Source organism: Candidatus Hydrogenedentota bacterium (assembly GCA_013359265.1).
In the GTDB taxonomy this organism is placed as follows: domain Bacteria; phylum Hydrogenedentota; class Hydrogenedentia; order Hydrogenedentales; family SLHB01; genus JABWCD01.
The window spans coordinates 1-52,284 of the sequence record JABWCD010000034.1; the positions used below are offsets into that span (position 1 = coordinate 1).

The window sequence follows — 52,284 nt, forward strand, 5'->3', positions numbered from 1 at the left end:
CGCACGGGTTACCGTCAGTACTTCGTCGACGAGTCCGGCGTCATCCGCTTCACCGCGGACGGCAGCGCCGTCTCCGTCGCGAGCGCCCCGCTCAACTAAGCAGCCAATTTGCGCGGATGGTCCGCGCATGAACATCGGTCCCCGGTGGGCGCCACGGCCCACCGGGGGCTCTGTTATTTTCCTACTTCATAGTGCCGGCTTGTTGCACTGATAGCCCACGTTTCTCACCGCCCCACGACGTGGCAGTGCAAGTATAGTCCTTCGGTGCGGTGAGAAATGCTCACGAGTTAGCCCTTGAGCGCATGGCGCGAGGATTTTTCACGCGAACAGCCCGTATAGACCGGAGCCTACAGAACTTCGTATGGCGCAACGAGTAATACACGTTTTTGCCGTTCGCGTGAAAATCCTGGATAGACGACACGGACAGCGTGGACAGCGAACGCAAGTAGGTGCAGAGCGCGCGCTGGCGAAAGCGGGACTACGCGAACAGGTCGAGGGGTTTCTGGGGTTGGGGTTTGTCGTAGGGGATTTGCGCGTCGCCAATGCGAATATCGAGTCGATTTGTGGGCGGCTGCTCGGCCTGGCCGGTGCGGAACCTGGCTTGGCCCGCGGCATCGTTCACGCCGGAAATAAAGCTGCGCGCCGCGTTCACCGCGGTTTCCTGGGATGCACGGATGTCGAGTCTCTTCGGCGGTTCGGCGTCGCGTTCCGCGAGACGCTTTGCATCTTCTTCGACACGTTTGCGAACCCGGGCCTCGCTTTCTTCCAGGGTGGGGATCAGTTCTCCAGCCTGCCGCACATTGCGTTTGATGGTATTCGCCGCAAGGTTCGGAATCTTTACGGAATCGTTTCCGAACCCGACCTTTACGGGCTCCTTGCGGTCACGCGTAAACGGCGCATCCCCATCCGGCTCGGGAGATTGGAAGCCAAGACGAGGCTCGCGCGCACGGCTACTCGCCGCGGTCCGTGAATACGACGTGACCGCAGTCGATGCGTAGGTTGTGACGCCAATTTCCATCGCGCGACTCTCGTTTGCGCTTTTCGCGATTATATTGAATTCAGTCCATAATATTTTCTCACGGCGCGTCTGATTTGTCAATGACGAATTGGCATTTCGGGTTGTAACTCGCTTGAAATAAATGATATCGGAGCAATGGTACTATTGGGAGCAATGCCAACCAACAAGGAGTATTGCAGCCCCGTATACTCCGTAAATCTCGATGAGGATTGTGCTTGCGTGGATGGCCAACTTCCCGGTAAGGTTTGGCCGGGGAGTCGATATGCCAACCCAACACGACGTCGACCGTCTGATTGCGCTTGCCGGCTGTATCCCCCCTTTCTCGCTTTCTGTTGCGTGCATTGATCCGGGAGCCGCAGCTATCGAGCGCCTCGTGCGTGCACGCGGCGCCTCGTTTACCTCTTTAGCCCACCGTGTTGCACTCTCCCCAGGAACACTCCACGACTGCCTCCTGTTGGGCATCGGCGCTGAAGCCATTTTGCGAAACGAGGGGGAATTGAATGACATCCTCGCACATTTAGCGAGCAACGGCTTTGTGATTGCTCAACTTCCGGCCGCGTACGCCGACGGGTTGTCAACCGATTTAGAACAGACGCTCGAACAACATCGGTTCGTTCTCCTCCGAGTAATGCCTTTGGACGAGGCGTGGTCGGCCTTCTGTTTCTCGCGCGACACCTACGATCCGATTGCGCAGGCGAAACACCTCGCGGCAGTGGGTATGCCGGGCCGGGCCGCGACGGTACTCGATTGGCTCGAGACCTACGCGCCGCTTGCACCGAAGCAACGGGCAACGATTGCTCTGGAAAAGCTGCGGTACTACCGGCAGGCGGCCGAGCAGGCAGACGGCGCGCCGCGCCACGAATTGCTCTTCCACGCGCAAAAGGAATTCCATATCGCCGTACACGAGTGGCCTCGCAACGCCACGGCCTATCTCGAACAGGCGGCATTGTGGCGGCTCTTCGGAAACGACGGCTACGCCGCGCGCCTGTTGCGCTCGCTCCACCACGTGACCGGGGACGCCGCGGCGTACGATGCGCTCGCGCAGTGTAATCCGGCAACAACGACGCAGCCGCCGGTCGAGACGTCGCCGGTGTGGACGGGAACGAAACGCGCGCCCCGCGTGCTGGTGCTGACACACGATTTCAGCGACTACGGCATGGACACGCTGTACGACGGCCTCTGCCAGGTGTTGGGCGCGGAGAATGTCGTCGAGTATCCGTGGAAACCGACGCTGCACGGTCAGAATAAAGAAGCGGCGGTCAGCTATCCGTGCTGGTTCGAGTATCCGGGAAAGCCGCGATCGGCGGACGAGATCGTAGGCGAATTGCGCGCCGGCCGGTTTGACCTGATTGTCTTCGCCGATTTCGTCCAGATGAACAAACAGGACGACGTGTTGCGCATGCTCGATGCCGCGCCGGATGTGCCCGTAGCCGTGTACGACCCGTGGGACGACGGGAGCGCGACGCAGGATGTGGCGAAGACCTATCTCGGCGGCCGCGCGATTGCGGCGTATTTTAAGAGGGAGATGCTGGCATGCCTGGACTACGGTCCAAACGCATTTCCCCTGCCCTTCGGATATCCGGACCGGCACGTGCCGAAAACGGTTAACGGGAATCGGGCAACGGACCTCTTCTGGGCGGGCAAACGGTTGTTTGGGACGCGTTCGCTCTACCTCGACCATCTGCACGGCGTCCTCGGGAGATCGTTGGACCAAAAACTTTCGCAGGAAGAATACCGGCGCGCCATTGCCGGCGCCCGCATCGGATTGTCCTTCTTCGGCTTCGGCTTTGACACCGTCCGCTACTGGGAACTCGCCGCCCACGGCTGCATGATACTCGCCGAACGTCCGCTGATACGCATACCGTTCAATTTCGTCGAGGGCGAATCGGCGGTCTTCTTCGATGACCTGCCCGAGTTGGAAGAGAAGTTGGCGTACTACCTCGCGCACGAGGACGAAGCAGACCGAATCGGAAAGGCTGGCCGTGAACATTTCCTGAACCATCATACGACGTCGGCGCGGGCGCGGCAGTTTTTGGGAACGATCGAGAATTTGCTGCTCGACTTGCCACACTGAGACGGGGCTTAAGAACGCGGTTGCCTAACTGCACATTATGTGGTACATTAGCACCATAAAAGGTACGTAATGTCTGGCAACCCTCAGCAGCCCAAAGTCCCGCTGATTAACGCCGTCCCTCTCGTTACCAAATTTTTCCCTCTCGTTACCAAATTTCCTCCATTTGGTAACGCCGTCTCGAAAAGCTCTGCTTTGATCGTCCCTCTCACGTCGGGTAGGCATCAATCCCCGCTTACGGAATCAGAACAATGAGCAAGAAACACATGGGATCGAGCATTGATGACTTCCTCAAGGATGAGGGCATCTTTGAAGAAGCCCAGGCGCAGGCGATTAAGGAAGTCGTCGCATGGCAACTTGCCGAGGCCATGAAGAAAAAGAATATTTCCAAGAACAAGATGGCCGCGCTGCTCAAGACGAGCCGCACCCAAGTTGATAGGCTGCTTGACCCCAAAAACGATATCACCCTCTCAAGCCTACAACGCGCCGCGGCAATGGTCGGCCGCCGCGTCTCGATCGAACTGGTTTAGGCCAGAGGAGTAGTGAAGAGCGTGCTTTATGCCACACACCAACTATATTCAGACTTTCCAAATAACAGATGACTGTCCCCAGTTACCGCCCCAGTTACCGCCAGTTACCGCCCCAGTTACCGCCCAGTTACCCGCTTTTTAAGTAGGGACATCCCTGTTATCTGTCCTGCGGCAGCCGCTGGTGTATGCTTATGTAATGCCACGTATCGCACGATTCGTCATCCCCGGGTGCGCGCAGCACATCACCCCCGGCGACCAAGAGAGGCACAGCGCGGAATGACCGAAAAGAATAAGCAGTTGCCCCTAACGGAGTCGAAAGGCCTATTCGGCGAAATCATCGGAGACACAGCCGAATGAGCGGCCACACAATAGAAGGCCGCCCGCTGAAATTGGCCCAGTACCTCAGGGAGTTTGTGGGTCTAAGGACGACAACGGTTCGCGACGTGCAACAATATGAGTCGGTCCTATGGTTCAGTGAAATGCCACACGATAGAGACTGCCGGAGCGGTGTATGGGAGGACGGTCGAGATTCCAGCGACCCGTGGCTTGAAGTAAAAAAGCAGAGCTTCGAGAAGACGCCGGTACCTCCTGAGCACTTACTGGCGTGGCTTGATCAAGCGGAACTACGCACGGCGACTGTTGCGCCGCCGACACTTCGAGCTAGTGCCCTTCTCGTCGACGAAAATGCTGAACACGGCGATGGCGAGCCAGCACCGCTCACTGTTCATAATCTTGAAGATCACCCGGAGGTTGTGGAGGCATACGAACGGTATCGTCCCAAGTGGGAGGCATGGTCCGAGCAGCAACGCCGTCGAGAGAGTATTCAGCGAGTCTACGCCGAGTTGTTTCGTCTTCATACCCAGCTTCGGAAACAAAGCGAGATCGTCGAAGTAGTACTTGGACTTGGACTGTTGAATTGGCGCGTAAAACTCAAGGCGTCGGAGATAAGTGTTCGACGTCATGTGGTTGTTGCAAACGTCGAAATTGAATTTGAACCGGCAGAGGGAGTAATTCGCTTATTACCGCCAGGTGATGGAGCCAAATTGCGAATCGAGGACGATATGTTGGAGGCAGAGCTTCGTCCCGAGCGCTCGCACTACGATGTCGTACTCACACAACTTGAGGAAATCGGCGACGACATTTGGGACCGATCACGGATTGATACAGCCCTCCGAGTGTGGTCTGGCGCCCTTAGTGCAGACTCCCAGTATTTCGCAGACACAAAAGAGCACGCCAGCACCGGCAATAGTCCGTGTATGACCTTTGCTCCGGCGCTCATTCTGCGTAAGCGAACTCAGTCAGGAATGGTCAAAGTTTACGATGCGCTTATCAGTCAATTGACAGACGACTCGCTAGAGATTCCCAAGGCTTGGCTTAGTCTAACGGACGATATCCCTGACGAATCGGACTCAAAGGCTTCGGCCCAACCAGATTCCGGAGGCGGACTACAATCGCCTCACGTCGTCTATTTTCCGTTGGCCGCAAACAGAGAACAACGACGCATTGTCGAAGCGATTGACCGTCGCCGCGGTGTGCTTGTTCAGGGGCCGCCGGGCACCGGTAAAAGCCATACCATTGCAAATCTTATTAGTCACCTGCTTGCGACCGGAAAGCGAGTACTAGTAACCGCTGAGACCGGTCGTGCTCTCGGCGTTTTGAAGGGCATGCTCCCTCCAGAAATCCAGTCGCTTTGCGTCAGCCTTCTCGGACAGGGCGGGGACTCCTTTGCAGAGCTAAATCTGGCAATCCAGGGGATCACCACTCGCCAAGCGTCATACAACCCATCGGAGTACAAAGATAAAATCGCGGACATTGAAAGCGATTTGGATGAGGCCCGTCGTCGTCAAGCAAAGACGCTGGATGAAATACGAAGTCTCCGGGCGGACGAGACTGTAACGCATTCGGTCGCAGGCGGCGAATACCGCGGCAGCGCGTCCGCAATCGCGCATAGGGTAGCTTTAGAGTCAAGCGAACTTGGTTGGCTTCAACCTCCCGAGGATTCCGACGATGATCCACCGCTTTCAAGTGAATTGCTCAAGGCCTGGCTCCAGTTTCGTCGTCGATATTCGGACGAAGATGCGCGTGACGCCCAATTGACCATTCCGCAGACGAGCGAGCTCCCAGATCCGCAAGGTTTCGCACGCGCGGTAGCGGATGCGTGCGATGCTGCAGTGGCGTATGAACAAGGAGCTGTTTGTCGTTCGCATCCGGCTTATGGGCCAATTAGTGCCGTCTCCGAGTCCGGCCGCAAACAGCTGGAAGACGCGATTAGGATTCTTGAGAAACGGCGCGTGACTTTCGAACAAGATGAAGGGAACTGGGCTTCAAGCGCCTTGACCGATCTGCTTTCAGGCAGAAGGGCGAAGTGGACAACACTACTTCATCTTAGCCAAGAAAAACTGCCGACCGTTCAACTTTTGCTCGATAAAGTCGGAACAAGATTCGTCAAACTTTCCGATGGATTTGAACCTCGAAAGGTGCGAAGCGATGCAGGTGCTGCACTGGCTTACCTGCGTAGTGGAGGAGCGTGGAAACAACTGCTTGTTTTGACACCGGGGGAACTAAAGGGCCGACTCTATCTCAAAGACTCCGTATTGGTTGACGGTATTGGGGCAAGTGATGTCGAGAAATTGCAGACCGTCTGCGACCATCTTGATCTTGAATTCGCGTTGGAGGAGCTACTCGGTGCATGGGCGGAGGTCGAATCGTCTCCGCCGACGAGCATCCGCAAAGGATTGGTCGCAGCATTGAAAGAACGAGAAGACCGACTAGCTCAATGTTTCAAGTATGCGGATGAGTGCGGTCGTGTTTCACAGGCCATGCGCGGAGCAAACCCGCCGATTCCCATTCCAAATTGGCTTAACGGGCAGGCAAAAGAGTGGCTTGAGCTTATCAGTGCAACATCACTTGAGGTACGCCTTAAACATGCAAACGAAATTGCGAACTTCGCCGCGCAGTCCCTGATCGCCTATCGACACCTGCATAATGTCCACCCGGTGGTCAAAACTCTTGCCCAGGCCGTTGAAAAGAGAGATACGCACGCCTACAGCGAATCGTATGCGAACCTCCAGGCGCTGGAAACGACGCGCGCGGACTTACAGAAACGAAATGAAATAGAAAGCGATCTTAATCGCTTCGCACCGCGCCTTACGAAGACAGTTTCTGAGAGCGTTAGCGATTCCATTTGGGATGTCAGATTTGAGAAGTGGGAACAGGCATGGCGTTGGGCTCGCGCAAACGCTTGGCTTGAGCATCGGTCAAACTTCGAGTATCAGCGAAAGCTTTGGAAACGCTGCCACGAAATCGAGCGCGAAATAGGTCAACTTGTGGCGGAAATTGCGGCGTTGCGTGCCTGGATGCATTTCTTTGACCGGCTGACGCAACGCGAAGCTGCGGCCTTGCGTAGCTGGCGGGAAGCCGTTAAGGCAATGGGTAAGGGAACTGGAAAGTCCGCCCGCATGGCCCGGCTGCGGCGGGAAGCGCGGCAATACATGGACGCCTGTCGCGATGCCATTCCCGTATGGATTATGCCGCGCTATTTAGTGGCGGAAATGGTAAATCCAACGCCGGAGCGGTACGACGTTCTCATCGTAGATGAAGCAAGCCAACTTGGGATTGAAAGTCTGTTTCTGTTCTACCTGGCCAAGAAAATTGTTGTCGTTGGAGACGACCAGCAGATTAGTCCCTACGGCGTGGGTATTGCGGATGACGCAGTCGACGGCTTGCAAAGGCACTTTCTTGATGGCATGCCACACCGTCACGCACTTTCACCTCAGAGCAGTCTTTATGGCAACGCCAAGATTCGATTCAGCCACAATATCGTCTTGCGGGAGCACTTCAGGTGCATGCCAGAGATCATCCAATTCTCTAACGACCTCTGCTATGCCAGCAACGGTACGCCTCTTGACCCACTGCGAGCTTATCCCGCAAATCGTCTGCAGCCCTTGGTTTTGCGGCATGTGGCAGATGGGTACCGGGAAGGATCGACTCAGTACGCACAGAATCCGCCCGAAGCCGACGCGATTATTTCCCAAATCGTCGCATGTCTTGACGACCCACGATACGCTGGCCGGACAATGGGGGTAATAAGCTTACAGGGCGATGCCCAGGCCAGATTGATCGAACGCAAGATGCTGCAGATTCTGGATCCCGAAATAATTGAAGAACGACGTCTCATCTGTGGCGACGCCTATGCATTTCAGGGTGACGAGCGAGACGTAATTTTCCTTAGCATGGTCGCAGCCCCAGGAGATACGCGTATCGGCGCGCTTACGGACGATTCCGCGCGGCAACGCTTCAACGTCGCCGTCAGCCGAGCACGTGACCAATTGTGGCTGTTCCACACTGCGACGCTAGACGTGTTAAGCAATAGATGTATGCGATACCGCCTGCTTGGCTATATGGAGAATCCTTCGAGGGTCGTCCTTGGGGATGACGGTCAGAAGTTCGATTCCCAATTCGAGCGCGACGTTTTTGAGCATATTATCCATCAGGGATTTCACGTCCGAACGCAGGTAGGTGTCGGCGACACAACAAACCATCGTTATCGTATCGATCTTGTAGTGGAAGGAATGCAGGGGCGTCTAGCTGTCGAGTGTGATGGGGATCAATGGCATGGCTTAGAGCGCTACGAGCAGGATATGGCGCGGCAACGCGACCTAGAACGCGCAGGTTGGCACTTTGCGCGCATTCGCGGTGGGGATTTCTACCGCGACCAGGAACGCGCCATGAGCCAAGTCTGGACAGAATTGGATCGCTTGGGAATTAAGCCCGGGGGAATTGACGAAACCTTGGCGGCTCCGCCGCATCCTAAGAATACAGAAGAATTGGAAATTGAACTTTCCGATCCGGCCGACGTCGACGCAGACCAAGACATACCCGAACCCGACAACCTAGAGTCGACCCAACAGAGCGAAATCCCGGGCTTAAATGACGAGGTTTCTATGCAAGAGCAGCCCGAAAGGCAGCAAGCAGAAACCGAACCCATGCCACAAGCACCTGCTGGCGATGTCTCGGAAGACCAACCGTCACTGTTTTCGGCTCAGGCATGTGCGGCGGTGTGCCCTACAGACCAGGCACCATATGTGAATTTCAACGGGGAGGTTGGCCCTGACCCTCGGGATGCGTCGCCCGCGCGCGTGGCGGACGGGCTATGCCGGATCGTTAGCATTGAAGGTCCCATGCTTGCAAAACGCGCGTATGACATATACCTGCGCGGAACCGGCATCAAACGGATGGGAGGAGAGCTTAAGCGTACGATGAACCGGGCACTTCAGCTCGCTATTCGGAGTGGCAGAATTGTTAAGGAGGACGAATACGAGAAAGGTGGGCTCGTGTATTCAATTATTCGACCCGCAGGCACGCCACAGATTCGACTGCGGACGCGCGGCCCGAGAGACTTTGAGGAAATCCCCCCAAGCGAAGTGCAACTTGTCGCGCGCATGTTGGCCAAGAGTGAAGGCCTTGAGCCAAAGTCGGACGCCCATCTACGGGCCGTTTTGGATCACTTCGATCTGAAACGTCTTACGGTTCAAGTTGGAACCGCCCTGCTCGATATTCTCGGACGCCAGTACGCGTATGTAGATGACATTATTGGAGAAGAATTGGAATGACAGCAAGAAATTCATGATCGGCTCGCTCATTTTGTTCTCGTTCCGAAATTTCCATTTTGGAACGCACTCTTGAAAAGCTCCGCTTTGACGCTATACTCCACATTCCGTGGCGGCGGTCTCTGAGTTCGCAACACGGAAATCCCATGGGAAGGCGGTATGCAACTGAACGACATTGTAGAAAACGAATCGCTGCGGCGGGAAGCGTTTCCCGTGGCGGCGGAGCGGATATTCATGGCGCACGCGGGGGTGTGTCCGTTGCCGAAGGTGGCGGTGGACGCGATGAACGCGTTCTGCGCGCGCGGTTCATCGGGGCCGCAGGAGAATGCGTGGTCGAACGGGCAGGTGTTGCGGGCGCGGCAGGTGGCGGCGCGTCTCATCGGCGCGGACGCCGATGAGATTGCGCTGCTGGGGCCGACGGCGCTGGGGTTGAGTCTGGTTGCGAACGGGATGCCGTGGAAGCCGGGCGATGAAGTGGTCTTCTATCCCGATGATTATCCCTCGAACGTATATCCGTGGATGAGTCTGGCGGAGCGCGGCGTGAAGCCGGTTGCGTTGCGCGCGGAACGGCACGGCGTGATCACATGGGAAATTGTGGAGTCGGCGTTGACCCCGAAGACACGGCTGGTGAGTCTGGCGTCGTGCAATTTCTTGAGCGGGTATCGGATCGACGTGGACGAGATCGGACAGCGCCTGCACGAGCGCGGAATTCTGTTTTGCGTGGACGGGATTCAAACGCTGGGCGCATTTCCGATGTCGATGGAACACGTCGATTTCCTGAGCGCGGATTCGCACAAGTGGCTGCTCGGGCCGATGGCGGCCGGCATCGTCTATGTGAAACGCGAACATCAGGAGTTGTTGCGGCCGTCGCTGCTCGGCGCGTGGAACGTCGTGTCGCCTGGGTTCGTGGCACAGGACGCAATTCGATACGAGTCGAGCGCGCGGCGGTATGAGCCGGGCGCGCTGAACGTGCCAGGCATCATCGGTATGTTGGCGTCGATGGAGTTATTGTTGGATTGCGGAATCGATGCGGTTGGGAAGCGGCTGTTGGCGTTGCGGCGGGCATTGCTGGAGCGGCTGCGCGATTTGCGGTTTCGCGCGATATTGGACGGAATGGACAGTATGGACGGGATGGACAATTTGCGGGAGGGGCCGTCGGGGATTGTGACCGTGACGCATGACGATCGCGACATGAAAGCGCTGTTCAAGCACCTCGATGCGAACGGTGTTACGGCGTCGTTGCGACAGGACCGCGCGGGCACAACGTATATTCGTTTCTCGCCGCATTTCTACAATACGGTGGAGGAAGTGGATCGTGTGGCGGAATTGATCGCGGATGCGCGCGTATGAATTACATCCCCCGCCCTCCGGGCACCCCCTTCCAAGGGGGAACAGCGCACTTTCGTGCTCAAGCTCATGCCCGTGCTCGTCATTGTGATCGTCATCGTGATCGAAAACCGAGACGCGCGCTGCACGCTTCCGCACTTCGGGTGCGAATTACGCGGCGTAGTAGCGGTAGATGCCCTCCGCAACCATTGCTGGTTTTCGGCCGCCTTCCACTTCGATGGTCAATGTTACGTGGATTTGAATGCCGCCGGGGATGTCATCGACCGAGTTGAGCGCTACGCGAAGCCGAACGCGGCTGCCGATTGGGACCGGCGCGGGATAGCGCAGTTTACCGAGTCCGTAGTTGAGGCCGGCGGAGATTCCGGTAACGGTCCAGACCTGGTCGAGCAGATACGGCACGATGGCCAGCGTGTAATACCCGTGCGCGATGGGGCCGCCGAAGGGCGATTCCTTCTTCGCGCGCTCGACGTCGACGTGTATCCACTGGTGATCGTGGGTCGCGTCGGCAAACGCGTTGATCTCCGCCTGCGTGACCTCGTGCCACTCGGATACACCGACCTCCTGGCCGGCGAGACCCTTGATGTCATTGATGTGAATTTCTCTGGCGGGCATGCAGCGTCCTTATTTCTTGTCGGCGGCGACAAGGCCGTTGACGTAGTCGATGTATTGCTGTTTGGCGGCGTCTTGCGACGTGCCTTCGAGCGCCTTCCAGGCATCGAACTTTGCGCGCCCGACGAAATCGAGCATGCCCGGACGCGCGCCGGTGCAATCGCCCTTGGTGGCCTGCTTGTACATGCCATAGAGTTTCAGCATGGCTTCGTTGTCGGGCGGCGCCGAAAGGTTCGTAACGTCCTTTGCGGCTTGCTCGAACTTGGCTTGAAGATCGTCTGACATGGTCTCCCCCTTTCGTGTTCTGCTACCTGAATTCGTCCCAGTCGGGTTCGTTATCGAATATCCAGCGGTAGTAGTCCTTGTTTTGCAGTTTCGACGCGGCGGCTTCGTCAACGATCACGTGGCAGCTTGCGTGGAGCTGCAGCGCCGACGCGGAGATCATGCTGGTGACGGGACCTTCGACGGCCTTCGCAATCACGTCCGCCTTCTCATCGCCGGTGGCGAGGAGTATGCACTCCTTCGCTTCGAGGATGGTGCCGACTCCCATGGTGATGGCGCGGCGCGGCATATCGTTCGGGTCCTCAAACAGGGGCGAGTTCTGCGCCATGGTCGCCGGGGTCAGCGCTTTTGCGCGCGTCCGGGAGAACATCGCGGAGAGTGGTTCGTTGAACCCGATGTGTCCGGAGCGGCCGATGCCGAGAAGTTGCAGGCAGATGCCGCCGCAGTCGCGGATGGCGGATTCGTAGCGATGGCATTCGGCGTCGATGTCGGGCGCGTTGCCGCGTGGGAAGTGCGTGTTGCGCAGATCGATGTTGACGTGGCTGAAGAGCATCTCGCGCATGTAGCGGCGGTACGATTGCGGATGGTCCGGCGGGAGCCCGATGTATTCGTCGAGGTTGAAGGTCTCGACGAGGGAAAAATCGAGGCGTTCTTCCTTATGCTTGCGGACCAGGATGCCGTACACCGTCTCCATCGTGCGTCCGGTCGCGAGCCCGAGCACGAGTTTCGGTTTGCGTCGAATCGCGTTTGCGATGAACCGCGCCGTGAGTTCCGCGGCGTCCTCGTGCGTAGGACGGATGACGACTTCCATGTACCGTGGCTCTCCCCTCTTCCCTGCCGATATTGTAGACGATTGGTAAGGGTCGATGCATGAGGCGCGGATGGAATCGGATGGTTCGCGGCATTCGCCGGGCGGCGGAGTGCGGACGCGATACGTTGCCTGAAAACGCGGCGCGCGGGCCGCGCGAATGGCGCGGCCCACGCCCCACAATAGAGGTTGCGCTATTGCCCCGTTGCGCGACGGCGCGACATATGCACCGCGCCGTATGCCGTGAGCGCAACGGTGAGCAGGATGACGGCGAGCGCGCCGGCCGCGGGCACCGCGGGGAAGTCGAACGGATCGTTGGGATCGGTACCCGCCGAAATCTCAGTTCCGTCGTGTATGAAGTCGCCGTCGGTGTCGGGATCATTTGGATTGGTCCCGTGCACGTTAATTTCGTCGCTGTCGGAAAGTCCGTCGCCGTCCGAATCGGACGCGTTCGGGTTCGTGTTGTACGTATTCACTTCGGCGCTGTCGCTAAGGCCGTCGTTGTCGGAGTCCGTATCGTTCGGATCGGTGCCGTACAGATTCACTTCGTCGCCATCCGAGAGACCGTCGTTGTCCGAATCGGAATCGAGTGGATCGGTGCCGTACGTGAAAATTTCGGCGCCATCGGAAAGGCCGTCGCTGTCGCTGTCGGGATTGTTCGGGTCCGTGAAGTATCCGAAAACCTCCTGGCCATCGCTGACGCCGTCGTTGTCTGTGTCGGGATCGTTCGGGTCGGTACCGTACACAAACACTTCCAACCAATCGGAAAGGCCATCATTGTCGGTATCCGTATCGTTCGGATCGGTACCGTAGACGTTCACTTCGTCGCCGTCCGTAAGGCCATCGCCGTCCGAATCGGGATTGAGTGGATCGGTGCCGTGCGTGAGGACTTCGGGGCCGTCATTGAGGCCGTCACCGTCAGTGTCGGGATTGTTGGGGTTCGTGCCCGCGGTAGCTTCCTGCGAATCCGTGAGGCCGTCGCCGTCGGTATCCGGATCGGTGCCGACGATCTTGAAGATTTCGCCGCCGCCGTAATCGACGATGTAAAGTTCGCCATTGGCGTCCTCACCCAAGGACGCCACACTGCTGATCGTCCGCGGTCCGGGCGGATTCAGTTCACCACTGCGATCCATAAAGTTGCTGATCGTGGACCCGTTGTACTCCCACGACCAGATCGTGCCGAAGATGTAATCGGCGAAGAAGTACGTGCCTTGCAGGCCGGCGATCGCCGTGCCGCGATAGACGTAGCCCCCCGTGATGGACTGCGCTTCGGTGCGCGTGAAGTCGTCCACGGGCGGGGTGAATCCGGGGTTCGTGCCGCAGGTTCCGCTGCCGCCGAGACACGCGAAACCTTCGGCAGTGACCCAGCCGTAGTTCTCGCCGCCCGTACTCGATGCAGGCTGGAAGTTGATCTCTTCACGCGCGCCTTGTCCCACATCGCCAATCCACAGGTCTCCGGTTGTGCGGTCGAAGCTGCAGCGCCAGGGATTTCGCAGGCCGTACGCCCAGATTTCATCGAGACCGGCGACGCCCACAAATGGGTTGGACGCGGGAACGTACGGCGACGCGGCGTCGACATCAATCCGCAATATCTTGCCGAGCAGCGTGTTTATGTTCTGGCCATTTCCATCCGGATCGTTGGAGCTTCCGCCGTCGCCCACCGCGATATACAGATAGCCGTCGTTTGGACCAAATCCGATCCAACCGGCTTTGTGGTTGCTGCGCCCGGCCGGCTGCGGGACCGTCAGGAGCGTAACGGGCAGGTTGGTCGTATCGTTCGTCAGGGCAATATCGAGGTCCCCAGAGACCTCGCAGCGCGCAATCTTCGAGTCTAAGGTTCCTCCTTGCGCAATGTAATACACATAAAAATACGGCGTCGTCGGGTAGTTGGGATGAAATGCCAGGCCGAGCAACCCACGTTCGCCGTCGCTCTGCACGAGGCCGGAGATGTCCATGAAGGGCGTGCCCTGGACCGTCCCGTTCTTGATGAGCTTGATGACGCCGGCCTTTTCGACAACGAAGAGCCGTGTCGCATCGCCTGGAGCATGGGTGACAAAGAGCGGCGAGGAGAACCCATCCGCGACGAACTCGGAGGCGACGGGAACGGCCACGGCGGCGGGAACCGCCGCGAGGGCGATAAGGCACAACGCTGACGCACGCGGAATGAAATTCACCACAACACCCACCCCTTGTTACTTGCGAGGCCCGCACCCCGCACCCAAACAACCAGCAGCGGCACGGGCCAATCAGCGTACGTGCCAGCTAGGTTATACCATACGAATAGGGTAGAATGGCAAGGATTCCGCGGGATTGGATACCGTGTGAGGGAATTGTTAAGATATTGAGTTGATTGGGCTTGCATCTTGCGCAGTATACGCGGAATGCGCCCGTCATGAATTGCGAATACTGCTAAATACTGAGGTCTCTTCCTGTATGAATAAGAGTTTCCTGATCGATATGGATGGCGTGCTCGTGAGCGGGCGCACCATCATACCGGGCGCGGACGCATTCATCCGCCGACTGGTAGACGCTGGTGTGGGGTTTCTTGTGTTAACCAACAATCCGCTTTATACGCAACGAGACCTGGCGCACCGGCTTCAGGTGAGCGGTTTGGATATCCCGGCAGAGAATATTTTCACGTCGGCCATGGCCACGGCGAAGTTTCTGCGCTCGCAGAAGGAGCGGGGCACGGCGTTTGTGATTGGCGAGAGCGGGTTGACCGGGCCGATCCACGATATCGGCTGGGTGATTACCGACCACGATCCGGAGTACGTGGTGCTGGGCGAAACGCTGACCTATAACTTCGAGATGGTGACGAAGGCGATCCGGTTTGTGGCGGGTGGCGCGCACTTCATTGCGACGAACCCGGACCCGGCGGGACCGAGCGAGGCGGGCATTGTGCCCGCGTGCGGGGCGATGGCGTCGCTCATCGAAAGCGCGAGCGGCATGAAGCCGTTTTTCGTGGGCAAGCCGAACCCGCTGATGATGCGGACGGCGCTGAAGCATCTCGGCGTACACAGCGACGACGCGGTGATGGTGGGCGATCGGATGGACACCGATATCATTGCGGGCGTGCAGAGTGGATTGGAGACGATTCTTGTGTTGAGTGGGGTAACGTCGCGCGAAGCGATTCGACGGTATCCGTATCAGCCGACGCGCGTGGTCGGATCGGTGGCGGAGATTGTGGTGTAGATGCGCGTCCTTGTCAGACGTGCCGATCCGGTCGGACGAGTCTGACCACGACCTGCAGGGAGAGACTTCGTGAAAGCCGTGAAATGGTTTGCTCCGCGCGATATGCGCATGGTGGAAATCGAAAAGCCGACGCCGAAACCGCACGAGGCGTTGGTCCGCATCGAGTCGACCGGCGTATGCGGATCGGACATGCACTATTTCGCGGAGGGCCGGATTGGGAAGTCAGTGCTGACGTCGCCGATCATACTCGGGCACGAGTACGCGGGGATCGTCGAAGGGGTCGGTGACGAGGCGGATGCTTCGTTAATTGGCAAGCGCGTCGCGGTAGAGCCGGGCATCCCCTGCATGCGGTGCGAATTCTGTCTGAAGGGCCACTACAACGTGTGTCCGAAGCTGACGTTTCCGGGCGGGCCGGGGAACGACGGGGCGTTGTGCGAGTACATCTGCGTACACGCGGCGTTTTGTTTTCCCGTGCCGGAGACGATGCCGGCGATGGAGGCGGCGATGATCGAGCCGCTGGCCGTTGCGCTGCATGCGATCGATTTGGCCCACCTCAAGCCGGGAGAGACCGTCGCGATTCTGGGACTTGGTCCGATTGGCCTCTTGACTGCCCAAGCGGCTCGCTTGGCCGGCGCGGGGAAAATCTACGGTTGCGATCTTCACGACTATCGCGTCGACGCGTCACGAAAGTATGGCGTTGATGTTGCGTTCAACGCGGCCAATGAAGATACGAATGGCGCAATCCTGCGCGAAACGGGCGGGCGCGGCGTTGATGTGGCGGTCGATTGCGCACGATCGTCGGAGACGCCGGGTATCGCGTGCCGAATCGCGCGGCCCGCCGGACGGTGCGTGCTGGTCGGCATTTCGGGAGAAGAAACCGGCGTCTTTCCGGTGGACGTGTCGCGGCGGAAGGAATTGACCGTCACGTGGTGCCGGCGATTCCTGTTCAATTTTCCGACGGCGATTGATCTCGTGGCGAGCGGGCGCGTGGACGTGAAGTCGATCATCACGCACTCGTATCCGTTGGAGCGATCGTTGGAGGCGTTCCATCTGGTGGAGCAGGCGGCGGACGGTGTGTTGAAGGCATCGATCGATCAGTAGGGTGGGAAGCAAAGCTTCTCAAGGTGTTGGGGGAATAATGAAGAAGATACTGAAGTGGGCGGCGGGGGTGCTGCTAGCGCTGGTCGTATTGTTTGTGACGTTCGTGGGGCCTTGGCCGACATATGGATCGAGCGACGTGACGCAGGAGCCATATTTCGAGGAGGTCGTGGCAAAGATTGACGCGAACGTCGCGGAATCGACGATTGCCGCGGAGGTGGGCCCGCTGCGCGCGGGGTGGGCCAAGGAAATCATCACGCCGCCGGTCGGCACCCCGTTGTCGGGATTTGGCGATCGCGAAGGCAAACCGTCCACGGGCGTTCACGACGACGTGTACGTGCGCGCGCTGGCGTTGGGCGAAGACAACGACACGGTCGTTATCGTTGGCTCGGACATGTTGATCGTGCCGAACAACATCGCGGACATCGCTCGCGCGGACGTCGCGGCTGAAACGCCGCTGACGCCGAACGACATTCTGTTCAACGCCTCGCATACGCATTGCGGGCCGGGCGCGTGGGCGCCGGGGTTCGCCGGCACTGCATTTTCGGGTGCGTACGACGAAAAGGTAATGACCGACATCGCCCACGCATTCGGCCGCGCGATCGTGGCTGCGTACAAAGCGATGGAGCCGGCGGAGATCGCGCACGGAACGCTCGATGTGCCGGAGTTCATCCGCAATCGCGTACGCGACGCGGGCACGGACAATCAGTTGAAGTACTTGATTGCGAAACGGAGCGACGGGGACATGTGCTATCTTGCGTCGTACTCCGCGCATCCGACAGTGTTGGGCGGCGGCACAATGCAATTCTCAGCGGACTACCCGGGCTTCTTGTACCGCTATATTGAATCGCAGACAAAGCAATTCTCGATGTATCTCGGCGGCGCCGTGGGCAGCATGGGGCCGCGATCGGGCGGCAGCGGCGACGGGTTCGCGAAGGCGCAACACATGGGCGAATCACTGGCGCAAAAAATTCTCGTGGACGCGGAGAAAGCCGAGTTCGTCAATCGCGCGGAGATCGCATCGGTGGGATTTCCATTCGAGACGCCGTCGCTCCAAATGTGCCCGACGGGACGGAGTTGGCGGTTGTCGCCATTCCTGATTCCGATGCTCGGCATCGATAATATCGCGTGGGTGCAGGGCGTGCGCGTGGGCGATATGTTCTTCTACGGCACGCCGTGCGACATGAGCGGCGAGATCGCCGTGGACATGAAGCAATGGGCCAAGGGCAAGGGAGTTGATTTGTGGGTGCTGAGCTTCTGCGGGGATTACATCGGGTATGTGTCGCCGCAGAAGTATTACTGGACGGCCGATCCGAAGGGCGACGAACAGTACGAAATGTACATGATGTCTTGGTTTGGTCCGAACCAGGAACCCTTCTTCACCGAAACGATGGAAACAATGGTGGAGAGAATGTACGAGGCGCTGTGAGATGAGGAATGAGTGCTATCGCGGCATCAAGGCTGAGTGCTCCGCGTTTTCATGCGTTAACCGCCCTTCGCCGCGGACTACTCCGCGGTGCTTCCGGTGCGATACCCCGCAAGATCGAGCGTGACGTACTTGTAACCCGCCGCGGTCACATCGCGCACGACGGCCTGACGCGTTGCTTCATCCACCAGCTTTGGAATGTCAATCGGATCAATCTCGATGCGGCAGGTGTCGCCGTGATGGCGCGCGCGGTACTGTTTGAAGCCGAGGCGCTTTAGGGCCTCTTCCGCGCGCTCGACCTTTGCGAGGTCCTCGACGGTGACGCGCGTACCAACCGGAAAGCGCGAAGACAGGCAAGCGAACGACGGCTTGTCGTGGGTCGGCAAGCCACGCTGTTCGCTGAGGGCGCGGATTTCGGACTTCGTCAATCCCACTTCCACGAGGGGCGACACCACGCGGAACTCTTTGGCGGCTTTTGCGCCAAGGCGCGTCGTATCGGCAAGATCGTCGACAATCTCGCCGTACGCCAGGATCGCGATGCCGGAATTCTCGGCGTACTCGCGCATTTTTCCGAACAATTCCGAACGGCAGTAGTAGCAGCGCGTGCCGTCATTCCTTAAATAGTCTTCATTTGCGAACTCGTCCGTGAAAAGCACTTCAAAATTCCAGCCGCGGCCTCGCGCGAGTTCAGTGGCTTCGGCGACTTCCGAACGCGGCACACTTGGCGAATCGCCGAGCAGGATGCGCGCGCGCTGGCCAAGCGCTTCGTTCGCGACATCGGCGAGGTAGGCCGAATCGACGCCGCCGGAATATGCGACCGCGAGCGCGCCGTACTCCGCGAGCAGCGACTGAAGGGCGGATTCCTTCATCATGATCGATGGGTCAATCGCGCGTACGGCGTTCATGATTAGGCCGTCACACCAGCAGTGGCGCTGCCGACGGCGTAGTCGCCATGAATGTTCTCGATATAGACCATACGGAGTTCGTTCTCCAGTCGCTCATTGGAACGAACGGCGACACGAATATAATTCCCCGTATAGCCGACCCACGCGCCGTTTTCTTCGTGCTCGAACAGGACTTCAACATCGCGGCCGATGTGGTCCGCGTAGAAATCGTGGCGCTTTCCGGCGCTGATACGGCGGATGCGCGCACTGCGCAACGCTTTCGTTTGCGGAGCGACTTTGTTCGCCATGCGCGCGGCCGGGGTGCCGGAGCGTTCGCTGTAAGCGAAAACATGGGCATAGTCAATGGGGGCGGACTCAAGGAGTGACGCGGTCTCATCGAATTCCGCGTCACCTTCGCCCGGCATGCCGACCATGATGTCCGCGCCGATGCAAATCCCGGGAACGGACGTGTCCGCCGCGCGGATAAAATCAAGATATTCCTCGCGCGTATAACGCCGTTTCATGGCGGCAAGCACGGCGTTCGAGCCGGATTGCAGCGGAACGTGCAGATGCGCCACGAGCGCATGAGTTGGATCGTTCATGCGTTCCAACAACGCGGCGGGAATTGTCGTAGGCTCGATGGAACTGATGCGGATGCGCGCTAGACCCGGAATCTCGTTCAGCGCGTCCACGACGTCGACAATTGTGTTTTCATTAAAGACGTACGTACCTACGTTTACACCGGTGAGAACGAGTTCCTTCGCGCCGCGTTCGATGAGCTGGCGCGCCTCGGCCAACAGGTTGTTCCATTCGCGGCTGCGCGCACGTCCGCGCGCGAAGGGGATAATGCAAAAACTGCACATGAAGTCGCAGCCGTCCTGTATCTTCAGGTTCGCGCGCCGCGCAGTAGGCGACTCCCCAATGACTTCAATGGTGAAATCGTCGCGTTCGATACGATCGCGAATGATTAGGGGGATATCGTTCTTGCCGTGCGCGACGTATGCGAGCACATTCAGTTTTTCCTGATTGCCGACGATGAGATCGACGCCGTCGATTTGGGAAAGGGCCTGGTGCCCCATCTGCGAATAGCAGCCGATGACGGCGGTGTACGCGTGCGGGTTCGTGCGAATGAACGAGCGGACGAGTTGGCGCGATTTGGAATCGGCTTCGCCGGTGACGGTACAGGTGTTGATGATGCCGAGGTCCGCCGGCTCGCCAAAAGGCACGATATCGTATCCCGCCGCGCTGAGTTGTTCCGTGAGAATCGCGGATTCGGATTGGTTCAGGCGGCACCCCAGCGTGTGGACGGATGCGCGCTTGCGGGACACGGCGATCATGATTGCGTGTCCGACTCGTTCCGGAGCCATTCGCTCAGCAGGCGCACGCCGTACCCGCTCGCGTATTTCGTGTCCAGATACGAGACATTCTTCGCGCCCCACGCAGTGCCGGCCATGTCGATATGCGCCCACGGCGTGTCGCCCACAAACTCCTTCAAGAACACACCGCCGACGATCGAGCTTGCCTGGCGCGACGGGCCAATGTTGCAGATGTCGGCGTGTTCGCCTTCGATCATTTTCGTGTAATCTTCCCACAACGGAAAACGCCACACGCGCTCGCCCGTCTGGTTCGCCGCGGACTCGATACCACTATACAGTGCGTCGTCAGTCGCCATGACGCCCGCGGCGTGGTGGCCCAGCGCGACAATGACGCCGCCGGTCAGCGTGGCGACATCGACGATCTTGTCAGGCGCGTAATGGTCGACGGTATACGCGAGTGCGTCACTCAGCACAAGGCGGCCTTCGGCGTCAGTGTTGTGGACCTCGATTGTCGTGCCGTTGTACGCGCGGACGATGTCGCCGGGCTTTTGCGCGTTGCCATCGACGCAGTTTTCGGCGGACGGAACGACGCACAACACATTGATATTTGGCCGCGTTTGACCGACGGTCTTCATCGCGCCGAGCACGGCGGCCGCGCCGCACATGTCGTACTTCATTTCGTGCATGCTATCGGAAGGCTTGATGCTGACGCCGCCGGTGTCGAAGGTAATGCCTTTTCCGACGAGTGCAACGGTCGGTGCGTCGTGCGCGACGTGGTAGGAGATCACAATAAGTTTAGGCGGCTCTTTGCTGCCCTTCGCAACGCCGAGAAGCGCGTTCATGCCGAGTTCCGCCATGCGGCCCGCATCGAGGCACTCGTAGCCGAGCTTGTATTTCTCCGCAATGGTGTGCGCTTCGAGCGCGAGCTGGGCCGGGGTCATGTCGTTCGATGCGGCGTTTGCAAGATCGCGGGCCCAGTTTGCATTCGCGCAGACGCGCGCGGCGTAACGACACGCATCAAGCTCGCCCGTCAACGCCTTGGCTTTCTCGCTGACCAGCGCAACGTCGTCGATTGCCCCGGTGAACGCGTCGGGATCGGGCTTCTTGTAGCGTTCGAAACGGTACTGCCCCAACGCAATGCCTTCGATAAACGCGGGGACAGGCCAAGGCGTCGAGCAGTCGACGACCGCACGCGTGACGCGATACGTGCGCAAGGCGTCGATGCCCTTTCCGGCGGCGCGTCGAATCTTTTCCGCATCCGGCGATGCGTCATCACCCAGGCCGACAAGCAGAATTCCGGCGACACCGTCCCCGGACGTTGGAAGAAAAATGGACTCGCCCACTTTACCCGTAAACGCACCGCGTTCGCGCGCAGCAGCGACCTGCGCGCGGCCGGCTTCGTCCAACAGTGGCGGCGCAGCCGTCGCCTCGCTCCGCTGCGGAACGACAAGACACGTAGCGCAGTCGGGGCGCTTCCATTCGGATGGCGTTGTAACGTGGATTTCCATGTAGTGTTGCCCTTGCGATTAACACATTATCGTAGCGAATTGGGGTGAAACCGGGCAAACGTGGGTCAGTTTTGAGTGCCGCGGCGTACTGTCAAGCGGGCGTCGCGCACGGAAAACGTAGGCGCTGCTAAAACGACGCGAGGCGTTGGAACTCGGCGAAGCGTTTGTCGATGTCGGCGCGGGTGATTTCGGCGAGGCGGTCTGGCCCAAACTTCTCGCAGGTGAAGGACGCCGCGACGCTGCCGTACACGACGGCACGGCGCAGCGTGGCGTCGTCGGTTTTGCCCGTTCCCGCAAGGTGGCCGAGAAATCCGCCGGCGAACGTATCCCCCGCGCCGGTGGGATCGACGACCTCCTCGAGCAAGTAGGCCGGCGCGCTGAATGCGCCGGATTCCGGAAACAGCAGGCAGCCGTGTTCGCCTTTCTTGACGACGATGATGCGCGGACCCAGTGCTTTGATTTCGCGCGCGCCTTTCACGAGGTTCGTCTCACCGGTGAGGAGCTTTACTTCGGAATCGTTGATGATAAGCACGTCAACGCGCTTCAAGACCTGTTTGAGATCGTCGAGCGCGATGTTGATCCAGAGGTTCATCGTGTCGAGGCCGGTGAACCGCGGCCGCGCCTGCTCAAGCACTTCAAGTTGCAGCGACGGATGGATGTTGCCCAGAAACAGAAACGGCGCATCTTTCGCGGCGTCGGGAAGTTTCGGGTGGAAATGTTCGAAGACGTTGAGCTGCGTTTCGATCGTGTCGCGATCGTTCATGTTTTCGTGGTACCGGCCCGTCCAGCGAAACGTGCGGCCCGGTGCGCGTTCGAGGCCATCGAGATTAATGCCCTTCGATTCGAGCAGTGCAACATGACGATCGGGAAAATCGTCGCCGACTACGCCGACGAGATTCACCTGCGCGAAATTGGACGCGGCCAGCGAGAAATAGGTCGCGGCCCCGCCCAGGCCTTCGTCGTTACGGCCGGCCGGCGTTTCCACGGTGTCGAGTGCAACGGAACCGACGACGGTAATGCTCATGACGCTCCCTGTACTGTAATCCTTGATACTGACAAATCGAATGTGCCGAACGACCGAGAACGCCCCTCATCGATCCAGTGCCGCGAGCAAACCAATCTGACCGCGGTGGTATGAATCGTGGAGGACCATGATGTTGAGCGTCTTGCCGACGCTGCTGAAGTGTTGGCGCAGGGGCTCGGGGATGCGGCCCGGCAGCGGCTTCGGCAAATCGGCTTCGGAAAGTTTTGAGACGCCTTCGACCGCCGTATCGAGCGCCTTCGTATAGACGCCAACGACTTCATCCCACGACGGATAGTCCGCGGCGTTCGGGCTCACCGGATCGCCGCCGCCGAAGTCGGGGGCGAACTTCTTGCCAAAGCCCTTTGGCGTCATGCTCTCGCCGTTGAGCGCCCACTGAATCATGACGACGTTCGCGGTGTTGGCGAGATGCCCGAGCAACCAAAGGGGATGCGCTTTGGCCGGGCGCAATTGCACCAGACGGCCCGCTTCCGGCACGCCGGAAGCAGTCTTGAGCGTGTGCTCGCGGCAGAACGACAGTTGTTCGACGAGAAGTTCAATTTTGGAATCCATGACGGGCCCCTCATTCGTTCACGCACCGAGGCGAGACTATAGCGCAGCGGCGGGGGGAATCCCAAGTGGTGCGATTGGAGGAGTACAAGCTGACGGAAGAACGGGACGTTGGGCGATTGGTAGTGACTTGCGACTGCGCTGCTCCGGCGTTAGGCGCGGGCCGGACCTTGTTCAAGCGCTCGGCGCCGCGGCTGAAGCGCGAAGCTCGTCGTACGAAGTCTCAATCAATTGCATGAGCGGCTTCAATTCGTCCGCCGCGGTGTGGTTCACGGCAAAGGTGACGCCAAGGTAGGGGCCGCAGGTCATCGCAACGCAGCCGATTCCGATGTGCGGGGTGGTGCCGCCGACGGGGTAGCGCATGAGGACAGGGCGGTTCGCGATGCGCAAGGGCGCCGGCTTTCGGGGGACGTTGCTGACGACCATGACCGCACCAACCTTCTTTCCAGGGGCCATCGATTTGCGCTGCATGGCAACGGACGCGACGGTGCGTTGGACAATCGGCGCAAGCACCGGCGACATACAAAAGAGAATCGCTCCGATGGCGCGGTGTGTGGCGAGTGGGTACCTGCACTGCTTGAGCGCTCGCATGTAGTTCGAAACGTTCCGCACCAGATCGCGCGGATTCTCCACGTCGAGCGGGATGGGTACCGGCGCGAGCGTGGCGATATTCCCCATGTTGCGCGCTTCGCCTTCCTGGCGCATGTTGACGGGAATACTGACCTTCATGACCTTGCCACGAGTATCGATGTTTCGCATCTTCGCGTAGTGCTGCACGGCGCGGCCAATCGTCCCGAGCAGGACATCGTTGATCGTTGCATCGCACGCGCGGCCAAGTGCGCGAAGGTCCTCCAACAAGAACCGCGTGGTCGCGATGCGGATTCGTCCGGAACTCGGCGTATTGAACGGAAAGCGCAGCCCGTCCGCGCGGTTGAACGCGCGGCGGATTCGGAAGTATTCGCGCGAATCGTTCGACATGAGCCAACGCACGAGGCCCACTGTGTTGGCGGGAAAATGCACTGCAACGTTTATCCCGGTGAGTGCGTTGTCCCGCAAGCCGCGCCATAAACGCGTTGCAGCGTTCGGCAGCGGCGGCACGGGAGCCGGCGGGATTGGCTGCGGCGCATCCTCCTCGAAAATGACCCGCTGAAAAGCCTCAGCCCCGACACCGTCCATAACGGCGTGATGGACTTTGAACAAGATCGCCGATTGGTTGCCTTCAAGGCCGGTGAGCAGGCGCGCAAACCAGTACGGGCGGTCGGTTGGCAGCGCGACACTATGAAAGTCCGCCGTCGCCGCCAAGACCTGCTCCCACGATCCCGGCGGGTCGAGTCGAACGTGATCGACGTGGTTCGCGAACGCGAAGTCCGGGTCGTACTCCCATGTCGGGTACGCGAGGTTAAGCGGAACGAAAACGGGGCGTTGGCGGAATCGTGGCAGATTCTGCACTTTTGCTTCGAGGTCCCGTGAGAATTCCTCGAACGACAACTCGCCATCGACGATGTTTGTCGAGCCGGTATGGCCGAAGCCGAGTTCGCTGACAAAGTGCAGCAACGCAGCGTCGCGCGCCAAAAGCCGTTCGCTCTCCCCCATGCGATCACTCCACGGAAGCATGATGTCAGTTACGACGAGGGCGCACGGCGACAGCGCCGACGCGCCCTTGCGCGAAGTATATCATTCGCGGGTAAGGTCAATGGCGGCCCAGCAAGATGGGAAATGCTTGCTATTCAAGGCGTTAACGTGGATAATGCGGCGCTGTCTTGGACCTGGCAAACGGGTAGTTTTCGTAGTGCAGACTGGAGCAGGCACCCTTACAATGGAACTGCGCGGGCTTCTCACCCGCGCGGAAGGCCGCGATATGCGGCTCGGCGAAATCGTCGAATCCATCCCCCACCGCGGTCACGTGCTGATGATCGTGTTGTTCAGCTTTCCCATGAGCCTGCCTATTTCACCGCCGTTTCTGGGCGGCGTATTCGGGACCGTGCTGACCTTTCTGTCGTTCTATCTGGTGATGGGACAAAAGCCCTGGATGCCGCATTATCTGCATCATAAGCCGGTGAAGTATCGCGTGCTCGAAGCGACGATCGCGAAGCTGACGTGGGCGATGCGATATCTTGAATTTGTATTGAAGCCGCGCTTGCTGTTCATGACGAAGAACGAGCGCTTGTGGCAGATACACGGCACCTTCCTCCTGTTCATGTCAATCGTTCTTGCGCTGCCGATACCCATGCCCGCGCCATTCACAAACTCGGTGGCGGCGCTCCCGATCTTTCTTACCTCGCTGGGCATGTTGGAGCGCGACGGGCGGATGATTATCATCGGGTATTGCTCCACGCTGATCTGCATCACCTACTATCTCGCGCTGATAGTGCTTGGCAAAGAAGCGCTCGAGTGGCTGTTTCACTGGCACTCATCGATCTTCTGAGGAGTGCGCAGCAAACGAGCTCGATGCCGACGACGCAATCGCGGCGTTCACGGCGTTGAAAAGTCGCTCCGACAGCGTTTCATAGGTCTGCTGGTAGTTCCCCTCGAACATAAGATCGTTCCAGGAACCCATGCCGCCGAATACCCACGCCTTCTGGCAGGCATCGAGCAAAGCCGTCGCCGTAGTCGATAGCACCCCGGGCGGCGCGAGGTCCTGGTGGTACCCGTGGCCGTGTTCCCCTTGCGATTTGATGGTATCGAGCGCGCTTTGGAAAGACTCGGAAAACCCACTCAGCGACTGGTTCATGGAAAACAGAAGGACTTCGCGCAGCGATACCTCCAATTCACGCGCAACGAGGGACAGATCGCGCGAGTGACTCGTGCCAGACCGGCGCGTTGTGTTGCCGCAATATTCGACTGTCCAGATTCTTCGGTCGGGCGCGTCCCGATTGCCGACCTTCCAGTTTCCGGCCCATCGTTCGGCAGCGCCCGACGGCAGCGCTACGTCCATGGACCATGTACCGCCGCCGCCCGCGAACGCTGCAACCAGCCAACCCGGGAGCTTGGAATCGTCGTGCCGCGCGCAGCGTAGTTGAACGCCCAAAGCGCCCTTCTTTTTGAGGTATTCGAACCACGCGTTCGGATCGGCCGCAACAGGTTCATTGCTCAGTCCACCCCACAAGCGCCTTCTCGTCGAAACAAAACGGATCGATTCGCAGAATTGCGCCGTCGAGTTCGTGATGAGAAATGGCGGCAGCTCGTGTCCACAAAGTGACGCATTGGCGTGGCACGTCAGTGCAACAAATTGGGCGATCGGGTGGTGCATAACCGGTCCAATCCGCGGCAGAGGTTAGGCGTCGTCGTCTTCAATCACGCTGCACGTCAGTTCGTCAATGGACGCCAGCGACATTGCGCGCGCACGGTCGAGCCGGTTGATCCGCTTGCCAAACTGACCCATCGCGTATTCCTGAAACACCGACTCGTCCTGGCCAAAGGGCGGGGTTTCGTACTGCGTGAACATTTCGTGGATCATGCCCATCGTGAGCGCGAGCAGTTCGTTCATCGTCTCTTGCACAACGTCCCAGAGGGATGCATCGGCGGAAATGAAGCGAGAAAGCAGGTAAATTCCAAACGCGATGTGGCGGGCCTCGTCCTGCTTAATTCTTGAAATGGCTTCGCGCGTTCCGGGCAATAGGTTCTTCTGGTCGAGCGCAAGGAAGTAGGCGTGGTAGCCGGTCTCGGCGATGATGCCTTCGATGACAAGGTTATAGGTGGTCGCCGCGCGGACGATGGCCCGTGGCGACGGATCGGAGATGAGTGCGTTCATCGCCCCTGGCAGTGCGTCGTAGAAGACTGACTTGTAATACGAAAGGTGGTAGCGATTGAGGTCCCCGGCGTCGCCCGCGATTTCCGTCAGGAACCGATCAAAGAAGTCCGCGTGCTTGGCTTCCTCCCAGAGGAATGAGGTCATGTAGACGCTTTCCTCCGCGAAGCCGAGGCGGTTAATCGCGTACATGAGCGGCAGCAGATCGAGCGTGACGGCCTCTTCTCCCGCGGCGAACGACGCCGTAAGCCGCAATACCGCGTCGCGCTCGTCGTCGGTGAATAGCGGCCAGTCTTTCACGTCCTGCGTGAAGTCGATGTCCGACGGGTTCCACGTGCCGATGCGCTTGGCTTTCTCGAAGAGCACCATGGGCGGAGCGGCACGGCGCAGCCCTCGAGTGGTGGTCGCAAAAGCGGTGTGTGGCATGGCGCAGTTCCTCGCGGCTTGGGGTATTATGCGGCGGAGCACACCGGCCCGCAACCCATGAGCACATCGCGCACATACGCGTACTATCGGCAAGCGCTGGCAGGCCACGCCATGCCGTGCGCCTTTGTCGATTTGGAACTGTTCGATCAAAACGCGCGCGACATCGTCGCGCGGGCCGGAAGCAAGCGTATTCGGATCGCGTCAAAATCGATTCGGTGCGTGCCCTTAATCGAGCGGGCGCTCGCGAGCGACGTGCACTACCAGGGAATAATGGCGTACGCCGTGCGCGAGGCAGTCTTTCTAAGTCATCAGGGACTTGACGACATCCTGGTCGCATACCCGGCATATCACGAACTCGAAGATTCAGGGCTTGGCGAGGAACTACGGCGTGGAAAACGCATCGTCGTGATGGCCGACTGTGCGGATCACGTCCACCACTACGAGCGCTTTGGCAAGGAGTTCAACGTCGTTGTTCCCGTCTGTCTGGATTTGGATATGTCGTCGCGATTTCCCGGACTGCACTTCGGGGTGCTACGGTCGCCGATTACGACACCCGGCGGGGCGCTGGAGGTGGCGCGTATCGCTCGCGCCTGCAAGCACGTGCGGCTTGTCGGGCTGATGGGATACGAAGCGCAGATTGCGGGCGTGCCGGACAATGCACCGGGGAGTGCAGCGAAAAACTGGCTTGTGCGGACCCTCAAGGCGCGTTCGTTGCGCGAGATTCGCACACGCCGCGCGCGTGTGGTCGATGCGCTCAAGGCGGACGGACACGAACTCGAATTCGTAAACGGGGGCGGGACCGGAAGCATGGAGACAACGAAGGAAGAGGATTGCGTGACCGAGATCGCTGTGGGCTCCGGTCTCTTTAGTCCGGCGTTGTTCGATCGGTATTCGGCATTTCGGCACGCGCCCGCCGTGGGGTATGCGATTGAGATTACGCGCATCCCCGCCCCGGGCGTGTACACCTGCCACGGCGGCGGATATGTCGCGAGCGGCACGGGTGCGGACAAGTGCCCGCAGCCATATTTGCCTCTGGGGGCGCGGCTAACGCCGCTGGAAGGAGCGGGCGAAGTTCAGACGCCAATCCGTTACGACGGGCCGGAGAGACTCGCCATCGGCAGTCCGATCTTCATGCGCTATGCGAAAGCGGGCGAAATGTGCGAGCGGTTCAATTCGCTGTTGTGCATCGAGGGCGGAACGGTCACGCGAGAATTCCCGACGTACCGCGGCGAGGGACAGGTGTTTCTGTAGGGCAGACCGCGATGATAGAAACAGGACGGACCATATCGAAGGCGTGGGCGCAGGTTAACGCTTTTCCGAGACGATGGTTTGAGTCGGCAAGACGATCGTGAACTTGGAACCCTTGCCGAGTTTTGAACTGACGAGAATTTCGCCGCCGTGCTCCGTGACGATTTTTTTCGAGCACGCAAGACCGAGCCCGGTCCCGCGCGATCCTTTGGTGCTGCTGAACGCGGTGAACAGGTGCGGCATAAACTCGGCCGAGATACCCGCGCCCGTATCGTTCACATTAATGTAAATGCTGCGGTCGTCGGCGTGGGTGCGGATGGTCACCTTCCCTCCCACTTCCTCGCACGCGTCGATCGCATTCGTGGCGAGGTTGAGAATCGCGCGGTAGATGCCGAGACCATCAATAGACACCTTGGGAAGCTCGCCGCGCACCAGTTCTATCGAGACCTTTGCGCGTTCGGCTTGCCCCTTCAATGTGTCGGCAATTTCCTTCACCAGCGCGTTGACGTCGGTGGGGGCGCGTTCGGGCTCGCGTTCGCGGGAAAACGTCACGAGGTTGAGCACCAGGTCTTCCATCCGATCGACGGAACGGCGGATGAGCGGCCACCCTTTCTGAATGTATTTCATCTCCTTGGTCTCGAGCGACAGATCGACAAACTCCGCGCCGCCTTTCACCCCAACGAGGATGTTCTTGATGCAGTGGCCGATGCCCGCCGTGGCTTGACCGATGGCGGCCATGCGTTCTTGCTCGACAGCTTCTTTGTGCAGCCGCGCGTTCTCGACGGCAACTCCGGCGACTCGGCCAATGGCCGTCAGCAGCTTGAGGTGATCGGCCTTGAACACCACTTCTTCGTCGCCCGAATCCACGTAGATAACGCCGATGACGTCTTCGCGCCCGCACAGCGGTACGCACATGGCCGCCGTAATGCCGTGGTGTACGACGCTCTCAGACCCCTTGAACTCGGTCTGCGCGTCGTGCGTGAGCACCGCGTCGCGGTGTTCGAGCACGTGATGAATAAGCGTCTGACTCAAGGGAGGACCGCCACGATCCTTCCCGCCAGAATGACTCGCGTTAACCACCGGTTCGTCGTCGTGCGCGGGTCTGGTGAGAATGAACCCGCGCTTGCAGGGTAGCGCTTCAAAGACCAAATCGAGCAACTGTTTCAACAAGTCGTCGAGATCGAACACTGTCCCGAGAAGTTGCGCCGCCTTGTAAAGAATAGGCAACTGGTTCGAGTTCGGATCGCGCACCATCTTGCTGAACAGTTCGCCGGCGCGATCGTAGGCGATAAGCGAGCCCGTGTCGGAAAGCGATTTCTGGCGTGACGCCTTCGTGATCTGGAATGTGTGGGAACCGACGGTGAGTTGATCGCCTTCCTCGACCTTCAACCGGACCACGCGCTCGCCGTTCACGCTGATCCCGTTTCGCGACCCGAGATCCTCCACTTTGAGTTGGCCGCCTTCGAGCCACACCCGCGCGTGCTTGCGCGACACGAGCGAATCGGGGAGCACCACATCGCACTCCGAGGCGCGGCCGAGAATCAACCCCTCGTTGCCGATGTGGTAGGTGCTGATGCTTTGCCCGTCCTTCTTCAGGACCAACTCGTATTGTGCCATGGGACTCCCGAGGAAACCGGCTCCACAGGGGAAACGTGCGCCAACCGGCTAACGTACTTCCCCGGCAATACTTTATCATGCGGGGCGCGGCGTGCGGCAAAGACAGCACATTAATGTTGCGGCGGAAAACCACTGATGGTATATTCAGATTTATTGAAGAGGGACAGGCAGCGCGCATGAACGTCGCCCAAATTATCGATCGCCTGAAGGCGGACGCGTCGTTCCGGCAGAATATGACGACGTGGAAGACCCTGCCGGCGCGGCCCGCGAAGTTCGCGGGGTATCCCGAGCGGCTGAATCCGAAGCTGGTCGACGGGATGAAGGCGCGCGGCATTACCAACCTGTACACGCACCAGCGCGAAGCCATCGACGCGGTGCTCGATGGCGGGCACGTATGCGTGGTGACGCCAACGGCCTCGGGCAAGACGCTGTGTTACAACGCGCCCGTCCTGAACGCGATCATAGGGAACCCGAACGCGCGGGCGCTCTACCTATTTCCCACCAAGGCCCTGTCACAAGACCAGGTTGCGGAATTGCAGACGACGATCGACACCTTGCAGGTAAAGATCGGCACGTATACGTTCGACGGCGACACGCCGGCCTCCGCACGAAAGGCCATCCGCAGCGCGGGACATATCGTGGTCACGAACCCGGACATGCTCCACACCGGAATTCTCCCCCACCACACGATTTGGATGAAACTCTTCGAGAACCTCGAATTTGTCGTCATCGACGAGTTGCACCATTACCGCGGCGTGTTCGGGAGCCATTTGGCGAACGTGCTGCGGCGGCTAAAGCGTATTTGCGAGTTCTACGGCTCCAACCCGAAGTTCATTTGTTGCAGTGCGACCATCAACAATCCGAAGGAAATGGCGGAGCGGATCGTCGAAAAGCCGATGCGGCTCGTGGACAACAACGGCGCGCCCCAGGGAGAGCGGCATTTTCTGTTCTACAACCCGCCCGTCGTCAACCGCGAGTTGGGCATCCGCGCGTCTTCGGTTAAAGAGGCGACGCGAATCGCGTCGCAAATGCTCACACGGAACGTCCAATCGATCGTGTTCGCGCGCAGCCGGTTGCGCGTCGAGATTCTCACCACCTACCTGAAGGAGCAGGTGCGGCGGCTGGGCAAGAGCGACAAGCTGGTGTGCGGGTACCGCGGCGGTTACTTGCCGACGGAGCGGCGCGCCATCGAGCGCGGACTGCGCAACGGCGAGATCATGGCGGTCGTCAGCACGAATGCGCTCGAACTGGGCATCGACATCGGCTCGCTCGATGTCTGCATCATGACCGGATACTCGGGAAGCGTCGCGAGCACCTGGCAACAGGCGGGCCGCGCAGGCCGCCGTACGGGCGTGTCGCTGGTCGTCCTGATCGCCTCGAGCGCGCCGTTGGACCAGTACATCATCAATCATCCCGAGTATTTCTTCGATCAGTCGCCCGAAAGCGCCACGGTCGATCCAAATAATCTCATCATAATGACAAGCCATTTGAAGTGCGCCGCGTTCGAGATTCCATTCAAGGAAGGCGAGATTTTCGGTATCGACGCCGCGTCCACCGCGGAAATTCTGGATTACCTCGCGGAGCAACGAATACTGCGCAAAACGCGCGACAAATGGCACTGGAGTTCGGACACGTATCCCGCCGAAGACATCAGCCTGCGCACCGCCGCGCCCGGCAACGTCGTCATTCTCGATACCTCGCAAAACGGCCGCGTAATCGGAGAGGTCGATCTGTTTGCGGCGCCGGTCGAGGTGTACCAAAACGCGATATACTTGCATCAGAGCGCGCAATACACAATCGACAAACTCGACCTCGACGATCGCAAGGCGTACGCGCGGCCCGTCGATGTCGACTACTACACCGACGCGCAGATCAAGGTGGACCTAAAGGTCATGGATACCTTCCGCGAAGAACATACCGGCTCGGCGATTCGGCGCACGGGCGAACTGAGCGTGACGTGGCTCCCAAGCATCTACAAGAAGATCAAGTTTGGTACGCACGAAAACGTCGGCTGGGGCGAAATCCACCTGCCCGAAAGCACGATGCACACTACCGGCTATTGGATCGAGTTTCCGGAGAAGACCGCGGAGTTGCTCGATATCAAACAGACCGAATTGTCCGAAGCGTTGAGCGGGCTCGCAAACACGCTGCGTCAGGTCGCGCCCGTGCAGGTGCTGTGCGACCCGACGGATATTCGTGCGCAAGGCATGCTTCGCGCGCCGTTTTCGGAAATGCCGACGATCTATCTATATGAGACCTATCCCGGCGGTGTCGGCTTTAGCGAGAAACTGTTCACGCACCACCGGCGACTATTTGAGGCGGCGATTTCCCTCATCAGCGGCTGCACGTGCAAGGAAGGATGCCCAAGCTGTACGGGCCCATCGCTCGAAGTCGGCGCGCACGGCAAAAAAGGCGCCCTGCGGCTGGCGCAGTTGGCCCTGGACCAAACAACGGCCTGACCCATGGCGGACGCAAAGGACAAACTGGCTTCTCTGCTCTCGACGCCGGGCCTCATGAAAGGCGCGGACTGGCAGCAGAAGCTCGAGACCTTGCGGCAAGAACGCGAGTCCGGCGAATACGAAATTGATCGCGTGGTGCGCGGCGACGTCGTTGGCGATGTCGAGCGAGGGTTCTTCCTGGCGCACGAAACTTTTCCGCTCGATACGCCGCAAGGCGCCATCGACCTAGGCGCGGTATTGCAGGCCAGCGGAGATCACATCGCGCTTTCCGGGTCGGACGACACCCTCAAGGAATTCGATCCGCGCAAGGCCCTCTTTATCGATACGGAGACGAGCGGGCTCGCGGGGGGCGCGGGGACGGTCGCGTTCCTGATCGGCATCGCCTACTTCACCGAAGAGGGCATCCGGCTCGATCAATGTTTCATGCGCGACTTCGACGACGAGGAGCCGATGCTCGAGTATCTCGCGGAGGTATTCCGTGGGAAAGAAGCGGTCGTCAGCTACAACGGCAAGAGTTTTGACCTGCCACTGCTGCGCACGCGGTTCATTCAGAACCGCATCCCCTTCCGGTTGGACGCGTCGTTGCACTTCGATCTGCTCCACGCCGCGCGCCGCTTCTGGAAGCGCCGGCTCGGCGCATGCAACCTGACGAACGTCGAGCGCGAAGTGCTCGGCCTGGAACGGCACGGCGACGTACCGAGTTATCTCATCCCCCAGATGTGGTTCGACTACCTGCGCACGCGCGACGCGCGCCCGCTCGAGGGCGTGTTTTACCACCACAAGATGGACATCCTCTCTCTCGTCGCGCTGACGGGCTGGCTCTCGCGTTGCCTCGCGGCGCCCAACGGCGAGGGCTTCACGCACACGGAAGACCGCCTGTCGCTCGTGCGCGTGTACTTCAATCAAAAGCGCTATCAGGACGTCATCGTGTTTGGAGACAAACTGATTGCGGACGAGCGCGACGCGGGAATGCGCAAGGAATGTTTGGAGATGGTTGCCGTTGCGTGCAAACGCGTCCAGGATTTCGAGCGCATGCAGGAGACGCTGCGCCTTCTGCTGGACGAAAACCCCAGTGATGTGCAGGCCCGCTGGGAACTCGCAAAGCACTACGAACACCGCGCGCGCGATCTCGCCGAAGCGGAGCGCCTGTGTGCGGAGGCCGTGAGCCAGCTCGAAACGCGCGTGGCGCTGGGCCGTGGATTGGACGTTGCCGCCTCGATGCTTGCCAGCTTCGAGCACCGCCTCGCGCGAATCCGAGCAAAACTCGCCCGCGCGACGCCGCAAGCGGAATAGTCCGGATATCTTATACGCCCGCACTGTTCGTTTGAGTAGATTCATGATGAAACGAATCGGGGGATTCGATTGGCCGCGACCCGGACACTATACTATCCGCATGTGCGCCAGTTCGGCGCCGCTTCGAACCATACACTCGGGAAAGTTGTAGCGATCTATGCGAAACGGTTGGCTTTCTGCCGCGGGGACCCTCGGCGCCTTGGGCGTGATTCTCGGCGCATTCGGCGCACACGGCCTCAAGTCCCGTCTGCCCGAAGACCTCCTCGTCACTTTTGAAATTGGCGTGCGGTATCACATGTATCATGCGATTGCCCTGCTCGCCGTCGCGCTGCTTGCGCCGGCGCACACGAACAACCGCTGGCTCGGGCGCGCGTGCTGGGCATGGCTGACCGGCATCATCATTTTTTCCGGAAGTCTCTACGCACTCGCATTGACGAACACACGCTGGCTCGGCGCCATCACGCCGATCGGCGGTGTCGCGTTCATAATCGGATGGGCATTTCTCGTCGCGGGCGGCCTAAACGCGAACCGAAATCGCAACTCGTAATCCGCGCTACGGCTCAATGTGAGTCCAATAGGTCGAACACTCGCTCCAACGCGGCACGCGTAGCAGCGTGCGCGCCCGGATGTTTACTTTCGCGCGGGCCCGCCACATTCAACGTTCGGATGTCATTCTGCCGCAACCACGCCGCCACGCGGTCGGCGCCGCAATCCGCGTCCATGTCCCACACGAAGTGCGGCTTACGCTGCTGCACGGCACAATCCACCGTGAACGCGGTCCCCTCCGTAGGCTCTCCCCACGTGATGATCAACGTTCCGTCCGAGTCGCGGACATTCCATGCCGTGCGTTCCACGTAGTCCGAAGATGGCGTCTCGCAAACCGGATATAACGGTGGAATGCGTCCGTCCTCGGCAATACGGCCGTTGGGACACCAGCCCCCACATGGCAGACCGTGCGCAAGCGCGAAATCGAGCGCGCCCCGGTCGACCCCGGACTGCCCCCCGGAGACGATTCGTTCGACCATGGCTACGGCTTTTCGGGAGTGTCCGAGTGATCCGGCGCAGGCACTGGCGCTTGATCGCGCGGTGCGGGGACAAATGGAATGCGCTCGGTTTCCGTCGTCATCTTGAGGCCCGCCGTCATGGCCAGTTCGCGGATGTTGCCTTCTATCGCCGGCGGCGCGTCAGGATGGACCCGCACTATTACGACCGGCTTCACCTTCGCATCGCGATACGTGTTGAACTTGTCGCCCAATTCAGCTTCGGTCAGGATTTTGCCCTCAGATTGGATTGTACCGGTGTGCCCGACGGCGACGCTCAGTTCGTTCTTCCCCTGGGTGATCCGGTCCTGCGCGCGCCCGAATATACTCTTTTGCGAGTGCCGGATCGTATCCGTCGCCTGTTCCTCGAGCGCGGCTGCGCGCTCGGCCTCGGGTTGCGTGAATTCGTCGACAATCGTCGGCGTGATGAACACGGCGAGCTCGCGGTCGATGTGGTCTTTGTTCGTCGTTTTGAAAAGCCTGCCAATAAACGGCAAGTCGCCCAGCAGCGGCACGCGCTCGACGTCGTCCTTCACGCTCACCGCGCGCAGGCCGCCAATCACAATCGTCTGTCCGTCATTCACGAGGACCTGCGTTTCCGCCTTGTTCTGCGTCTTTTGTGGCACCGTGCTCGCCAATCCACCGGCGATGATCGTCTTGTCCTCCGCCGTGCTCTCTTCGGTCTCGATATCCATGAGGATATTGCTCTCGTCGTTCACGCGTGGTTTGACCTTCAGAATTGTTCCCACCTTGATGAACTGTACCTGTCCCGGGATAACGCGGCTCGACACGTCGTTCACGGGGTCTCCCGTTCCGTTGTCAATCACCGTGCCGCCATAGCCCGTAAACCCGACGCTCTGAAACGGCTGGTCCGTTGTGTTCTCGAACGTCGCCTCTTCCCCGTCCTGCACCGTCACGCGCGGGCGCGCCAGAATCGTAAGTTCGCCGGTGCTGTCGAGATAGTCGAGCACGACGGCGACGCGGTTACCCTTGAAATCGGGATCGAGGATGAGGTTTCCGGTCGGCTGTCCCGCTTCGCCTCCATTCGGATTGCTGAGTTCCTGAAAGAACGATCCGGTGACGGGGTCTTGCAAAAATGCACGATAGGGATACCTGCCCACGCTCGCGCGCTGTCCCGCTTCCGGGGCCGTAGTGTAATCGGGTCTCGAGCCGCCGCTCTGGATCGCAAACGGGACCCCGCTGATCTCGTCGAAATAGGCCCAGTCGATCGACAAATCGCGAATGATATTGCTGCTGGCCGAGACCATAAACGTTTCGATCTGGACCTGCAGTCCCTTGATGTCCCACTCCTTGATCATCGCATCCACTTCTTCGATTCGGCTGATGATCGCGGTCAAACTGATTTGGTGCGTGTCTTCGTCATACGTGATGACGCCGGCCTCTTCCGGCACGATGTTCTCAAGCCGCTCGGACACGTCTTTCGGCTCGATGTAGCGCAACGTCCACGTCTTCGTGATTAGCGGCTGGTCGAGCGCCTCGAGCATCTCGCCGATCTGGTCCTGCCGCGCCGGCAGGTCCGTCACGACAATGCTGTTCGCGCGCGGATCGGCCTGGGCGAGCCCACGCTCCGACAAAAGGCTCTGGATCGTCTCCAACAAATCGTCGGCCTGAAGATGCTTGAGCATGAACACGCGCGGTTCAAGCGGCACGTCAAGCTGCTTCACCGTGTCGCGCATCGCGTCGAGGTTCGCCTGTGTGTCCCAGACAATAATGTTGCCCGTGCGCGGATCGCTGATGAGCCGGCCCGTCGCCGACATAAGCCCATTCAACACCTGCTCGATGTCCATCACGTCGGCATGCGTAACCTTGAATTCGGCCTTCTTTAACTCGCCGTACTTGCGTTCGAGAAATTCGCCATCGAGCATGACGTACAGGAATCTCGTCTCGGGATTGAAATCGTAATGAATATGGTTGAACTTGAGTATCTCCATCACTTGGCGCGGCTTCACATCCTGCACCCAGAAACGGATGGTCTCCTTCTCGACGCCTTGCGAAGCGACGATGTTCCAGCCGGTGGCCTTCGCCACCAGATCGAGCACTTCGATCACGGACACCGCGGCATCCGAAGCGTCCATGCTGACGAGTTCGCCATCGTCGGGCAGCGTAACCTCGGGGATCGATTCGTTCAGAATTGGCTCGAACGCGCCCTGGCCCCCAATGGTCACCGAGCGGCGTTCGCTCTGGATCGCCGTGACTCCCGTTGCGGACTTTCCCGGCTCCTGGGATCGCCGGCTACCGCGCTGCGCCTCGCCCGGCGCACCCATACCGCCGGACTCGGCCTGCGGCTCGGTCGACTGCATCAGGATTCGATTTACGGAGGCCTCAACCGTAGGTGACGGCGCCGGCTGTGCCGGACTTTGCTGGGCAAGAGTTGGAACGGCGCACAGCAGCCCGGCCACGGCAATCCGCACGCCCGATTGGATTAGCGTTCGCGCCATCATTCGCATGCCGCGGGCAACACACACCACGCCCACACAGTCCCCTTCCCTCGGTAATCCGCTGCCGCCCTTCAGTTTCGGCGGCGTGGCCGCAAGTATAACGAATCGAATACGCCGTTGGTAGACAACTGGCCTCACCGGCGTTGCAGGCGAATGCCGTGCGTCTTGCCGTCCTTTACCAGCGTGAACACTACGTCGGCGTCGGTTATCTCGTTGATGGTACAACCCTTGATTTGGTCGCCCTTGCCATAGAAGTCCTTCTTTCCGTCAACGCGAATCTGGACCTTCATGCTGTCGCCCGTCCCAATCTTGTTTCGCGTCGGTTCGACACCGGCCAGGATTTCGGCAAGCATCGGGGCCGGCGCCTCGACTTTTTGGGGTGGCACCAGTGGTCCCCAGAGGTTAGCGCGGCTCGAAACGACGCGCTGCCAGTTCTCGAAATCCGGATCGCGCTCGAGGCTTATATCTATCTCCGTTGGTGCGTTTTCCGCCAGTTCCCGCTCGAACCGCTGCCGTTCCGCCAACACCGGGTTCCGGACAAACCCCGCCACGAACAAAACGAGGCACAGGGCGATGGCTATCCAAGCGGCCACATACGCGTACGAGACGTACTTCATGCGCCCGCCTCCCGGAGCGATATGTTGTCAACCACAAGCACCGCGCCGCTCTCAAGCAACACAAACGACGGCACGCGCATCAGGACGTCGCCACCGCCGCTGCCCGGCGCCGTGAATCGATAGCTGTACTGATAACCGACCGCGTCCGCGACCAAGGGCGCGTTGCCTTGCAGCGGCCGCCCGGTCGATTCATCCACGATGCGCAATTGCGCCGCTCCGGTCGTCCGCGCGACGAAACCAATCTCGTACACCGTTCCCGCGCGCAGCTTCTGCACCTGGTACAACTCCGCATTCGCACTCTGCGCGTGTACCGAAAGCGCGGTGTCCCCACCGTCCACCACGTCCTTGTCCGTCGTCAGCGACGCATTCGCCACGCTCCACCCCGGCGCAGTCGATTCTTCCGGGTTCCACTGTGCGAAGTCCGCGTTGATGGCGAGGTTCGTTGCCTCCGCCGGCGGCCCGGCCGCGGCAACCTTCGGTTGCGGAGCGCCGGGTTCGCCGATGACCGTGCGTGTCACGCGAAACGCCGCGGTCACCTCGGTCGACAGCGGTTGACGCGTCAGTTCGAGTCCGTCTACACGTAGCGCCTGCGGGCTTTGCTGCAACCGCTCGAGGAACATCGCGACGTTTTGTATCGACGTAGGCTCGGTGCGAAAGTTGATCTGATACGTGCGGTACCCTTCCCCGCTGTCGTCCAACGCGCCGGCGGGCCATGAACGAATATCGACCAGCAGGGCGCCCGGTTGGTTTGCCGCGGGAATCGCCGCCCCGTCCGCCGGGATTTCGCGCAACGACAGCCGGGCAATCTCCACACGCAGCCGATCGTGAATCTGCTCTTGCGTCCACTCGCTCGAATGCTGCTCCGCCATCGCGGCGTATGCCTTCTCCACCGGCTCGGCCAGCGCTGCGTAACGCATCGCGTCCGTAAGCAGCAACTGCTGGCTGGCAATCGTCTCGTCAAGCTGTTCGAGCGCGTCCAGACAACGCAGCACCACAAGCATCACCGCCGACACGGCGAGAAGCGCGATCACAACGATTGACAACCGCTTCTCCGAGGCGGACATCCGTGCAAATCGCGCTAGCATGACAGTGCCCGCTTATTCATCCGCCGCCCCGGTTTCCTGCGCCGGCTCTTCGGCCGCCAGCGGCACGATAATCTCAAATTGGTACACTTGCCGGTTCTGTTCCGACTCTTGTTTGGCCGCGCCGCCGCGCGCCCGCGCAAACTGCGGCACAACCTTCGATCCGTTGTTGCGCATTTCCTCCGCCAGTTGGGAGGCAAGCCCCTGCGATTCGGCGCGGCCCTGTATCGCGAGCGTATCGTTGTGCGAGAAAACGAACCTCGTAATCGTCATGCCTCCGCGCGGAATGAGATCGGTCAACGCCGCCAGCAGTTCGAGCGCGCTGCCTTGCCGATCGAGATTCTGTTGAAGGCGCAACACCTGCCCGTATTTGCTGCGCACCTGGTCGGCCACGGGCTGCACTTCGTCAATTCGCCGCTGCAATTCGCGCGAATACGACGCGCGCTGATAGTAGGCTTGGCCATACACCGCGAACGCGCACAACGCAACCGCCGTCGCCATCCCCCCGCCCGCAATTAGCGAACGGCGTATTTCGCTGCTTTGCCGCGCCTTCACCAGCGACGCGGGCACCAGACTGATCGCAAGCGCCGCGCGATCCTGCGCCGCCAACGCAGCCCCGGCCGACACAAGCGGCAATCCGTGCGATGGCATCGAGCCGTGCTCGAATAGGGATGCAGCAAACGTGGCCGGCGCGCATTCGAGCCCGGTTGCGTCCGCAAGCGCCTTCGCCGCCGCCGCACAATCCGCGCAGTCCGAACACACGTAAACGCGCTCGACACCCTCGCCGTCTTCGCTCTCGCGGCGGTACGCGGACAACGACGCGCGGACTTCCATCGCGAGGTCCTCGACTTCCGAAGAAACCGACCGGGCCAAGTCGCTCCAGTCATGCTGTGTCGCCACGCCACGGCCGTACGCCAGCCGGCCGTTCTGAATGACCAACACCTCCAAACCGCCGCCGGCCAGATTGACCAGCGCATACCGCGATTCCTCGACGCGCGCCTGATGCACCGCCGATGCAAGGCATGCGGTGCTCACATAAATATGCTCCGGCTCGATCGCGCACGCGCGCAACACCTCCACGTGCGACTCGACCACGTCGCGGTGCGCAAACACGGCCAACACCCTGGCGGCGCCGTCGGTCGATTTCTGGAGGACGGATTGGTCGATTACCAACTCGTGCGCGGGATACGGCACGTATTCCTCCGCGCCGAGTTGCACCATACTCTCGATTTCCACCGCGCTGTGCGTCGGAAGCGACAGAATGCGCGCCGTCATGTCGTGACGTGGCAACACCGTGCAGACAGAATCGTCGGCAAGTCGATACTGTTTCGTGAACGCGCGGACCGCCTCCGCCAGCGAACCGTCCGCCAGCGACCACGTGCCTGACTGCGTGTCGTACGAAACGACATCTACGCCCTTCGGCGAACGCTTTACGCGCAGCCGCGCGATAAGCCGCTCGTCGAATTGCAGGATGCTAATGTGCGTTTTACGGGCCAAATTCGCCCTCCGACCACGACAGCACCACCGCGCTGCCGGGCTGAATGTTCACCACCGCCTGCGCCGCCGCGCGCACCTTGCCTTGGCGCTGCGTCGCAAAGCCGGTGATTGTAAAAAAGTGCGATTCAAACGTGCAATAGCGCGCCAGCGGCGCAAGATCCGTCGGGTTGATCTCGAGATCCGACGACATTGTATCGAGCGACCGAAACTGCCGGTCGTCTCCCGTGCCAAGCTTGCCGTCGTCGCCTTGCCGGTATCCGATGATGCGATCGACCGTGCTCTCGTCCAAATCCGGAATCGCCGCAAGCACCTCCCGCGACGCCGTGTTGACATTGATTCGGCCGTCGCCGTGTATCGTGAACAAGTCGCGCAAGCCGGGCGAATCATCATCGCCTTCCCACGCGTCCTCGTCGATATCCTCGAGTTGCCGCAATTCTTCAATGGCAAGAAACGGCGCGCGCTCCTCCGGCGACAATTCGCTGCCGCGCCGGCGCATGATCGCGAACACGGTCCGCATACCCAAACCTTCGATGTTGTCGAGCACTTCTTCCGGCGCCGTGTTGACCGAAATGCGGCCCTCTGCATCGACCACGGAGTATGACGCCGTATTGCCTTCGCCACCGCTATCCGCGGAGTACATCCCGCCCGTTTCTATCAGGTTCGGCGCCTTGTCCGTCAATCGCACGTTTGCCGCCGGCGGCGCCACGCTGCGCGCGCGAAATCCGCCCCTGGTGCCGTGCAACTGCGCGCGCGCCTGCGCCAACAACCCTTCCATAAAGGCCTTGTTTCGCATGTCCGCAACGGCGTAGTTTACCGAACCGCGGGCGAGATACTGCGCCTTGCTGTGATCGAGCGCGAGCGCCGCCGCCCGCTGATCGAGCAGCGACCGGTGCGCAAACCCGAGCGTCACCACCGCGAGTATCGCAATAATCCAGATCATGGCGACGAGGACGAATCCCTCCTCACGGCGCGTCATTGCAGGGCCACCGTTTGCGCGTCGATCGATCCGTCCTCCAACGTGGTCGTCGGACCGTGCATGACCGCGTACGTCGTAAACGTCGTCTCGCCCGTCTCCGCAAGCGGATCGATGAATGTCAAATCGATTCGAATCGCTTGCGGAATGCCTGACTTCTCTTCGTGCTCGTCTCGGATTACAAATTCGGCGGGCGCGGCCTCCGATTCGCCGAATAAGCCGCCGCCCTCTTCCGGCTGCACCCAGTAGTAATGGAAGTCCAGTTTCTTCACACCGGCCGCGAGTTCAAACTGCGATTCGCTGCCCAGCTCGATAATTGTGTCGTCAATCGTGCCGTCCTCGGGTGGGGCCACGGGCATGGGGCTTTCCACCGGCCGCTCTTCGCGTATGAGCAGCTTCCCTTCGCCGTCGGGATCGGACTTGACGCGGTACGTGATCCACAGCACCTTCGGTTCCGCGCCCTCTTCCACGTCCATCGGCCGCGTCACCGCGTAGAACTCGAACTCGTCCTTCGATCCGACGAACAGGTGCGCCGCGTCGGGAACCATGTTTTGCAGTTCGCGTGTCATGACATCGAGCGCAACGCGCGCGTCTTGGTACACCGCGATATTGGACTCGCCAATCTTCCACATACTCACGGACGACGAAAACGCCGTATACACCGTCCCCAGCACGATCGCGAGCACTGTGCTCGCGACGAGCAACTCGGCGAGCGTGAAACCGTCGTTATGCGGGTGGAGGCGCGATCGCATCGGCTTCCTCCAAAGTTCGGATTCGACCGCCCGGAATCAGTGTTTCGGCAGTCGCGCTGAACTCGCGGTCCGCGCGCGTCCATGCGATGGTCACGGAAATCTTGCCCAGGTATGCGTCGGGCAATCGCGGCGGTTCGAGAAAAAACGGCTGCAAATCCGCCGGAATGGCCGGCGTCGGAATGTCCACCTTCGCGACCGACCACGAATACGAGAATCGTGGATTCACATCGCCGAAACTGCCTGACCCGGAATCCCCCTCCGTCATTTCCGGCTGCAACTCCAACTCCCCCATCTTCTCTTCCATGAGAAAGCGCGCCGTCGTGTAGTCTTGCGCAATTGCGCGCGTCTTGCGCGCTTCGAGCAGCGCGCGATTGATCGCCAGCACGCCGACACTCAGCAGCACCATTGCCACGAGTGTTTCAATCAGGACCCACCCTTCGTTACGGCGCGCGCGCATCAGTCTGTCTCCACCTCGAATTGGCCGATGCGCCCCTTCGTCTTGATCGTAATCGCTTCGTGCTTGTCGTATTTCAGCTTGACCGTAGCGTAGTCGCACGCGCCCCCCGGATAGAACGCAATATAGTGCGCTTTCAACTCCTTGTCGAACGACGCCTTCGGCTTCTCGAACTCGAGCGACTCCGGCAGCCGCTCGCGCGTCGCGCCTGCATCGTCCACTTCGGAATACGCGTCCTTCCCGTCCTTCTTGCCGCCGTGGCGCATCAGCCAGTGCGTACCCCTCTCGTGATCGAGATAGAAGCGGTATTCGGTCACGTCGGCGATCGCGCGCTCCTGCGCGTACTTCATGCGCGCAACCAGATCGCGCGTCACCTTGTCGCGCCGCGCCCACGTGAGGGAGCCTTGATACATCGGCAACACCGCCGCGGTCATGATCATCGCAATCATGAGTACAACCACCGCTTCGAGGAGCGTGAACCCGTTCTTTTCGTTCAGCGGCTGCATGCGAAGATTATGAAGCTAGTTGGATTCGCCCGTGTCGATGTCCCACACGGAGATGTCGTCTTCAGTGCCCGAAATGCGATCGGCGCCCATCGAGTACAAGTCATACTTGTTCTTCTTCCCCGGGTACGCATATACGTATTGTTCGCCCCAGCCGTCGGGCTTAATCTGCTGTATGTACGAACGCCCCGCCTTGTTCGGCACGGCAAGATCGCTCAACGATTTCGGGTACTTGTCCTGGTGCTCGAGCGCATACGCCTCGATCGCGTTCTGGTACACGGACAAATCGGCCCGCGCCCGCACCTCCCGCGCCTGGTTGCCGCGGCCCGCCACCGCAAATGCGACCATGCCCGCGAGAATGCCCATGATCACCATCACCAAGATGAGCTCCAACAGCGAGAAGCCCTCATTCGCTCTCATTTTCATTTCCTCCACACGTCACGAAATATTTGCGCTCATGGTCAATATCGGCATGAGCATCGAAATAACGAGCCCGCCGACCAGCACGCCCATGATGATGATCATGAGCGGTTCGAGCAGCGCGGTCAGCGTCTTCACCGCGCGATCGACTTCGATGTCGTACGCGTCCGCCATGCGCTTGGTCACACCGCCCAACTTGCCGCTCTCTTCCCCGATCACGAACATGTTCACCACCATCGGCGGAAAGTGCTTCGTCTGCGCGAGGCCCGAACTGATGCTGTCGCCCTCGGCCACGCGCGCCTGAACGATGTCCACTTCCTCCGCAATCGCGCGGTTGCTCAACGTCTCAACCGTAATGCGCAGCGATTTCAGCACGGGCACGCCGTTGTCGAGCAGGGTCCCCAACGTGCGCGCGAACTGCGCCATCACATATTTCTGCACAACCATCTTCACGACCGGAATGCGCAGCGCCAGCCGATCGAAAAACATGCGGCCCGCCGGCGTCCTCCAATACGAAACAACACCCGCGACAATTGCGGCGGCCACCAACAGCACCGCCCACCACCACGTGCCCATGAACCCGCAGATCGCCAACACAATCTTCGTCGGAATAGGCAGTTCGACATTAAAATCCTTGAACAGCAGCAAAAACTTGGGAAACACAAACGACGTGAGAATGAAAATCGCCGCGGTTCCCATGAACATCAGAATCGCCGGGTAGATCATCGCCGACACGGCCTTCGCGCGCAGTTCTTCGTCCTGCTCCCCGAACTGCACCATGCGCCACAGCACTTCCTCGATCATGCCCCCGGTTTCGCCCGCGCGCACGAGATTGCAGTGCATCGACGTAAAGACCTTCGGGTGACGCTCCATCGCCTCCGCGAACGTGCTGCCCTTCTGGACGTCGTCGCGCAGTTGCTCGACCACGGCGAGCAGCTTCGTATTCGTCGTCTGCTGCGCAATCGTGGAAAGCGCTCGCGTCAGCGGCATGCCCGATTCGATCAACGTCGCGAGTTGGCGGAAGAAGATGTTGCGCTCTTTCAGGCGCACGCGCGTCAACGCGCGCAACAGCGCGTCCTTCTGCTTCTCCCCCGCGTACTCCTCGATCGAGATCGGAAAGTAGCCCATATCGCGCAGGCGCGCGGCCGCCGCGCGGCGGCTCTCCGCCTCGAGCACACCGCTCGTCGCGGGCCCTGGCCCCTTCTTCACCTCGTACTGGAACTGCGGCATGTCAGGCCTTGGCGTCGTCGAACACGTCGGACTCCGCCGTCACGCGGACGACCTCCTCGAACGTCGTCGTGCCTTCGCACACGCGCAGCCATCCCGAATTGCGCAGCGTCTGCATGCCCAATTCGATCGCCTTGCGCTTGATGTGCGTGGACGGCTCGCGGCGAATCGTCATTTCCTTGATCGCGTTCGCGAACGGGAGCATCTCATAGATCGCGATGCGCCCGTGGTACCCCGTGTGGCGGCACGCGTCGCACCCGCGCCCGCGCCGGAACGCCGCCCCCTTCGCCTCCTCCGGCGAACGGCCCAACTGCGCGAAGTCCGCCGCCTCCGGTTTGTACTCCTCCGCGCAGTGCTTGCACACGCACCGCACGAGCCGCTGCGCAAGCGATGCAATCATCGTGCTCGCGATAAGGAACGGCTCCACGCCCATGTCCGTCAAGCGCGTCACTGCGCCCGCCGCGTCATTCGTGTGCAGCGTGCTAAATACGAGGTGCCCCGTAAGACTCGAACGAATCGCCATCTCCGCCGTTTCGTAGTCGCGAATCTCGCCCACGAGCATCACGTCCGGATCGTGCCGCAACATCGAGCGCAGCGCCGACGAAAAATCGAAACCGATCTGCGGCGCCGTCTGCATCTGCGTGATGCCCTTCAACTGATACTCGATCGGGTCTTCGATCGTGATGATCTTGTGTTCGAACTTGTTCAACTTGCTCAACGCCGCGTAAAGCGTCGTCGTCTTTCCGCTGCCCGTCGGGCCCGTCACCAGAATCATCCCGTGCGGGCGCGTCAGGAACGTGTTGAACAACTCCAAATCCTTGCCCGTGAACCCAAGCTGTTCGAGTGTCAGGAACATCGACGAACGGTTCAAAATGCGCAGGTTCACCGTCTCGCCGTGCGGCGTCGGCAACACCGACACGCGCAAATCGAACTGCTCGTCGCCCAGCGACGCGCGAATCTTCCCGTCCTGCGGCAGCCGCTTCTCAGCGATGTTCAGGTTCGCCATGATTTTCACGCGCGACACGATCGCGGGATGGAACCCGCGGATCGACGGCGGCGTCGGCACGCCGTGCAAAATACCGTCAATGCGATACCGCAGACGCAACTGGTCCTCGAACGGTTCAAGGTGAATGTCCGTCGCGCCCGTACGAATCGCCTCCGCGAACAGCTCGTTCACGAACTTGATGATTGATGCGTCGAGATTGTCGTCGCCTAGATCCGTGCCCGCATTCGCCGTATCGAGACTGACAACCGTCGCCGCATTGTCCGCATCGCTCAAAATTCGCTCGACCGTGTCCGCCCCCACGCCATACAGCGCCTTGCTCGCCTTCGCAATCTCCTCCGGCGTCGCCACGACAATCTCGACCCGCTGCTTCTTCAACACCAGCCGGATATCGTCCAGCAACTGGTGGTTCAACGGGTCGCACACCGCCACCACAATCGTCCCATTGCGCTCCTGCACCGGGACGAAGTTGTAATGCGTCGCGAACCGCGCCGGCACCTTCCCGACAATCTCCGCCGGAATCTCCATCTTGCTCGGCGCGACAAACCGCATCTCGCAAAAGTCCGCCAACGCCCGGTAGACCGCCTCCGCCGTCGCCACCCCCGTCTGCACCAGCGCGATCGGCAACGCGACCCCCCGGCTCGCGGCGTCCTGCCGCGCCTTGGCAAGCCGCGCCTCGTCGAGAATCCCGTCCCGAACCAACTGGCGCTCGAACGCTACTTCACCGGACACTTCTGCACGCTCCAACCATAGCCAACTCTTGCATTTTCAATATGTTACTCCACTCGATCACGCAGCGCAACCGGCGCCCGAATGTAACGTGTTGTCACCCAAGATCTCACTGCTACCCGCTGAAATCAGAGCGTTTCAAGGTCGGCTGCACCGCGTGCTCGTGCTCTTGCTCGTCATCGTACTCGATCTTTTCGAGTATCGAGTGCAAGCACGGTGACGACTCACGAAGCAGGAGCACGAAACAGACGGTGTCCTCAAACTTGAATTGCTCTAGAAACGAACGCGGACGGTTCATGGTTTACACACGAATGCTAGAAGTCCGTCAGGAGGACTACTTCCGCTTGCGGCGCAGGGCCGCCCCGAACAACTTTCGGATCACCCGCCACGAGTCCCGATACTTGTTGAAATGCGACGACGGATTGCCCGTCTCGTAGATCGTGCGAATGGGCGACGCGGCAATCTTGTACCCGCCCTTGGCCGCGTTGACGAGTATCTCCATCTCCGTCTCGTAGCGTCCGCCGCGGATCGTCTTCAGAATGTCCTCGAGCAAACGGCGCGAATGTATGCGGAAACCGGACTGCGTATCGGGAATTGCCGCGCCGATCAACAGGCGCGTCGTCATCGCCGTGAACCGGTTGCCAATCTTGCTGCGCCACGGCACATGCGCCCCGTCAAACGTCCGCGTCCCAATTACAAGGTCCGCGCCGTCCCGCGTGAACGTCTCCCACAGATTTGGCAGCTCGCCCGCGTCGTGCTGCCCGTCCGCATCCACAATGACAACGCCGGTAACGTCGTCCGCCGCGAGCGCCGCGCGAAACCCCGCGAGCATCGCGAAGCCCTTCCCCTTGTTCTCCGGGAATTGGATCACGCTCGCTCCCAACGCCTGCAACGGCGCCGTCGCGCCGTCCGTGCTGCCGTCGTCCACGACGACCACGTGCTCGAGCTGCGCCAACAGCCCCCTCACAACCGGCTCGACGCGCCCGCCCGCGTTGTAACACGGCACGACCGCCGCCAGCCGTTTGCGCATTTCTCCGCCAGTTTCACACTTTTCCATGGTCAGCTATGACTGCCTCTCGCAACAATTTACCACGACCGCCCCGTTCACGGAACTTTCTGTCAACCGTTGTGTTCGATTGGACAACCACCCGCGCCACGGGATGCGCACCCGGGCAACGCGGAGCAACCAAGAGAGGAGATGCGTATGAACAGGGTTTGGGCTTTTGGCGTACTTGTGACTATCGTCGCCGCGCCGGCGTTTGCCCAGGGCGAAGAAGGGCATCCGTGCCCGCCGCCGCTCGGGCGGTTGATCAAGGCCGCGGACGCGGACCAGAACGGCGAAGTAACCCTCGAAGAGTTCCTCACGAAGTTTCCCAACGCCACCGAAGACCGCTTCAATAAACTCGACAAGAACGGCGACGGCGTGCTCTCGAAAGAGGACATCCCCTGGCACGAGCGCGCACGCATATTGCGCCGGCTAAAAGAAGCGGACACCAACGGCGACGGCAGCGTAACCCTCGAGGAATTCATGGCCGCCTTCCCCAACGCCGACGAAGCCGCGTTCCACCGGCTCGACCGGAACGACGACGGCGTAATCAACAAAGACGACTGCGTGCGGATCGAGCCGGCCACACCGTCGGAATAGCCGCCGCACCGTCACTTCACGAGAACTGTAATCCCCAGGCCGCCCCGCCCGTGTGGGGCGGCCTACCCTGTTTTCACGGCGAACAAAACGCACCGCTGTACCGTTGCACACAGACACCCCAGTTGTGCGTGCCGGCCAGCCAAAACATTTGGAGATACGACGTAGCTGCAGTTTCGTGCTCACGCTCGTAATCGTGCTCGTAATCGTAATCGCACACTCGATTTGCACCGAAACCTGCGGGACATACCGGCTACGACACTTCCTATACTGCTCTAACGCATGTCACCTTGATAGCCGGCTTTTTGGGCATTTAACGCCCATTTATTGTATTGTTGAACAACTCTGTGCTAGACTAAAAACTTGGGAGCCGGGAACTGGGACCTGATTCGCGCATGTCGGGCTGCGAACAATCCTCGGCCGCGCGGTGTCAAAATAGGTGGATCGACGTCCCGCGTGTCGAAGCACGATGAAGTTGCCGTGAGTACACGGTGGAATGATACGAATCCGTCGGCTTGACGAAACTGGAGAAAAGCAATGTTCCAAAAAGTACTGGCGTTCGTGGCGGTTGGTTTGCTGGTGGCAGGAAGTTTGGGTTGCGGTGGCGGAAGTCCTACGGTATACGAAAGCCAACCAGGCCCAATCGCAAACCCGGCCCTCGACAGGGCCCTACAGAAAGAAGCGGCTGGTGAGGAACTCACTGGCAAGGAAAAGCGAATTCTCGAAGACGCGCGCGAAGCCGGCGCGGTGCCTGGTGGCGCTGGCGACGCGGCGGCCGCGCCCGCGCAGCAATAGCTCGGAATGCTGTCGGGCCTGAATCGTCATTAACGGGATCGACGCGCGGATCAGATTCGCGTTCTGCCCCGACAATATACTCGACTGATAATGCTGGCCGATATCGGTCGCGCGCCAACCACGCACGTCGAATTCGGCCGGTTTATTTTTCCTGCACACCCATGAAAGGCCGCCATCACTTGCGCTTAGACTTTCTCAGGATCACCACGAATATCGCTGTGAGTTCATCGCACTCTTTATGGAGAGCCTCCAATCGTTTGGATGGCATGAGTCCGCTTTCTGCAAGTAGTTCAAGCCAATACGACGTCTCCTCCAATTCTCGGAGACAATCGCCAGCCTTCGCGATAAATTCGGGTTTGCTGCGGCCCCGGTACGCTTCCCGATAGTTCGCGCCGACTGACGTTCCCGAGCGAAGGACTTGGCGTCCGAGTACCTGCGCGGCCGTCGTCTTCGGAAGATGTGAGTACATGCGAACTATCCGCAGCGCAATGGCTTTTGTCCTCTCCCGAAGATCAATTACTTCTTTCTTACTTCCTCCTTCTTCAATCACGCTCACGCGCCCCCCCCCCACGCAATCCCTCAATCCGCAACCCTCACCAGACGCAAACCAAGATTACCGTAACTGCGATCCGGCAAATTGTAATTGCGATACGCGGACCGAATGAAGGCGGGTGAATAATCCCAGTGACCTCCGCGCGTAATGCGCAGGTGCCCGGACTCCGCGCCCTCGGGGTCCGTCGCCGGCCCGGCCGGATACTCGCCGAACCAGTCCGAACACCACTCCGCCACGTTCCCGTGCATGTCGTGCAGACCCCAAGGGTTCTGCTTGAGCGATCCGACAGGTAGCGTCCCGCGTTCCTTGTCCTCCTCCTCTTCCGCCTCTTCCGCTGCTACCTGCGGTTGTTTCGCGTCCTTGGTTTCCGGCTCCGGCTTCTTCACGACCTCGTGCCGCGCCCTCGCATACTGGTCGAATACCGATTTGTCATCCCCAAAACTGTACGCACTCTTGGTGCCGGCCCGGCAGGCATACTCCCATTCCGCCTCCGTCGGCAACCGGAACGTGCCCTCCCCGCGTTGATTCAACGTCTCAACGAACCGTTGGCAATCATCGTGTGAGACCTGCTCGACAGGACTCGCAGCGTTGACGAACTTCGCGGGGTTGTTCCCCATCGCCGCTTCCCATTGCGCCTGGGTCACTTCGTACTTGCCGATCCAGAATCCCTTCGTAATAGTTACTTCATGCTGCACTTCGTTGGGCTGTCTGTCCTGCTCGCTCGCCGGACTGCCCATCATGAACGTTCCTGCCGGGACCCAGCAGAACTCGATACCCGCGAACGTCCGCTGCTCCCCCGCCGCGGGAGCGCCGCCGGAACTTACTGCTACGGGTTCGGCGGACGCCGGCTGCTTCGGCAGTTCTCCGGCGCCGGCCACCGTGAATACACTCGCCAACCCGAGCGCCAGTACCGGAAATACAAACGAAATAACGCGCATTGCAGTACACTCCTGAATGATTCGGTCACCGCCGCAACGGCGCAAACCCGCTGAAGCAATTACTGAGAACACACCCGACACATACAGCGCCAAATCAAGTGCCATCTCGCCGAACGTAGACTCGAAACGTTGAAGAAAGACCAAACACACGCAAATTAACTACGTCAGGCTTCCCTTCCACCATTATTAACGGTTCCAGTCAACACCTGCAACTGCCGCGAACGACGTTACCGCGAACGGCGTTACCGCGAATGGCGGTGCCGCGCACGGAGGAAGCCAACGCCCCGATCACAACCGCAATCATCCATCCCGTCCATCTGTCCATCCGTCCATCCGTCCATCAGTCCATCGGTCCATCCCGTCCATAGACCGAATTCAGTAACGAGAACCTCTAACCAAACTAAAAAAGCGTGGGAGGCCTCATCGGCCTCCCACGCTGAACGATCGCTCGCTACTGTCACAGGAGACGGTAACCCGTCCCTGCGTTCAGCCGCGACTTACCAGATACCTTCGGCGCCGTACGGATGAGTCTTCTTGTCAATCGACACCTTCGACAGCGGCCAGGTCGCCTGCGTATGCTCGACGCCGTACTTCACGAACGCCACGTGGCCGTCCATGTACAGGATGTTCGAGCCGCCGGGGACGTGGTTAAAGCGCATGTCGAACTGCTGGCTGTACAAGCCGTCGATGCCCGCCTGGTCCCACGCAACAACGACTTCCGACTGGGCGCTCGCGCTGCCGGCCGGGTTGTTGATGTCCGTGATCAGGAAGCGCTCAACGCCTTCGCGCAGCATCTGGATGTCAAACGTTTCGCCAGTTGACGGAACTGTGTACGGCCCGAAAGTCGTATCCCACTCCTCTTCAAGCGTATTTAGAGCGGGGTTGCCTTGCGGGACAGTCGGGTCATCGTCCGCAGCCATCAGAACTACGCACAACTCGGCGTTATCGTTCTGGTTTGTCATCCAACTCGCCTTCACCAGACGGTTCATGTACGTATAGTCGAAGGTGATGGTCATCACGCGGACACCCGAGGTGTTGCGCGCACGGAACGTGCCGAAGTACGGCGTCTCGCCCGCGCAGCTCTTCGCCTTGTTGCACCAGTTCGCCAGTTCCGCGGCCGACAACGGCGTGAACACGCCGGAGCCGTTCACGTTACCAAGGTCGCGAAGGAACTCGGAGCGGTGCGTCGTCAGGTTGACGCCCAAACCGAGTTCAAGCGCGCCCGCCAACGTCGACGACGGGCACTTGCCGATCTTATAGTCCGAAATGTACTCGGGGTACACTTCGTAACCCGCCGGACCAGCGGCCTTCGCCCACATGCCCGACGTCTCGGCAAAGTCTTCGTCATCAAACGGCTGGTGATACGGAAGGCGCTCGCCCTTCGACTCATTCGCGAACATCTTGAACACCAAGCCCCACTGCTTCAGGTTGTTCTGGCAGCTTGCACGACGGGCGGCCTCACGCGCGCGGGCAAGTGCTGGCAACAAGATAGCGGCGAGAATAGCGATGATTGCAATAAC

At 60.0% G+C, this 52,284-nt stretch carries 44 protein-coding genes and 1 pseudogene; 13 read left to right on the forward strand and 32 right to left on the reverse strand.

The window, feature by feature from the left end:
• Positions 1 to 478: 478 nt before the first annotated feature.
• Entirely contained in the window at positions 479 to 1,018 is a 540-nt protein-coding gene (locus HUU46_22945; GenBank protein NUM56499.1) for a hypothetical protein, read from the reverse strand.
• A 1,156-nt stretch (positions 1,019 to 2,174) separates the two neighbouring features.
• Here HUU46_22945 and HUU46_22950 point away from each other — a divergent pair.
• From HUU46_22950 to HUU46_22965, 4 genes are all read left to right on the forward strand, one after another.
• Complete coding sequence (locus HUU46_22950) at positions 2,175 to 3,092, forward strand: glycosyltransferase family 1 protein (protein NUM56500.1); 918 nt, start codon at positions 2,175 to 2,177, stop codon at positions 3,090 to 3,092.
• A gap of 248 nt (positions 3,093 to 3,340) precedes the next feature.
• Positions 3,341 to 3,619, forward strand: coding sequence for an XRE family transcriptional regulator (locus tag HUU46_22955; GenBank protein ID NUM56501.1), 279 nt, complete (start codon positions 3,341 to 3,343; stop codon positions 3,617 to 3,619).
• A 353-nt stretch (positions 3,620 to 3,972) separates the two neighbouring features.
• Positions 3,973 to 9,231 (forward strand): AAA family ATPase, encoded by a 5,259-nt coding sequence (locus tag HUU46_22960; protein NUM56502.1) that lies wholly within the window; start codon positions 3,973 to 3,975, stop codon positions 9,229 to 9,231.
• Positions 9,232 to 9,387: 156 nt separating this feature from the next.
• Positions 9,388 to 10,578, forward strand: coding sequence for an aminotransferase class V-fold PLP-dependent enzyme (locus HUU46_22965; protein NUM56503.1), 1,191 nt, complete (start codon positions 9,388 to 9,390; stop codon positions 10,576 to 10,578).
• Between the two features lie 147 nt (positions 10,579 to 10,725).
• Here the strand turns inward: HUU46_22965 and HUU46_22970 are convergent, their stop codons facing one another.
• The 4 genes from HUU46_22970 to HUU46_22985 form a co-directional block, all read right to left on the reverse strand.
• Positions 10,726 to 11,187 (reverse strand): MaoC family dehydratase, encoded by a 462-nt coding sequence (locus HUU46_22970; protein NUM56504.1) that lies wholly within the window; start codon positions 11,185 to 11,187, stop codon positions 10,726 to 10,728.
• A 9-nt stretch (positions 11,188 to 11,196) separates the two neighbouring features.
• Positions 11,197 to 11,469: an acyl-CoA-binding protein gene (locus HUU46_22975; protein ID NUM56505.1), complete on the reverse strand. Its 273-nt coding sequence runs from the start codon at positions 11,467 to 11,469 to the stop codon at positions 11,197 to 11,199.
• A gap of 22 nt (positions 11,470 to 11,491) precedes the next feature.
• Positions 11,492 to 12,277 (reverse strand): glucosamine-6-phosphate deaminase, encoded by a 786-nt coding sequence (gene nagB, locus HUU46_22980; GenBank protein NUM56506.1) that lies wholly within the window; start codon positions 12,275 to 12,277, stop codon positions 11,492 to 11,494.
• 191 nt (positions 12,278 to 12,468) lie between these two features.
• Positions 12,469 to 14,451: a PQQ-dependent sugar dehydrogenase gene (locus HUU46_22985; GenBank protein NUM56507.1), complete on the reverse strand. Its 1,983-nt coding sequence runs from the start codon at positions 14,449 to 14,451 to the stop codon at positions 12,469 to 12,471.
• 280 nt (positions 14,452 to 14,731) lie between these two features.
• Between HUU46_22985 and HUU46_22990 the strand changes: the two genes are divergently transcribed.
• From HUU46_22990 to HUU46_23000, 3 genes are all read left to right on the forward strand, one after another.
• Positions 14,732 to 15,466 carry an HAD family hydrolase gene (locus HUU46_22990; GenBank protein NUM56508.1) on the forward strand — a complete coding sequence of 245 codons (735 nt, stop codon included), beginning with the start codon at positions 14,732 to 14,734 and terminating at the stop codon, positions 15,464 to 15,466.
• A 69-nt stretch (positions 15,467 to 15,535) separates the two neighbouring features.
• A complete protein-coding gene (locus tag HUU46_22995) occupies positions 15,536 to 16,567 on the forward strand; it encodes an NAD(P)-dependent alcohol dehydrogenase (protein ID NUM56509.1) in 1,032 nt (343 codons plus the stop codon).
• Between the two features lie 37 nt (positions 16,568 to 16,604).
• On the forward strand, positions 16,605 to 17,993 hold the full coding sequence (locus HUU46_23000; protein NUM56510.1) for a neutral/alkaline non-lysosomal ceramidase N-terminal domain-containing protein: 1,389 nt from the start codon (positions 16,605 to 16,607) through the stop codon (positions 17,991 to 17,993).
• Positions 17,994 to 18,070: 77 nt separating this feature from the next.
• Here HUU46_23000 and larE read toward each other — a convergent pair whose 3' ends face one another.
• From larE to HUU46_23030, 6 genes are all read right to left on the reverse strand, one after another.
• Entirely contained in the window at positions 18,071 to 18,895 is an 825-nt protein-coding gene (gene larE, locus HUU46_23005) for an ATP-dependent sacrificial sulfur transferase LarE (protein ID NUM56511.1), read from the reverse strand.
• Positions 18,896 to 18,897: 2 nt separating this feature from the next.
• Complete coding sequence (gene mtaB, locus HUU46_23010; protein ID NUM56512.1) at positions 18,898 to 20,211, reverse strand: tRNA (N(6)-L-threonylcarbamoyladenosine(37)-C(2))-methylthiotransferase MtaB; 1,314 nt, start codon at positions 20,209 to 20,211, stop codon at positions 18,898 to 18,900.
• Positions 20,208 to 21,698, reverse strand: coding sequence for a leucyl aminopeptidase (locus HUU46_23015; protein NUM56513.1), 1,491 nt, complete (start codon positions 21,696 to 21,698; stop codon positions 20,208 to 20,210). Before HUU46_23015 ends, mtaB begins: the two co-directional genes overlap by 4 nt.
• 127 nt (positions 21,699 to 21,825) lie before the next feature.
• The gene (locus HUU46_23020) at positions 21,826 to 22,722 is read right to left on the reverse strand and encodes a sugar kinase (GenBank protein ID NUM56514.1); all 897 of its coding nucleotides are present in this window, start codon (positions 22,720 to 22,722) and stop codon (positions 21,826 to 21,828) included.
• A 66-nt stretch (positions 22,723 to 22,788) separates the two neighbouring features.
• A complete protein-coding gene (locus HUU46_23025) occupies positions 22,789 to 23,292 on the reverse strand; it encodes a DinB family protein (GenBank protein ID NUM56515.1) in 504 nt (167 codons plus the stop codon).
• 171 nt (positions 23,293 to 23,463) lie between these two features.
• Positions 23,464 to 24,882 (reverse strand): DUF1298 domain-containing protein, encoded by a 1,419-nt coding sequence (locus HUU46_23030; protein NUM56516.1) that lies wholly within the window; start codon positions 24,880 to 24,882, stop codon positions 23,464 to 23,466.
• A 196-nt stretch (positions 24,883 to 25,078) separates the two neighbouring features.
• Here HUU46_23030 and HUU46_23035 point away from each other — a divergent pair, with 196 nt between their 5' ends.
• A complete protein-coding gene (locus tag HUU46_23035) occupies positions 25,079 to 25,714 on the forward strand; it encodes an exopolysaccharide biosynthesis protein (protein NUM56517.1) in 636 nt (211 codons plus the stop codon).
• Here HUU46_23035 and HUU46_23040 read toward each other — a convergent pair.
• Complete coding sequence (locus tag HUU46_23040; GenBank protein NUM56518.1) at positions 25,700 to 26,539, reverse strand: hypothetical protein; 840 nt, start codon at positions 26,537 to 26,539, stop codon at positions 25,700 to 25,702. The two genes, HUU46_23035 and HUU46_23040, sit on opposite strands and share 15 nt — an antisense overlap.
• Positions 26,540 to 26,563: 24 nt before the next feature.
• On the reverse strand, positions 26,564 to 27,463 hold the full coding sequence (locus tag HUU46_23045) for a R2-like ligand-binding oxidase (protein NUM56519.1): 900 nt from the start codon (positions 27,461 to 27,463) through the stop codon (positions 26,564 to 26,566).
• 57 nt (positions 27,464 to 27,520) lie between these two features.
• On the opposite strand from HUU46_23045, the gene HUU46_23050 reads away from it, so the two are divergent.
• Positions 27,521 to 28,714 (forward strand): amino acid deaminase/aldolase, encoded by a 1,194-nt coding sequence (locus HUU46_23050; protein NUM56520.1) that lies wholly within the window; start codon positions 27,521 to 27,523, stop codon positions 28,712 to 28,714.
• A gap of 54 nt (positions 28,715 to 28,768) precedes the next feature.
• On the opposite strand, the gene HUU46_23055 is transcribed toward HUU46_23050, so the two are convergent.
• Entirely contained in the window at positions 28,769 to 30,328 is a 1,560-nt protein-coding gene (locus tag HUU46_23055) for an FHA domain-containing protein (protein NUM56521.1), read from the reverse strand.
• Between the two features lie 176 nt (positions 30,329 to 30,504).
• On the opposite strand from HUU46_23055, the gene HUU46_23060 reads away from it, so the two are divergent.
• The 3 genes from HUU46_23060 to HUU46_23070 all read left to right on the forward strand — a co-directional run bounded on the left by HUU46_23060 (position 30,505) and on the right by HUU46_23070 (position 34,627).
• Positions 30,505 to 32,787 carry a DEAD/DEAH box helicase gene (locus tag HUU46_23060; protein NUM56522.1) on the forward strand — a complete coding sequence of 761 codons (2,283 nt, stop codon included), beginning with the start codon at positions 30,505 to 30,507 and terminating at the stop codon, positions 32,785 to 32,787.
• A 3-nt stretch (positions 32,788 to 32,790) separates the two neighbouring features.
• A complete protein-coding gene (locus HUU46_23065; GenBank protein ID NUM56523.1) occupies positions 32,791 to 34,080 on the forward strand; it encodes a ribonuclease H-like domain-containing protein in 1,290 nt (429 codons plus the stop codon).
• 157 nt (positions 34,081 to 34,237) lie between these two features.
• On the forward strand, positions 34,238 to 34,627 hold the full coding sequence (locus tag HUU46_23070; GenBank protein NUM56524.1) for a DUF423 domain-containing protein: 390 nt from the start codon (positions 34,238 to 34,240) through the stop codon (positions 34,625 to 34,627).
• Between the two features lie 13 nt (positions 34,628 to 34,640).
• On the opposite strand, the gene HUU46_23075 is transcribed toward HUU46_23070, so the two are convergent.
• The 13 genes from HUU46_23075 to HUU46_23135 form a co-directional block, all read right to left on the reverse strand.
• Positions 34,641 to 35,105, reverse strand: a complete 465-nt coding sequence (locus HUU46_23075) for a molybdenum cofactor carrier (GenBank protein ID NUM56525.1) — start codon at positions 35,103 to 35,105, stop codon at positions 34,641 to 34,643.
• A 2-nt stretch (positions 35,106 to 35,107) separates the two neighbouring features.
• On the reverse strand, positions 35,108 to 37,441 hold the full coding sequence (locus tag HUU46_23080) for a hypothetical protein (GenBank protein ID NUM56526.1): 2,334 nt from the start codon (positions 37,439 to 37,441) through the stop codon (positions 35,108 to 35,110).
• Positions 37,442 to 37,713: 272 nt separating this feature from the next.
• On the reverse strand, positions 37,714 to 38,196 hold the full coding sequence (locus tag HUU46_23085) for a hypothetical protein (GenBank protein ID NUM56527.1): 483 nt from the start codon (positions 38,194 to 38,196) through the stop codon (positions 37,714 to 37,716).
• A complete protein-coding gene (locus tag HUU46_23090; protein NUM56528.1) occupies positions 38,193 to 39,281 on the reverse strand; it encodes a hypothetical protein in 1,089 nt (362 codons plus the stop codon). Before HUU46_23090 ends, HUU46_23085 begins: the two co-directional genes overlap by 4 nt.
• Before the next feature lie 12 nt (positions 39,282 to 39,293).
• On the reverse strand, positions 39,294 to 40,775 hold the full coding sequence (gene pilM / locus HUU46_23095; GenBank protein ID NUM56529.1) for a pilus assembly protein PilM: 1,482 nt from the start codon (positions 40,773 to 40,775) through the stop codon (positions 39,294 to 39,296).
• Positions 40,765 to 41,751 carry a general secretion pathway protein GspK gene (locus HUU46_23100; protein ID NUM56530.1) on the reverse strand — a complete coding sequence of 329 codons (987 nt, stop codon included), beginning with the start codon at positions 41,749 to 41,751 and terminating at the stop codon, positions 40,765 to 40,767. Before HUU46_23100 ends, pilM begins: the two co-directional genes overlap by 11 nt.
• A complete protein-coding gene (locus HUU46_23105; GenBank protein ID NUM56531.1) occupies positions 41,748 to 42,500 on the reverse strand; it encodes a prepilin-type N-terminal cleavage/methylation domain-containing protein in 753 nt (250 codons plus the stop codon). The genes HUU46_23100 and HUU46_23105 overlap by 4 nt, the downstream gene beginning before the upstream one ends.
• Positions 42,475 to 42,957 carry a hypothetical protein gene (locus tag HUU46_23110; protein ID NUM56532.1) on the reverse strand — a complete coding sequence of 161 codons (483 nt, stop codon included), beginning with the start codon at positions 42,955 to 42,957 and terminating at the stop codon, positions 42,475 to 42,477. The genes HUU46_23105 and HUU46_23110 overlap by 26 nt, the downstream gene beginning before the upstream one ends.
• Complete coding sequence (locus HUU46_23115; GenBank protein NUM56533.1) at positions 42,957 to 43,460, reverse strand: type II secretion system protein; 504 nt, start codon at positions 43,458 to 43,460, stop codon at positions 42,957 to 42,959. Before HUU46_23115 ends, HUU46_23110 begins: the two co-directional genes overlap by 1 nt.
• Before the next feature lie 15 nt (positions 43,461 to 43,475).
• A complete protein-coding gene (gene gspG / locus HUU46_23120) occupies positions 43,476 to 43,877 on the reverse strand; it encodes a type II secretion system major pseudopilin GspG (protein NUM56534.1) in 402 nt (133 codons plus the stop codon).
• 18 nt (positions 43,878 to 43,895) lie between these two features.
• Positions 43,896 to 45,107 carry a type II secretion system F family protein gene (locus HUU46_23125; GenBank protein ID NUM56535.1) on the reverse strand — a complete coding sequence of 404 codons (1,212 nt, stop codon included), beginning with the start codon at positions 45,105 to 45,107 and terminating at the stop codon, positions 43,896 to 43,898.
• Between the two features lies 1 nt (position 45,108).
• On the reverse strand, positions 45,109 to 46,839 hold the full coding sequence (locus HUU46_23130) for a type II/IV secretion system protein (protein NUM56536.1): 1,731 nt from the start codon (positions 46,837 to 46,839) through the stop codon (positions 45,109 to 45,111).
• Positions 46,840 to 47,170: 331 nt separating this feature from the next.
• On the reverse strand, positions 47,171 to 47,866 hold the full coding sequence (locus HUU46_23135) for a glycosyltransferase family 2 protein (protein NUM56537.1): 696 nt from the start codon (positions 47,864 to 47,866) through the stop codon (positions 47,171 to 47,173).
• A 174-nt stretch (positions 47,867 to 48,040) separates the two neighbouring features.
• Between HUU46_23135 and HUU46_23140 the strand changes: the two genes are divergently transcribed.
• On the forward strand, positions 48,041 to 48,481 hold the full coding sequence (locus HUU46_23140) for an EF-hand domain-containing protein (protein ID NUM56538.1): 441 nt from the start codon (positions 48,041 to 48,043) through the stop codon (positions 48,479 to 48,481).
• A 666-nt stretch (positions 48,482 to 49,147) separates the two neighbouring features.
• On the opposite strand, the gene HUU46_23145 is transcribed toward HUU46_23140, so the two are convergent.
• From HUU46_23145 to HUU46_23165, 5 genes and pseudogenes are all read right to left on the reverse strand, one after another.
• Positions 49,148 to 49,432 carry a hypothetical protein gene (locus HUU46_23145; GenBank protein NUM56539.1) on the reverse strand — a complete coding sequence of 95 codons (285 nt, stop codon included), beginning with the start codon at positions 49,430 to 49,432 and terminating at the stop codon, positions 49,148 to 49,150.
• A gap of 16 nt (positions 49,433 to 49,448) precedes the next feature.
• Positions 49,449 to 49,742, reverse strand: coding sequence for a four helix bundle protein (locus HUU46_23150; GenBank protein NUM56540.1), 294 nt, complete (start codon positions 49,740 to 49,742; stop codon positions 49,449 to 49,451).
• Between the two features lie 110 nt (positions 49,743 to 49,852).
• On the reverse strand, positions 49,853 to 50,764 hold the full coding sequence (locus HUU46_23155) for a formylglycine-generating enzyme family protein (protein NUM56541.1): 912 nt from the start codon (positions 50,762 to 50,764) through the stop codon (positions 49,853 to 49,855).
• A 497-nt stretch (positions 50,765 to 51,261) separates the two neighbouring features.
• Positions 51,262 to 51,780 (reverse strand): hypothetical protein, encoded by a 519-nt coding sequence (locus HUU46_23160; GenBank protein ID NUM56542.1) that lies wholly within the window; start codon positions 51,778 to 51,780, stop codon positions 51,262 to 51,264.
• Positions 51,781 to 51,999: 219 nt separating this feature from the next.
• A pseudogene (locus HUU46_23165) lies at positions 52,000 to 52,284 on the reverse strand (DUF1559 domain-containing protein).

Excerpts from the sequence above, each read along its gene's own strand:
- HUU46_23080 (NUM56526.1), bottom strand. The coding sequence starts at position 37,441 with ATGCAGTCGACCGAGCCGCAGGCCGAGTCCGGCGGTATGGGTGCGCCG.
- HUU46_23150 (NUM56540.1), bottom strand. The coding sequence starts at position 49,742 with ATGTACTCACATCTTCCGAAGACGACGGCCGCGCAGGTACTCGGACGC.
- HUU46_23125 (NUM56535.1), bottom strand. The coding sequence starts at position 45,107 with ATGCCGCAGTTCCAGTACGAGGTGAAGAAGGGGCCAGGGCCCGCGACG.
- HUU46_22965 (NUM56503.1), top strand. The coding sequence starts at position 9,388 with ATGCAACTGAACGACATTGTAGAAAACGAATCGCTGCGGCGGGAAGCG.
- HUU46_23040 (NUM56518.1), bottom strand. The coding sequence starts at position 26,539 with ATGCACCACCCGATCGCCCAATTTGTTGCACTGACGTGCCACGCCAAT.
- HUU46_23015 (NUM56513.1), bottom strand. The coding sequence starts at position 21,698 with ATGGAAATCCACGTTACAACGCCATCCGAATGGAAGCGCCCCGACTGC.
- HUU46_22955 (NUM56501.1), top strand. The coding sequence starts at position 3,341 with ATGAGCAAGAAACACATGGGATCGAGCATTGATGACTTCCTCAAGGAT.
- HUU46_23025 (NUM56515.1), bottom strand. The coding sequence starts at position 23,292 with ATGGATTCCAAAATTGAACTTCTCGTCGAACAACTGTCGTTCTGCCGC.
- mtaB (NUM56512.1), bottom strand. The coding sequence starts at position 20,211 with ATGATCGCCGTGTCCCGCAAGCGCGCATCCGTCCACACGCTGGGGTGC.
- HUU46_23065 (NUM56523.1), top strand. The coding sequence starts at position 32,791 with ATGGCGGACGCAAAGGACAAACTGGCTTCTCTGCTCTCGACGCCGGGC.
- HUU46_23070 (NUM56524.1), top strand. The coding sequence starts at position 34,238 with ATGCGAAACGGTTGGCTTTCTGCCGCGGGGACCCTCGGCGCCTTGGGC.
- gspG (NUM56534.1), bottom strand. The coding sequence starts at position 43,877 with ATGAGAGCGAATGAGGGCTTCTCGCTGTTGGAGCTCATCTTGGTGATG.
- HUU46_23090 (NUM56528.1), bottom strand. The coding sequence starts at position 39,281 with ATGCTAGCGCGATTTGCACGGATGTCCGCCTCGGAGAAGCGGTTGTCA.
- HUU46_22960 (NUM56502.1), top strand. The coding sequence starts at position 3,973 with ATGAGCGGCCACACAATAGAAGGCCGCCCGCTGAAATTGGCCCAGTAC.
- HUU46_23155 (NUM56541.1), bottom strand. The coding sequence starts at position 50,764 with ATGCGCGTTATTTCGTTTGTATTTCCGGTACTGGCGCTCGGGTTGGCG.
- HUU46_23075 (NUM56525.1), bottom strand. The coding sequence starts at position 35,105 with ATGGTCGAACGAATCGTCTCCGGGGGGCAGTCCGGGGTCGACCGGGGC.
- HUU46_23100 (NUM56530.1), bottom strand. The coding sequence starts at position 41,751 with ATGACGCGCCGTGAGGAGGGATTCGTCCTCGTCGCCATGATCTGGATT.
- HUU46_23045 (NUM56519.1), bottom strand. The coding sequence starts at position 27,463 with ATGCCACACACCGCTTTTGCGACCACCACTCGAGGGCTGCGCCGTGCC.
- HUU46_22970 (NUM56504.1), bottom strand. The coding sequence starts at position 11,187 with ATGCCCGCCAGAGAAATTCACATCAATGACATCAAGGGTCTCGCCGGC.
- HUU46_22950 (NUM56500.1), top strand. The coding sequence starts at position 2,175 with ATGGACACGCTGTACGACGGCCTCTGCCAGGTGTTGGGCGCGGAGAAT.
- HUU46_22975 (NUM56505.1), bottom strand. The coding sequence starts at position 11,469 with ATGTCAGACGATCTTCAAGCCAAGTTCGAGCAAGCCGCAAAGGACGTT.
- HUU46_22990 (NUM56508.1), top strand. The coding sequence starts at position 14,732 with ATGGATGGCGTGCTCGTGAGCGGGCGCACCATCATACCGGGCGCGGAC.
- HUU46_23030 (NUM56516.1), bottom strand. The coding sequence starts at position 24,882 with ATGGGGGAGAGCGAACGGCTTTTGGCGCGCGACGCTGCGTTGCTGCAC.
- HUU46_22945 (NUM56499.1), bottom strand. The coding sequence starts at position 1,018 with ATGGAAATTGGCGTCACAACCTACGCATCGACTGCGGTCACGTCGTAT.
- HUU46_23000 (NUM56510.1), top strand. The coding sequence starts at position 16,605 with ATGAAGAAGATACTGAAGTGGGCGGCGGGGGTGCTGCTAGCGCTGGTC.
- HUU46_23110 (NUM56532.1), bottom strand. The coding sequence starts at position 42,957 with ATGCGCGCGCGCCGTAACGAAGGGTGGGTCCTGATTGAAACACTCGTG.
- HUU46_23160 (NUM56542.1), bottom strand. The coding sequence starts at position 51,780 with ATGACCATCACCTTCGACTATACGTACATGAACCGTCTGGTGAAGGCG.
- HUU46_23050 (NUM56520.1), top strand. The coding sequence starts at position 27,521 with ATGAGCACATCGCGCACATACGCGTACTATCGGCAAGCGCTGGCAGGC.
- HUU46_23055 (NUM56521.1), bottom strand. The coding sequence starts at position 30,328 with ATGGCACAATACGAGTTGGTCCTGAAGAAGGACGGGCAAAGCATCAGC.
- nagB (NUM56506.1), bottom strand. The coding sequence starts at position 12,277 with ATGGAAGTCGTCATCCGTCCTACGCACGAGGACGCCGCGGAACTCACG.
- HUU46_23105 (NUM56531.1), bottom strand. The coding sequence starts at position 42,500 with ATGCGATCGCGCCTCCACCCGCATAACGACGGTTTCACGCTCGCCGAG.
- HUU46_23020 (NUM56514.1), bottom strand. The coding sequence starts at position 22,722 with ATGAGCATTACCGTCGTCGGTTCCGTTGCACTCGACACCGTGGAAACG.
- HUU46_23135 (NUM56537.1), bottom strand. The coding sequence starts at position 47,866 with ATGCGCAAACGGCTGGCGGCGGTCGTGCCGTGTTACAACGCGGGCGGG.
- larE (NUM56511.1), bottom strand. The coding sequence starts at position 18,895 with ATGAACGCCGTACGCGCGATTGACCCATCGATCATGATGAAGGAATCC.
- HUU46_23085 (NUM56527.1), bottom strand. The coding sequence starts at position 38,196 with ATGAAGTACGTCTCGTACGCGTATGTGGCCGCTTGGATAGCCATCGCC.
- HUU46_23115 (NUM56533.1), bottom strand. The coding sequence starts at position 43,460 with ATGCAGCCGCTGAACGAAAAGAACGGGTTCACGCTCCTCGAAGCGGTG.
- HUU46_23140 (NUM56538.1), top strand. The coding sequence starts at position 48,041 with ATGAACAGGGTTTGGGCTTTTGGCGTACTTGTGACTATCGTCGCCGCG.
- HUU46_23060 (NUM56522.1), top strand. The coding sequence starts at position 30,505 with ATGAACGTCGCCCAAATTATCGATCGCCTGAAGGCGGACGCGTCGTTC.